The 57671-nt window shown below is 37.4% G+C and carries 44 protein-coding genes and 2 pseudogenes; 17 read left to right on the plus strand and 29 right to left on the minus strand.

Annotation, left to right across the window (positions count from 1 at the left end; translation table 11 throughout):
• From CUN59_RS00895 to CUN59_RS00905, 3 genes and pseudogenes are all read left to right on the plus strand, one after another.
• Nucleotides 1–322: pseudogene (locus CUN59_RS00895) on the plus strand (zinc ribbon domain-containing protein); the annotation flags it as partial.
• A gap of 133 nt (nucleotides 323–455) precedes the next feature.
• Nucleotides 456–2201, plus strand: coding sequence for a GAF domain-containing sensor histidine kinase (locus tag CUN59_RS00900; RefSeq protein ID WP_104386072.1), 1746 nt, complete (start codon nucleotides 456–458; stop codon nucleotides 2199–2201).
• Between the two features lie 171 nt (nucleotides 2202–2372).
• On the plus strand, nucleotides 2373–3731 hold the full coding sequence (locus CUN59_RS00905) for an NAD(P)/FAD-dependent oxidoreductase (protein WP_104386073.1): 1359 nt from the start codon (nucleotides 2373–2375) through the stop codon (nucleotides 3729–3731).
• Between the two features lie 189 nt (nucleotides 3732–3920).
• On the opposite strand, the gene CUN59_RS00910 is transcribed toward CUN59_RS00905, so the two are convergent.
• The 4 genes and pseudogenes from CUN59_RS00910 to CUN59_RS00930 form a co-directional block, all read right to left on the minus strand.
• Nucleotides 3921–4379 carry a DUF2141 domain-containing protein gene (locus CUN59_RS00910; protein ID WP_104386074.1) on the minus strand — a complete coding sequence of 153 codons (459 nt, stop codon included), beginning with the start codon at nucleotides 4377–4379 and terminating at the stop codon, nucleotides 3921–3923.
• A 41-nt stretch (nucleotides 4380–4420) separates the two neighbouring features.
• Nucleotides 4421–5422 carry an NAD-dependent epimerase/dehydratase family protein gene (locus CUN59_RS00915; RefSeq protein WP_104386075.1) on the minus strand — a complete coding sequence of 334 codons (1002 nt, stop codon included), beginning with the start codon at nucleotides 5420–5422 and terminating at the stop codon, nucleotides 4421–4423.
• 156 nt (nucleotides 5423–5578) lie between these two features.
• Nucleotides 5579–5764, minus strand: a pseudogene (locus CUN59_RS00920) (ABC transporter); the annotation flags it as partial.
• Nucleotides 5765–6811: 1047 nt separating this feature from the next.
• Nucleotides 6812–8038 carry a tetratricopeptide repeat protein gene (locus CUN59_RS00930; protein WP_104386130.1) on the minus strand — a complete coding sequence of 409 codons (1227 nt, stop codon included), beginning with the start codon at nucleotides 8036–8038 and terminating at the stop codon, nucleotides 6812–6814.
• Nucleotides 8039–8174: 136 nt separating this feature from the next.
• Here CUN59_RS00930 and CUN59_RS00935 point away from each other — a divergent pair, with 136 nt between their 5' ends.
• Entirely contained in the window at nucleotides 8175–8954 is a 780-nt protein-coding gene (locus tag CUN59_RS00935) for a phosphate ABC transporter ATP-binding protein (protein WP_104386076.1), read from the plus strand.
• Nucleotides 8955–9026: 72 nt separating this feature from the next.
• On the opposite strand, the gene CUN59_RS00940 is transcribed toward CUN59_RS00935, so the two are convergent.
• The gene (locus tag CUN59_RS00940) at nucleotides 9027–9575 is read right to left on the minus strand and encodes an NUDIX hydrolase (protein ID WP_104386077.1); all 549 of its coding nucleotides are present in this window, start codon (nucleotides 9573–9575) and stop codon (nucleotides 9027–9029) included.
• A gap of 98 nt (nucleotides 9576–9673) precedes the next feature.
• Nucleotides 9674–10174 carry a 2-amino-4-hydroxy-6-hydroxymethyldihydropteridine diphosphokinase gene (gene folK / locus CUN59_RS00945; RefSeq protein WP_104386131.1) on the minus strand — a complete coding sequence of 167 codons (501 nt, stop codon included), beginning with the start codon at nucleotides 10172–10174 and terminating at the stop codon, nucleotides 9674–9676.
• 463 nt (nucleotides 10175–10637) lie between these two features.
• Between folK and CUN59_RS00950 the strand changes: the two genes are divergently transcribed.
• Nucleotides 10638–12965: a transglycosylase domain-containing protein gene (locus tag CUN59_RS00950; protein ID WP_104386078.1), complete on the plus strand. Its 2328-nt coding sequence runs from the start codon at nucleotides 10638–10640 to the stop codon at nucleotides 12963–12965.
• A 235-nt stretch (nucleotides 12966–13200) separates the two neighbouring features.
• On the plus strand, nucleotides 13201–13395 hold the full coding sequence (gene psb35 / locus CUN59_RS00955; RefSeq protein WP_104386079.1) for a photosystem II assembly protein Psb35: 195 nt from the start codon (nucleotides 13201–13203) through the stop codon (nucleotides 13393–13395).
• A gap of 113 nt (nucleotides 13396–13508) precedes the next feature.
• On the opposite strand, the gene CUN59_RS00960 is transcribed toward psb35, so the two are convergent.
• The 3 genes from CUN59_RS00960 to folB form a co-directional block, all read right to left on the minus strand.
• The gene (locus CUN59_RS00960) at nucleotides 13509–13931 is read right to left on the minus strand and encodes a tellurite resistance TerB family protein (protein WP_104386080.1); all 423 of its coding nucleotides are present in this window, start codon (nucleotides 13929–13931) and stop codon (nucleotides 13509–13511) included.
• Nucleotides 13932–13988: 57 nt separating this feature from the next.
• Complete coding sequence (locus CUN59_RS00965) at nucleotides 13989–15329, minus strand: 16S rRNA (cytosine(967)-C(5))-methyltransferase (protein ID WP_104386081.1); 1341 nt, start codon at nucleotides 15327–15329, stop codon at nucleotides 13989–13991.
• A 119-nt stretch (nucleotides 15330–15448) separates the two neighbouring features.
• Nucleotides 15449–15811, minus strand: a complete 363-nt coding sequence (folB, locus tag CUN59_RS00970) for a dihydroneopterin aldolase (protein WP_104386082.1) — start codon at nucleotides 15809–15811, stop codon at nucleotides 15449–15451.
• A gap of 110 nt (nucleotides 15812–15921) precedes the next feature.
• On the opposite strand from folB, the gene menD reads away from it, so the two are divergent.
• Nucleotides 15922–17631, plus strand: coding sequence for a 2-succinyl-5-enolpyruvyl-6-hydroxy-3-cyclohexene-1-carboxylic-acid synthase (menD, locus tag CUN59_RS00975; RefSeq protein WP_104386083.1), 1710 nt, complete (start codon nucleotides 15922–15924; stop codon nucleotides 17629–17631).
• Between the two features lie 57 nt (nucleotides 17632–17688).
• Here menD and CUN59_RS00980 read toward each other — a convergent pair whose 3' ends face one another.
• Together CUN59_RS00980 and CUN59_RS00985 are read right to left on the minus strand one after the other, a co-directional pair.
• Nucleotides 17689–19005 (minus strand): O-antigen ligase family protein, encoded by a 1317-nt coding sequence (locus tag CUN59_RS00980; RefSeq protein WP_104386084.1) that lies wholly within the window; start codon nucleotides 19003–19005, stop codon nucleotides 17689–17691.
• Nucleotides 18987–19829, minus strand: a complete 843-nt coding sequence (locus CUN59_RS00985) for a YaaW family protein (RefSeq protein ID WP_104386085.1) — start codon at nucleotides 19827–19829, stop codon at nucleotides 18987–18989. Before CUN59_RS00985 ends, CUN59_RS00980 begins: the two co-directional genes overlap by 19 nt.
• A 581-nt stretch (nucleotides 19830–20410) precedes the next feature.
• Between CUN59_RS00985 and CUN59_RS00990 the strand changes: the two genes are divergently transcribed.
• The gene (locus CUN59_RS00990) at nucleotides 20411–20785 is read left to right on the plus strand and encodes a hypothetical protein (RefSeq protein ID WP_104386086.1); all 375 of its coding nucleotides are present in this window, start codon (nucleotides 20411–20413) and stop codon (nucleotides 20783–20785) included.
• Between the two features lie 164 nt (nucleotides 20786–20949).
• Here the strand turns inward: CUN59_RS00990 and CUN59_RS00995 are convergent, their stop codons facing one another.
• A complete protein-coding gene (locus CUN59_RS00995; protein WP_104386087.1) occupies nucleotides 20950–24528 on the minus strand; it encodes a hydantoinase B/oxoprolinase family protein in 3579 nt (1192 codons plus the stop codon).
• 354 nt (nucleotides 24529–24882) lie between these two features.
• Here CUN59_RS00995 and CUN59_RS01000 point away from each other — a divergent pair, with 354 nt between their 5' ends.
• Entirely contained in the window at nucleotides 24883–25776 is an 894-nt protein-coding gene (locus CUN59_RS01000; protein ID WP_104386132.1) for a bestrophin family protein, read from the plus strand.
• A 224-nt stretch (nucleotides 25777–26000) separates the two neighbouring features.
• Here CUN59_RS01000 and CUN59_RS01005 read toward each other — a convergent pair whose 3' ends face one another.
• The 10 genes from CUN59_RS01005 to CUN59_RS01050 all read right to left on the minus strand — a co-directional run bounded on the left by CUN59_RS01005 (nucleotide 26001) and on the right by CUN59_RS01050 (nucleotide 38986).
• Entirely contained in the window at nucleotides 26001–26927 is a 927-nt protein-coding gene (locus CUN59_RS01005; protein ID WP_104386088.1) for an alpha/beta fold hydrolase, read from the minus strand.
• A 21-nt stretch (nucleotides 26928–26948) separates the two neighbouring features.
• Complete coding sequence (locus CUN59_RS01010) at nucleotides 26949–27773, minus strand: SDR family oxidoreductase (RefSeq protein WP_104386089.1); 825 nt, start codon at nucleotides 27771–27773, stop codon at nucleotides 26949–26951.
• Nucleotides 27774–28156: 383 nt separating this feature from the next.
• Nucleotides 28157–28828, minus strand: a complete 672-nt coding sequence (locus CUN59_RS01015; protein ID WP_104386090.1) for a pentapeptide repeat-containing protein — start codon at nucleotides 28826–28828, stop codon at nucleotides 28157–28159.
• Between the two features lie 98 nt (nucleotides 28829–28926).
• A complete protein-coding gene (locus tag CUN59_RS01020) occupies nucleotides 28927–29418 on the minus strand; it encodes a hypothetical protein (protein WP_104386091.1) in 492 nt (163 codons plus the stop codon).
• A gap of 721 nt (nucleotides 29419–30139) precedes the next feature.
• Nucleotides 30140–30445, minus strand: coding sequence for a hypothetical protein (locus CUN59_RS01025; protein ID WP_104386092.1), 306 nt, complete (start codon nucleotides 30443–30445; stop codon nucleotides 30140–30142).
• 291 nt (nucleotides 30446–30736) lie between these two features.
• Complete coding sequence (locus CUN59_RS01030; protein ID WP_104386093.1) at nucleotides 30737–31144, minus strand: hypothetical protein; 408 nt, start codon at nucleotides 31142–31144, stop codon at nucleotides 30737–30739.
• Between the two features lie 37 nt (nucleotides 31145–31181).
• Nucleotides 31182–31442, minus strand: a complete 261-nt coding sequence (locus CUN59_RS01035) for a MoaD/ThiS family protein (RefSeq protein WP_104386094.1) — start codon at nucleotides 31440–31442, stop codon at nucleotides 31182–31184.
• A 21-nt stretch (nucleotides 31443–31463) separates the two neighbouring features.
• Nucleotides 31464–34118 (minus strand): ABC transporter substrate-binding protein, encoded by a 2655-nt coding sequence (locus tag CUN59_RS01040; protein WP_165790133.1) that lies wholly within the window; start codon nucleotides 34116–34118, stop codon nucleotides 31464–31466.
• Between the two features lie 387 nt (nucleotides 34119–34505).
• Nucleotides 34506–37622 carry an ABC transporter substrate-binding protein gene (locus tag CUN59_RS01045; protein WP_104386096.1) on the minus strand — a complete coding sequence of 1039 codons (3117 nt, stop codon included), beginning with the start codon at nucleotides 37620–37622 and terminating at the stop codon, nucleotides 34506–34508.
• A 95-nt stretch (nucleotides 37623–37717) separates the two neighbouring features.
• Nucleotides 37718–38986, minus strand: a complete 1269-nt coding sequence (locus CUN59_RS01050) for an AAA family ATPase (RefSeq protein WP_104386097.1) — start codon at nucleotides 38984–38986, stop codon at nucleotides 37718–37720.
• A gap of 84 nt (nucleotides 38987–39070) precedes the next feature.
• Between CUN59_RS01050 and CUN59_RS01055 the strand changes: the two genes are divergently transcribed.
• Nucleotides 39071–40402 carry an aromatic ring-hydroxylating dioxygenase subunit alpha gene (locus CUN59_RS01055; protein ID WP_104386098.1) on the plus strand — a complete coding sequence of 444 codons (1332 nt, stop codon included), beginning with the start codon at nucleotides 39071–39073 and terminating at the stop codon, nucleotides 40400–40402.
• 113 nt (nucleotides 40403–40515) lie between these two features.
• On the opposite strand, the gene CUN59_RS01060 is transcribed toward CUN59_RS01055, so the two are convergent.
• From CUN59_RS01060 to CUN59_RS01070, 3 genes are all read right to left on the minus strand, one after another.
• Complete coding sequence (locus CUN59_RS01060) at nucleotides 40516–41121, minus strand: J domain-containing protein (RefSeq protein ID WP_104386099.1); 606 nt, start codon at nucleotides 41119–41121, stop codon at nucleotides 40516–40518.
• A gap of 82 nt (nucleotides 41122–41203) precedes the next feature.
• Nucleotides 41204–41797 (minus strand): ATP-dependent Clp protease proteolytic subunit, encoded by a 594-nt coding sequence (locus CUN59_RS01065; protein ID WP_104386100.1) that lies wholly within the window; start codon nucleotides 41795–41797, stop codon nucleotides 41204–41206.
• Between the two features lie 77 nt (nucleotides 41798–41874).
• Entirely contained in the window at nucleotides 41875–42537 is a 663-nt protein-coding gene (locus CUN59_RS01070; protein ID WP_104386101.1) for an ATP-dependent Clp protease proteolytic subunit, read from the minus strand.
• Nucleotides 42538–42935: 398 nt separating this feature from the next.
• Here CUN59_RS01070 and serA point away from each other — a divergent pair, with 398 nt between their 5' ends.
• The 4 genes from serA (at nucleotide 42936) to purF (ending at nucleotide 49777) form a co-directional block, all read left to right on the plus strand.
• Entirely contained in the window at nucleotides 42936–44516 is a 1581-nt protein-coding gene (serA, locus tag CUN59_RS01075) for a phosphoglycerate dehydrogenase (RefSeq protein WP_104386102.1), read from the plus strand.
• Between the two features lie 137 nt (nucleotides 44517–44653).
• A complete protein-coding gene (gene prmA, locus CUN59_RS01080) occupies nucleotides 44654–45574 on the plus strand; it encodes a 50S ribosomal protein L11 methyltransferase (RefSeq protein ID WP_104386103.1) in 921 nt (306 codons plus the stop codon).
• A 52-nt stretch (nucleotides 45575–45626) separates the two neighbouring features.
• Nucleotides 45627–48032, plus strand: a complete 2406-nt coding sequence (gene purL, locus CUN59_RS01085) for a phosphoribosylformylglycinamidine synthase subunit PurL (protein ID WP_104386104.1) — start codon at nucleotides 45627–45629, stop codon at nucleotides 48030–48032.
• Nucleotides 48033–48298: 266 nt separating this feature from the next.
• Nucleotides 48299–49777, plus strand: a complete 1479-nt coding sequence (purF, locus tag CUN59_RS01090) for an amidophosphoribosyltransferase (protein WP_104386133.1) — start codon at nucleotides 48299–48301, stop codon at nucleotides 49775–49777.
• Between the two features lie 265 nt (nucleotides 49778–50042).
• Here the strand turns inward: purF and CUN59_RS01095 are convergent, their stop codons facing one another.
• A complete protein-coding gene (locus CUN59_RS01095; RefSeq protein ID WP_104386105.1) occupies nucleotides 50043–50657 on the minus strand; it encodes a Uma2 family endonuclease in 615 nt (204 codons plus the stop codon).
• Here CUN59_RS01095 and CUN59_RS01100 point away from each other — a divergent pair.
• Together CUN59_RS01100 and thiS are read left to right on the plus strand one after the other, a co-directional pair.
• A complete protein-coding gene (locus CUN59_RS01100) occupies nucleotides 50656–52161 on the plus strand; it encodes a fimbria/pilus outer membrane usher protein (RefSeq protein WP_243406826.1) in 1506 nt (501 codons plus the stop codon). The two genes, CUN59_RS01095 and CUN59_RS01100, sit on opposite strands and share 2 nt — an antisense overlap.
• Nucleotides 52162–52280: 119 nt before the next feature.
• On the plus strand, nucleotides 52281–52493 hold the full coding sequence (gene thiS, locus CUN59_RS01105; protein WP_104386106.1) for a sulfur carrier protein ThiS: 213 nt from the start codon (nucleotides 52281–52283) through the stop codon (nucleotides 52491–52493).
• Here thiS and CUN59_RS01110 read toward each other — a convergent pair.
• Nucleotides 52490–53725: a glycosyltransferase family 4 protein gene (locus tag CUN59_RS01110; protein WP_104386107.1), complete on the minus strand. Its 1236-nt coding sequence runs from the start codon at nucleotides 53723–53725 to the stop codon at nucleotides 52490–52492. The genes thiS and CUN59_RS01110 overlap by 4 nt on opposite strands.
• A 2182-nt stretch (nucleotides 53726–55907) precedes the next feature.
• On the opposite strand from CUN59_RS01110, the gene CUN59_RS01115 reads away from it, so the two are divergent.
• Entirely contained in the window at nucleotides 55908–56342 is a 435-nt protein-coding gene (locus CUN59_RS01115; protein WP_104386108.1) for a cobalamin biosynthesis protein, read from the plus strand.
• A 135-nt stretch (nucleotides 56343–56477) separates the two neighbouring features.
• Here CUN59_RS01115 and CUN59_RS01120 read toward each other — a convergent pair whose 3' ends face one another.
• Nucleotides 56478–56831 (minus strand): phage holin family protein, encoded by a 354-nt coding sequence (locus tag CUN59_RS01120; RefSeq protein WP_104386109.1) that lies wholly within the window; start codon nucleotides 56829–56831, stop codon nucleotides 56478–56480.
• A 21-nt stretch (nucleotides 56832–56852) separates the two neighbouring features.
• Nucleotides 56853–57530 carry a peptidoglycan-binding domain-containing protein gene (locus tag CUN59_RS01125; RefSeq protein WP_243406827.1) on the minus strand — a complete coding sequence of 226 codons (678 nt, stop codon included), beginning with the start codon at nucleotides 57528–57530 and terminating at the stop codon, nucleotides 56853–56855.
• Between the last annotated feature and the right edge of the window lie 141 nt (nucleotides 57531–57671).

Genomic DNA, 57671 nt, shown 5'->3' on the forward strand with positions numbered 1-57671 from the left:
GATAGATGGTTTCCCAGTTCTAAACTCTGTTCTAATTGTTTTTATCAAATTGGTGATATGCCATTGGATGTCCGTGAATGGACTTGTCCTCATTGTGGTACTCATCATGATAGAGATGGAAATGCAGCGATAAATATTAGGACAGAGGGTATCAGAATGCTTGCCCTGAGCGAAGTCGAAGGGATAAAGGCGGAAGGTTCAGCCGTCTGGTGCTGTAGGAGGGGAGATAAGACCAAAACTTGGGCGAAAGTCTAAGTTGCGGCACTCCCCCGTGAGTACAGAAGCCCACACTGTACTTGGTACTCCAAGTCAGTGTGGGTAGTTCACTGCCACCAATCCTAGAAAAATCCAAAATCCACAATAAAAAAATGTCAAAGATGTAAAAGTTTATGCCACAATTTAGGTAGCTTTAGTATAAGCAAGGTGGAAAGCCCTTTGTCTATCCAACTCGATTAATGACTATTACTACCAATACCCAATTGCCGAATTTAATTCCTCAAAATCTTGAAGCTATCATCCTAAGTACGGATAGCTCATGTCCAAATTTGGGAGTGGAGTTATTATATACCCAAGATGGGTGTGGACGCTATCTCAGTTTTTATTGGCAACATAGCGAATACTTAGGGTGCGAGACACAGAGGATAGTTGATGTACTCAATGAGAATGATAGCTTTAGTCCAGTAGATAAAGTTGTTTATCTAGAACATTTACACCGGGTTTTGAGCAGTTCTATTCCCGAAAGGATAACCTGTTGGTTTAAATGCCCGAATATTGAATTATTAGAGTTGGAATTGACAATTACGCCAATTCTGCCCCGATTTGGTCAACCGACAACGGCAGTTTTGGTCATAGGTAGGGTTTTACCATCACAAATTAACTCCCAAGCGTTGAATCAGACAATTCAACCACCGACTCCCCTGGACTTAGCCTTGCGGTTGCAGCGTTACCAAAAGTTATTAAACAGAATTACCAGAAATATCCGCCGGACACTAGATTTAGATATTATCTGGCAGCAAACAGTCGATAATTTGGGCAAAACCCTTAAACTAGAACGCTGTATTATCTGCCCTTATCAACCATCTAGTACCAAAGTCAAAGTTCGCGTTATTGCTGAGTATCATGAAACAGGGGTAAATTCTATACTTGGCTCAGAAATAGATATATCTTCTGAGCCAGCTTTTGCTAAGGCATTAACTACTCTAGAACCAGTAGTAATACCAATGACTTGCAATGATAAATCTTCTCAGTGTAAAGTTTTGGTGGTAGCTACTTGTTATAAAGATAAGGCTAATGGTTTGGTGGCTCTTACTTTCATTAATGAGTGCTATCCATTAACACAAGCAGAATTAGAATTAGCTAAAGAAGTAGGAGATCAATTAGGAACAGCGATCGCTTATGCTACGTTATATAAAGAATTAGAAGAATCTCGCCAAACAACCGAAGAAGCCTCCCGGTTAAAAAGTGAATTTCTGGCCAACGTTTCCCATGAAATTCGTACTCCCCTCAATGGTATGATCGGCTTCCTAAAGCTGATTTTAGAAGGGATGACAGATGATCCCGAAGAACAAAATGAGTTTATTTCCGAAGCCTATGAATTATCTTTACATCTGTTAAATATCCTCAATGACATTTTGGATATTGCTAAAATTGAAGCCGGTAAAATGGAGTTAGACTGTTCACCAGTCAATCTTAAAGAACTATTTGATGATGTTGACAACTTCACGCGCACTCCAGCAGAAATGAAAAATCTCAGTTTTCAGATGGAAATGCCTCCCATCTCTGACGACATCATTGTTCAAGGCAACTATAAAAGATTATTACAAGTCATGCTGAATTTAGTAGGCAATGCTATTAAATTTACCCATGAAGGTGGTATTACCATTAGTGCAGATTTAATTGTGAAAAATGCAGCCGCCAAAAAACACCCTGGCATAGTTAAAGTTCGTGTCGCTGATACGGGTATAGGCGTTTCCTTAGATAAACAAGATAAACTCTTTCAATTATTTTCTCAGGTTGATGGTTCTCGAACTCGTCACTATGGTGGTACAGGTTTAGGACTAACTATATCACAAAAGCTGATAGAAGCTATGGGCGGCGAAGTCCATTTTTATAGTCTTGGTGAGGGACTAGGTTCAACCGTCACGTTTACAGTTCCCCTATATCAACAACCGTTAATGGTTGAAAGAGGAGTAGGGGAGTAGGGGTGCAGGGAAGAATATTTTTACTATTGCCTATTGCCTCGTGCCTTCTGCTATAGTTCGTTACTTTAATCTTTCTTAAGAAGTTCACAATAAACAGAAATAATTGTGACAATTTTGATACAAAATTGTTAAGAATAGTTACATGATCTGTAATGTAAGGAAATATTTTCTATGGCTGACCAAGCTGAAAACAAACCAGTCCATCAAGTCGTCATTATTGGCGGAGGTTTTGGGGGACTATATGCTGCTAAGTCTCTAGCTAAGGCAAATGTACAAATTACTCTCATTGATAAACGTAATTTTCATTTGTTTCAACCCCTGCTATACCAAGTAGCCACAGGTGCGTTATCCCCGGCGGATATTTCCTCACCCTTGCGTTCTGTCCTCAGCAAGAGCAAGAATACAAAGGTGTTGTTGGGTGAGGTGAATGATATTGATACCGATACTCAAAATGTTATTGTGGGTGAAGAAACTGTTCCCTATGACACTTTAATTGTGGCTACAGGGGCGAAGCATTCCTATTTTGGTAAGGATAACTGGGAAGAATTTGCACCCGGTTTGAAGACGGTGGAAGATGCTATTGAGATGCGGCGACGGATTTTTCTAGCTTTTGAAGCTGCTGAAAAAGAAACAGATCCGGTTAAACGCCAAGCTTTGTTAACTTTTGTAATTGTGGGTGGTGGTCCAACTGGGGTAGAATTGGCGGGAGCGATCGCTGAATTGGCAACCAAAACCCTGAAAGAAGATTTCCGCAACATTGACACCGCAGAAACCAGAGTTTTATTGTTAGAAGGTTTAGATCGTGTACTTCCTCCCTTTGCACCGGAATTATCCCACATCGCAGAATCATCTTTAAAGGCTTTGGGTGTAGATGTGCAAACTAGGACACTAGTAACACACATTGAAAATGATATTGTTACAATTAAGCAAGGTGATGAAGTTAAAGAAATTCCTGCAAAAACAGTATTGTGGGCGGCGGGTGTGAAAGCATCCCCCATGGGACAAGTTTTGACACAAAGAACAGGAGTAGAGAGCGATCGCGCTGGTCGTGTTATCGTTGAACCAGACCTAAGTATTCAAGGATATCCCAACATTTTCGTAGTTGGTGACTTAGCGAATTTTGCCCATCAAAATGATAAACCCTTACCAGGTGTTGCACCAGTCGCCATGCAAGAAGGGGAATATGTCGCCAAACTGATTCAAAAACGCCTCAAAGGTGAAACCCTGCCCCAATTTAACTATGTGGATAGAGGTAGTTTAGCAATGATTGGGCAACACGCCGCAGTTGTTGATTTAGGTTTTATTAAACTTAGAGGTTTCTTTGCGTGGTTTGTTTGGTTATTTATTCATATCTACTTCCTAATTGAATTTGATAATAAGTTAGTAGTTATGATTCAGTGGTTGTGGAGTTATTTTACCCGCAATCGTGGGGCAAGATTAATTACTGGTAAGGAAACTATTCCACCTGTACCAATGGTAAATAGTGATAGTTACAAACCAATTGTTACAAAAAAGCCGTTAAATGTCTAGTTTTGTAGAGTGGGTTAATAACCCACTATTTTGATTGAGAATAGATGCAAACTCCCATTGCTTGCAAAGGAATGGGGGCCTATTGTGATACAATTGTATATTCTGCTACTCTGTTTCTACAGAGCTTTATTTTTCGTTTCTGATTATTTCCTAGGGGTAATTCATGAATTACCCCTAATTTCGGTTCAATTAAGGATCAAGAGAATACTTCATAAAAATATTAATGCTAGTATTTTTATTAAGTTTAAAACTAGCATTTTTGAACTTAGGTGTACCAGTGGTAATGGAAACAATGGGATTTCTGGAAATACCAAAACCCTCTTCAGGAATGCCGAAAAAATCTTTATTTAGTTTGTGATCACCATTTTGATCATCAACTACAGCTACCGCATAATTACCAGGTTTTAACCCAGAAAATACACGCTTCACAGAATTACCTGTAATCTTAGTACAGCCACTTTGTACTTCACTTTTATCACTCATGGGAAATCCTTTTTCCGAGTTATAAACCCGCATACAAATTTCACCACTTTTGCTAGTAATACCATTGACTACTACAGTTAAATTTGCTGTTGATTCAGCATAAGCTACTTCTGTAAAGCTCATAGTTAGCAAAGTAGCCATCAATAAATTCACAATTTTGAGCATGAGTTTATATTTCCCTATTATCAAAAGTTACTCTTTTTTTCTTACTTCATCAATTTTTGAATATCAGTTTTTTGCAACCATTCATTAGTGCGACGCATTCCCTCAGCTAAATCTACTTTAGCTTGATAATTCAGAAGATTTTTAGCTTTGGTAATGGAATAAGCATAGGGACGACTCATAAAATCAACTGATTCGGGGAGAATATCGGCCTTTTTCCGAAATAGTTTTTGCCCCTCAAGACGCACCCGTAAAAATAATTTCATTTCCTCTTTTGGTAAAGACATAGGTGCTGGTAAACCTTCTAGTGAGGCTAGATGAATAAAATACTCTTTCCAGGAAGTTTCTTTCCCATCTGTAATATTGAAAATCTCCCCATAAGCTGATTTTTCAATAGCTAAAAAGATAGCATCAATTAAGTTATCTATATACAGATGATTCATTACACCTTGACCATCATTAGCATAGGCAAATAACTTTTGTCTCATCATGTGAATTGGTCGGACTATCCAAGGAATACTTCCCGGACCATAGACATCTCCAGCCCGAATTACAATTACACCGAAATCTGGAGAATTAAGTTTTAAAACCTCTATTTCTGCTTCGATTTTAGTTTGACAATAGGCGTTATTTTCATCAGAAAGTACACCAGATTCTGTAACGTTTTCAGGGTAATCAAATCCATATACTAAAACGCTAGAAAGATGGACAAAAGTTTTAATTCCTGCTTGTTTAGCCGCTTGAGCTATATTAATTGTCCCGCCCACATTGACTTGGCGAAAATGTTTAATATCTCCCGCTTCTTCGGCAATTTGAGCATTATGTAAAACTACATCTACTTCCTGACAAGCTTTAGCACAAAATTTAGCATCGGTAATATTGCCTTCAATAATTTCTACACCTAAATTTTGTGCTGTTTTATCCTTGTTTCCAGGACTTTGGATACCTTTAACTTTAATACCTTGGGCTATGGCCAATTCAGCCGCACGTAAGCCAATAAATTCATCAATGGCAGTAATTAATAGAATTTTGTTTTGTAAGTTCATGGGTTGATATTGAGGTGATTAGAGAAGATATATTGAGAATAAGAGAAGTGAGTAAATTTCGACTTCTATCTGAGGTTGCTGTTAATTTTGACAATTTTTTGTAGCATTGGGGGAATTTCCAATACTGCACGATTGTTAATTACTGCTACCTGTGAATTAGAAAATATCAGCCGGGTCAGCAGAACGGAGTTTATTAATAGCTAATGCTCCTGATGTAATACAAATTAAGAGTGTAGATATAAGAACAAGTAAGGCGTTATTATTGGTCATCATGATAGGTAATTTTGTGGCTTTCATAGCAAAATCATATAAGCCAATAGAAATAATAAAGCCAGGAATAAACAAATGTCAAAATGTGTGCGGTTTATTCCGAGAAAACTTGTGACAAAAATTATGAGGAGTATGCAGGAGGATAAGTAATTTAGTCAGAATTCAGGAGTCAGAATATTTGTTAGTAGCAATAATCTTCCAGAAGCCTGTTTTTCACTCAATTTTGATTTTTGAACAAGCTGTAAACTCTAAACCGTATATCATCAACGATTGAGTCTCAGTATATTGAGCAAGATCCAAGTATATATTATTTCTAATTTGTAGTATGTCACCTGCTATACCCCTACAATTAATGCTAGTAAAAAAAACGCCAATTTGGCTACTCAGATATAAATACCTCTGGTAGATTATTGAAGTAGTTGACCTGTGGGCTTTTAGGTTCTTCATTTGAGATCCGAACAAATTTAGTTTTCTTGTTATCAGTCCTCAGATTGCCTACTCCACCTGATAACAGGATTCTATTGTCCTCAATAGCACCTAAAAATCTTGATACCTCAGAAGTTTTTACTTTTGGGGTTTTTTTATTTTTCGGAAGAATTCAGGTAAGGGCGGTAAAATCCCAGACTTCTTTTATTTATTGTGTCCATTTATCTGAGAAGTCGGGGATCTGAATACTTACTATTTTTCGTTGTAGAGACTTTATCATAAGTTTAGACACAACTCTTTGAATTATGTCCCTAATTTTGCAAATATTCCACACATTTCACAGATGGGAGATAGAAAAATGTAGCAATTATTATCAATAAATGGTCTTTTTAATAGACATAAATCCCGGCATTATGTCCTAAATGTTATATCCAAAATGTTGATTTTATGAAAATAATCAATAAAAATATGAAATAAGTCTAACATCTTGTAGACTCTCTTGGTGACAACTTAACCTTATCCAATGTCTAAAGTCCGCCAACGCGGACTTTCTTTATTTATTGATAATCTGGTCTAAAGTTGGGGTTGCTAATTTGATATATGAAAATGATTTTTGATCATATCCAAACTCTTGTAGAGATGTTTCGCTGGAACATCTTTAGACCTAAATTCATACTTGGTTTCAGTAACGCCCTAAAGTTTTTGTGCAGTTTTTAACTTTTGAATTTGTTCGCTAAAATATGCCTCTTGATGTTTGAGTTGCTGGGCTATTTCTAATCCTTGCTCAAATGCTGTTAATGCTTGGGGATATTGTTGATTTTCTAAATATATATCACCAATTTGTTTGTATGCTGACATTAATCCATAAAGGTTACTGGCTAATGTTTGGGTTTGAATGAGAATTTGGCTAGTTTCTAAAGCTGCATCTATTTGTTTTTGAGAACGATAAAAAACAATTAACTTTTCTAATGCTTCTGCTGCCCTAGCGTATTGTTCTAATTGCCAAGCAGTAGTATAGGCTGATTGATAATTATCAAAAGCTTGTTGTGTTAAATTTGGGCTGTCTTTAGCTAGGAATTCATAATTAGCCGCAATTGCTAATTTCAAAGCGGGAATTTGATTCAAATTTTGGTCACGAGTGTAAATTTGGACTAATTCATTCAAAATATCTATTACTGCCTGGGGTTGTTTCTTTTGGGTATAGATATAAGCTAATTTTTGTAAATATGCTAATTCATTAGTTTTATTGCCTTGATTAACTGCCAAGTTTAATAGTTTTTGGTAAATATTCGCTGCCTGGGAATAATCAAATATACTTAAATTTAATTCTCCAAGCTCATTTAAAGTCTCTATTTCGGCACTTACATCTTTTTGTTGTCTAACTAGAGTTAAAATTTGTTTATACACTGATATTTTTGATTTATACAAACGGACTTTTTGATAAGCATTACCAAGCGATCGCCATAATTGTAAATTATTATCTTTCTGTTTTGTTATCTGGCTTTGAATTGCTTGTAATCGTTGACTAATATATTGTACTTGTTCCCGTTCATTTTCATTGCTGGCAATTTCTCCCACTCTTGCTAACGCTTCGACTTCAGATAATGTGCCTATAAAGCGTCTTAACCTGAGTTCACGATTCCAAATATCAAAGGCCTTCTGATTATCTCCTGTTTGTAGAATAACTTGCGCTTCTTGATTTAACCCATCTAAATCTATACTTAATTTTTCCAACTCTGCTGATGTTAATTCCCGTTTGTTGGCTAAATTTGGCAATATTGGGTCAGTTATAGTTATTTCTAGAGGACTGGGAGGAAACTTATCCAAATCTTCATTTTTTTTGTCCTTGGCTACTGTGTCAGAAATACACAAATGCCAGACAATAATAGTAGTAATAATCAAAATTAACCGATGTAACATAATATTTACCTTTCTTACATTAATTAAATGCAGCATTGTAGATAAGTATAATAACTAATTTAGATTATCAGCAAATATAAAGCCTTACAACTATTCTTCTGCTTTTTTTCTTATTCCTGACTCCTTTTTTATAACTATGGTGAAAATAATTCCGGCTATTAGTGTCAAAAATTTTAGTTTTTACTATAACCAGCGCAAAATTTTGGAAAATGTCTCTATGGATGTTCCCCAAAATAAAATAATTGCCATTATTGGGCCTAGCGGTTGCGGTAAGTCTACTTTTTTAAAATCTCTCAACCGCATGAGTGACTTAGAGGGAGAAGTGCTAGTTGAAGGCAAAATAGAATTTTTTGGGCAAAATATTTATGAACGACGCATTAATCTCAATCGTCTTCGTCGTCAAATTAGTATCATCTACTCTAAACCAAATCTTTTTCCCATGAGCATTTATGATAATATTGCCTATGGTGTCAAATTAATTGGCTGGCGACCAAAACCCGAATTAGATGAAATTGTGGAATTAGCTCTCAAAGCTGCTGATATTTGGGAAGAATTGAAAAATAAACTCCATAAATCTGCTTTAGAACTGGCTATAGGACAACAACAACGTTTGTGCATTGCCCGCGCCTTAGCCGTAAAACCCCAAGTTATTCTCATGGATGAACTGTTTGTGGGACTTGATCCTATTGCCACCACAAAAATTGAAGAACTAATTGAGTGCTTGCGTTCTGAATTGACAATTATATTTATTTCTCACAACATACAACAGGTTTACCGACTTGCAGATTTTACTGCTCTATTTCAATATAATGAGAATCATGTGGGAAAATTACAGGATTTTGGCACAACTAAAAAAGTTTTAACCCAATCTCTTGATTATCATATCCGTGATTTTGTTGGCGATCATTCGAGATGATGACGGTTGTACGGGCGAACGGCCGTTCGCCCCTAGGGCATCTCTCTAGGACAAGATTTTTTGGTACAACCCTTAAGGTAAAAATGATCGCAAGAGGAAAAAACTAGCAATAGATTTAGCATCTACAGGTTCTCCTCTCAAAATCGCTTGTTCCAATTCTTCAGGAGTAAGCAATACTATTTGCATATCTTCATCTTCGTCTTTTTCTGGAGGAGTTTCCAGGAGTTCTAAATCTCTGGCGATAAAAGCATAGATAATTTCATCAGAATAACCAGGAGCAAGGAAAAATTCGCCTAGCTTGTCCCATTTATGAGCAACATAGCCGGTTTCTTCTTGAATTTCCCGTTCAACTGTCTCTAAAGGATCTTCATTAGCTTCTACAGTACCGGCGGGAAATTCTAATAATCTGCCTTGGACTGCAAACCGATATTGACGGACAAGTACAAGCTTACCTTCTGCGGTTATGGGAATAGCTAAAGCACCACCGGGATGGCGAATACATTCCCATTCTCCTTCAGATTTGTTGGGTAAACGCAAGCGATTAACTTCAAAGTTAAACTTGCGCCCTTTATAAAACAAGCGTTGCTTAAGCAACTGTGGTAATTCTCTACCTAATGGCATAGTCAAATTCTACAGTCTGTGAATACAGAGAATGTATACGGGGGGTTTTTTTGTAATCAGTTCTTTTTGGGCTGTCAAAATAGTAATTTTTTTGCCCACTACAATAAATGTACATCACAAGTGTCTACCTCTAGCAGTAAATCTTGAATGATGCGTTTTGATATGGGATCTCGCCAATTGGGGGCAATTTCTGCTAGGGGTACGAGAACAAAAGCTCGTTCGGCCATGCGGGGATGGGGAATTTGCAGATTTGGCTCATGTAAAATTAAGTCATCATATAATAACAAATCTAAATCTAGGGTGCGTGGTCCCCAATGTTCTTGACGCACACGCCCAAATTGTTGTTCAATGGTTAGTAAATTTTCTAATAAAGCCTGTGGTGATATTTCTACAAGTAATGTGGCGCAGCCATTTAAGTAATCTGGTTGAGTCGGCCCTATAGCCTTTGTCTGATACCAACTCGATTGGGTTTGGATAGTTATACCTGATGTTTGTTCTAAAGCTGTTAAGGCTCCTGCTAAAGTAGCTTGGCAATTACCCAGGTTGCTACCAAGACTGATCGCCGCTTTGACCGTTTGAGGATGGTACTTTAGCAGCATCTCATCCACAGAGTCTTTGTCTAATACCATTTTATTAAAAGTTTATGGTTTCAATCAGAAGTGTTGAATGTTAAGATTTTGAGGATATTGTCCAAGTTGTGCATTAGTATTCATGATACCAAATTTGAGCAATTAATGACTCTATTCTCAATAGACAATGGATTTTACCTGGGTAAAACGCAAAGATTGTAAAGTTTTATTGCAGGATTCAACACTTGTGGGTTTCAATAGTCTAACTATTTCCCTAGATTATGCAAAAATTGCATTTTTATTAATGAAAATTAATATTGAATAACTGATATTTTAAAAAACATATTTTACTACTGAATAAAGTTAATTCTTTATGATGTACTATGTGAAAACCAAAGATATTGCGCTGACGACTAAACAGGAGAAACTGTGATTGCCACTTGGTAATGATCGAAAAAATGAGGAGTCCGTATATGAAAACTTACTACCGAGAATGCAGGTGAAGGCGAAGCAGTTAATCAATCAGATGACAACCCTTTCATCTGGAGTTTTGGGCAAAATTGTCGGACACGATAAACCCTTTTATCGTCGTCTTTGGTTTTGGGCAGGTTTAGGTATAACTGGAGGAATCATTACTTTCCATTACACTATCAAAGAAATAGATAGCAATTTGCCAGATCAGTCCGCGCTCAAAGCAGTAGCTAGAGAGCAAACATTGACGATTAAAGCGGCTGATGGTAGCGTTTTACAACAGCAAGGCGAAGCCACTAGAGAAATGCTAACCTTGAAACAAATACCAGATAATTTAAAGAAAGCTTTTATTGCCTCAGAAGATAGAAGATTTAAGCAACATAGTGGAGTGGATGTTCAGGGGATTTTTCGGGCAGTTGTGAATAATGTGCGATCAAAAGATGTGGTAGAAGGTGGTAGCACCATCACCCAACAGGTAGCCCGAATTCTCTTCCTCAAACAAGAAAAAACCTTCTGGCGGAAACTCAAAGAAGTACGATTAGCCCAGAAAATGGAACAGGAATTAAGCAAAGATGAGATTTTAGAACGTTATCTCAATCTTATTTATTTGGGTTCTGGTGCTTATGGTGTGGGAGATGCGGCTTGGGTTTACTTTAGTAAAACTGTAGATCAGCTTACCTTATCAGAAATGGCCACCTTGGCAGGTTTAGCTCCTGCGCCCAATGTCTACGCCCCTGATAAAAACCCCAAAGCAGCTACAGAACGACGAAATCTGGTGTTGCAGCGCATGGAAGAAGATGGCATGATTACACCATTGCAAAAACAGTCCGCTATTGATGAAGCATTAACAGTTAATAGCAATTTACCCAAACGTTTAGAGGTAAAATTTCCCTACTTTACGTCCTATATTCAGAAGGAACTACCTAAGCACGTTGCCCCCGATGTGTTGGCTAGTGGCGGGTTAGTGGTAGAAACTACTTTAAACCCAACTTGGCAAACAGCCGCAGAAGTCGCAGTTGCCAAAATCCTCAAAAATGAAGGCCGTTGGCAAAACTTTAAAGAAGCCGCCTTAGTAGCCATAGATCCTCATAATGGTGAAATTCAAGCCATGGTAGGAGGTAAAGACTTTAGTAAAAACCAGTTTAATCGGGTAACGCAAGCTCAACGCCAACCCGGATCAACCTTTAAAGCTTTTCTCTATGCTACAGCGATCGCCACTGGTAAAAGTCCCTACGATAGCTATTTAGATGCACCATTATCAATAGATGGTTATGAACCAAAAAACTCCCATGACAAATTCTCTGGTTGGATGAATATGAGAGATGCTCTCACCCAGTCTATCAATACAATTGCGGTGAAAGTATTAATAGATGTGGGTTTTAATCCAGTCATTAAACTTGCCCATGATATGGGAATTAAATCAGAACTCAAGTCTAACTATTCTTTGGCTCTAGGTTCTAATGAAGTCAACTTGTTAGAATTAACGAGTGCTTATGGTACATTCGCTAATCAGGGAAATCATACAGAAGCACATGGGATTCGTCGCATTCTTAACCGAGAGGGGAATGTAATCTGGTCAGCCAAATATGAATCTAATCAAGTCTTGGATGCTGATACCAGTGCCATCATGACTTGGATGTTACGCAATGTTGTCACCGATGGAACAGGTGCTGCGGCTCAATTAAATGATAGACAGGTGGCAGGAAAAACAGGTACTACCGATGAAGCCCGTGATTTATGGTTTATTGGTTATATCCCCCAACTAGCAGCCGGGGTGTGGTTAGGGAATGATGATAACAGCCCTACCTATGGCAATAGTGGTAGTGCCGCCTATGTCTGGCATGAATTTCTGGAAAAAATTGTCGAGGGAATGCCTGTAGAAAAGTTCCCACCCCGGCCTAAGTTAGAAGATCGCAAAGGTACTATTAAAGCGGAACCAATCAAACCCCAAAAACTAGTTAATCGCTCTATTCCTGATGATGAGCAAAAATCAGATCAGGATGATACCGATAATTCTGATTCATCCTCCAGACGCAGACGTGGAAGAAGCTATGGTCAATCGGAGGAATCAACCCCAAATTATACAGAAGAAAATAGACCTAGACGGAGACGACGCTATAGAGAAGAAAATAATAATACATCTTCTGATACTCCTCGCCGCAGAAGACAGAATCGCATCCAAGAATCTAATAGGGACTCTAATCCTAGATCATCTCGTTCACAAAGAAGCAGGAACAACAAATCGAACCCTGGCAATTCCTCCTCTTCACCAAAAAATAATTCCGGAGGATCTTCATCATCCCAACCTTCCTGGAGAGAAAGACTTAAACCTAGTTCCTCACCAGAATAGAGTAGGGAGGTATCAGTTCGGCTTACTTCGAGCCTTCGACCAGCTCAGGGCATCGCCAGATCAGTATAAGTCCCTCACCGACCGGGATCTGGGGGGCTGGGGAGCAGGGGAAAAGATTTTTCCAACTGTTAACTGTCAACATCATACTAAAGATTTTTCCTGGGACAGATGTAGATGATATGCTCAGTTTATACTTTGTTAAGAAGTGTAACCTAACATTAAGCGGAATATAGTCATGAGTTATTTATTGCTCCAAGTCCCAGTAGAAAATACTGGAAATCATTTTCCCTTAGCTTTTACTTTGGTGTATGTAGTCGGTTTTATAGCTGCTATCACCATTGGTTCAATTGCTTGGTACAATTCCAAACGTCCTCCCGGTTGGGAAAATAAAGAGCGCCCTGACATTGTTCCCAAGGTTGAGAAGGAATAGGCAATACTTCGACTTCCTTCGACTCCGCTCAGGGCAAGTCGCTCAGTAACCAGAGGCAAAAGGCAAGAGGCAAAAGGCAAAAGAAAATATATTTCTCCCCTGCCCCTGTGCCTTTAATTCTGCACGTCCACCCACCGACGATAAAGTTTTTGAATTTGCTTGAGTAGGGTGGTGTGGACACTTGGGTGAAGTTCACTAGATTTGCTTAACTCTTCCAATTGAGAGAGGAGTCTTGCTTCTTCAACTGCTACATCACCGTCACTATAGATTAAGCCACTGATGGCTTCAATTAAATTCTCGTAATCTTCTTGAGTGGGGCGATCGCCTAAATACTCTCTCACCCATTCATAACATTGATCTGGCTTTACTGGCACTAATTCATACAACCAAGGTTTAATTTCGGGATCATTAGCTAAACCTTTAACCTGAGCTATTTCCCGCAAATATTGCCTTTCTTCGGGCTGGATTCTGCCATCAATCCAAGCTGCTCCAATCAGTATTTTTACTAGATTTTTCACATGAGAATTATTAACCATTACCGCCTCCTCTGGTAGATTCCGGCTTTGATCAAATCTTACAATCACTCTTGGTATTCACTCGGAATCCTTAGTTTTTCTTAAGCGCACCATGAAAAAACCATCCATATCCAATTGGTGAGGCCAAACTTTTAACCACCCAGGGGTAGAAATATCCCCAAAATCAAAGCTGGGAGGTTCGATTTGCCAATGGGGATTTGCAGCTAAAAACGCAGAAATAACCTCTTCATTTTCTGCTGGATGCAATGTACAAGTTGCATAAACTAAAATACCACCAGTCTTGACAAAATTGGCGTTATGTGATAGTAATTCTTTTTGTAATTGAGAAAGTTCTTGTACAGATGTTGGTGTTTGTCGCCAACGCGCATCAGCGTGACGGTGCATAGTTCCCAAACCGGAACAAGGAGCATCAAGTAATACACGGTCAGCAGAATTGTAAAATTGCGGTAAGTTGCGACTATCTCCCGTACAAATTTCGATAGATTGTAAATTTAGACGTTGGGCATTTTCCTTTAATTTGCGTAACCGGGAAGGGGTTTTATCACAGGCATAAATTTTGCCCTTATCTCCCATTAATTCGGCAATGTGGGTAGTTTTTCCTCCTGGTGCAGCACATACATCAATCACCACATCACCGGGTTGAGGGTCAAGCAAATGAGCAACCAATTGGGCGCTACCATCTTGAACAGTCCACCAACCTCCATGGAAACCAGGTAAATTTTGAATTGCGCCATTATTACCAATTAATCGTAAAGCTTGGGGTAAATGGGGAATAGGTTTCACTAAAACACCCGCAGATTCAAAAGCTGATTTCACCTCTTCTAAAGAACTATGCAGGATATTTACTCGTAAATCAATGGTCGGGGTTTGATTCATCCAATTACAGAGTTTTTCTGTTTCCTCAAAACCTAATTGTGATAACCAAACTTCAATTATCCAATCAGGAAAACTATATAAAATTCCTAATTTTTCTACGGTATTTTCTGGTAGTTTTAACGGTTCTGATGATTTTTCTGCTAGTCTGAGATATTGACGTAATAAACCATTCACAAAACCAGTTAAACCTGGAAAACCATTTTCCTTTGCTAATTCAACAGTGGTATTTACAGCCGCCGAAACGGGGATTCTTTCTTGATAACGCAGTTGGTAAAAACCGAGATGTAGAATAGTGCGGAGGTCTTTGGGTTGTTGTTGGTTTTTCTTAGTAGCAAGTTGATCAATAATAGCGTCTAAAGTGCGTTGTCTTCTCACACTTCCATAAACTAATTCTGTCATTAACCGACGGTCATTATCTGGTAATTTATACTTTTGTAATACACGGTCTAGAGCAACATCAGCATAAGCTCCTTTGTGTACTTCTTTGAGGGCAATAAATGCAACTTGACGGGGGTTGGTCATGGAAGGTCGGATAATTTAGCTCAGAGTAGTTATTATAAGAGACTAGACTGAAAACTCTTGTGGTTACTTGACCATTTTCCCTTTTCCTTAACTTGTCACCAATGAAATATAGTAGGGTTTTAGACTTTAGTTCTTACCAATTCAATACTAATTTTACCAGTAAAATCAGGAATGGGTGCAGCAGGTTTACTGAGAATAACTTGTACTTGATTAATAGTGGAGCTATCTTCTAAAATACCATCAGCGATCGCTCCGGCTAATCTTTCCACCAATGCAAACTTTGAAGTTTTCACTAAATTTTGAATTAAGGCAATGGTGCAGCGATAATCTATAGTATCTTCAATATTATCTGTTTGCGAAGGTTGGGAAAGATCCAACCATAATTTAACATCTACCTCAAACCATTGTCCTAATACCTGTTCTTCTGGTAAAAATCCAGTAAAACCATAGCAACGAATTCCTGTTAAATGAATACAGTCCATAAAAAATAATAGGTGACAGGTGACAGGTGACAGGTGACAGGTGACAGGTGACAGGTGACAGGTGACAGGTGACAGGTGATAATTTTACCTAACTATCCATTATCTAATGAATGCAAGTTACTTTTAATAATCTTAATCAACTTTGGTCTTATGTATTAACGGAAACCCTCAAACGCTTGGGTTTAAAATGCGCTGTTATTTGTCCTGGTTCTCGTTCCACACCTTTAACAGTGGCTTTTGTACAACAAATACCGCATATTGAAGCTATTCCCATTTTAGATGAACGTTCAGCAGCTTTTTTCGCGTTGGGACGAGCGAAAGCAACAGGCAAACCTGTAGTATTAGTTTGTACTTCGGGAACAGCAGGAGCAAATTTTTATCCTGCGGTAATTGAAGCTAGGGAAAGTCGCGTCCCTTTATTAATATTAACCGCCGATAGACCAGCAGAATTACGAGATTGTCATTCTGGACAGACCATAGACCAAGTAAAACTATACGGTAATTATCCCAATTGGCAAACAGAATTAGCTACACCTTCCCTAGATATGGGAATGTTAGGTTATCTCAGACAAACGATAATCCACGCTTGGGAACGTTGTCAATTTCCCAATTCAGGAGCGGTACACTTAAATATACCCTTTCGTGATCCTCTCGCGCCAATTCCCGATGGTACAAATTTTACCTTAGATGTGGAAGATTTCTTTTCAGGAATAGTTTCCACCTCATTGTCAATTACCAACTACGAATTACCAATTACCGATGATCAAAAAGGGATTATTGTTGCTGGTGTAGCACAACTACAAGACCCTGAAAAATATTGTAGAGCGATCGCCCATCTAAGTCAAAGTTTGCAATGGCCTGTTTTAGCTGAAGGACTTTCCCCTGTCAGAAATTATGCAGACTTAAATCCCTATATAATTTCTACATACGATATTATTCTCAGAAATCAGCAACTTGCCCAAGAATTAACCCCAGAAATAGTAATTCAAATTGGTGAAATGCCCACAAGTAAAGAATTACGCAATTGGTTAATTACTAATAATTCTCAGCGTTTTGTCATTGATAATTGTGATCAAAATTTAGATCCTTTACATGGAAAAACCACCCATTTAAGGATGTCACTAACAGGAATTAGTAATTTGGAAATAGGGAATTTTGGAGAAAGTGAATATTTACAAAAATGGTGTGCAGTAGAAAAACAAATTAGAAAAAATATTGATAATTATTTTCATCAAATAGATGAATTAATCGAAAGTAAAGCCGCTTGGTTAATTTCCCAAACTTTACCACCAGCAACACCTTTATTTATTGCTAATAGTATGCCTGTGCGAGACGTAGAATTTTTCTGGAAACCCAATAATTTAAGAATTAACCCCTATTTTAATCGAGGTGCAAATGGCATTGATGGCACACTTTCCACAGCTTTAGGAATCGCACATCATCAGCAAAGTAGTGTAATGTTAACAGGAGATTTAGCCCTATTACATGATACCAATGGGTTTTTAATTAGAAATAAATTTATTGGACATTTGACAATTATCTTAATTAATAACAATGGTGGAGGGATTTTTGAAATGTTACCCATTGCTAAATTTAATCCCCCTTTTGAAGAATTTTTTGCCACACCTCAAGATATTGATTTTTCTCAGTTATGTGCTACTTATAATGTAGAACATGAATTAATTAATTCTTGGGAGGAATTACAAGATAATTTAAAGCAATTACCAAAAACGGGAATCAGGGTTTTGGAAATCAGAACAAATAGGAAAAGAGATGTTATTTGGAGAAAGGAGAATTTGGTGAAGTTCGGTAATTTGTAATTAGCAGTGCGTTAGTAGGTAATATGTAAGGATTTAAGTGAGTTACAAAGCTCCCCATTACGAAAACGGACTCCTGCCTTCCTTAACAGATAATTGATATTGATACATAACTCCACATAATGCAGCAACAAAAACCCAAGAAAGAGTATTTAACCGAATATCAAAAGTAGTGATATCAACAGTATTAAATAATATCCAGCCGATAAAAGTAATGATATAACTGAAGAAAACGAGCCGATTTTCTGGTTCGATAGATTTAGATTTCCATAGAACTTGACTAGCTGTAATTAATATCCAAATTAGTAACCCAAAAAATAGCAAAGTAGTAATTAAACCAGTTTCCGCAGATAGCATTAAAAATAGATTATGGGGATGGTTGACATCAATGTGCATTTGGGCTTTATAAAGCCCACCAAAACTACGTAAACCTGAACCAGTTAGAGGATGTTGTTGTGTCAAATTCCAGGCAAATTGCCATTGTGTTTTTCGCATTAATGCCACTGGCCTATCAGGAAACATATCATCATTTAACCGCGCCCAAATTCCGTAGGGAAAGAAGATACGGAAAAATTGGGCAATAGGTGAAGGGGCAAAAGCTGCTAAAAAAAAACAACTGGTAATGCTGACAACACCAGCCACAATTAATCGCCAACCTTGATATAAGGCATAAGCTAAACAGGTGAAAATAGTAATTCCCCAGCCATTTCGAGAATTAGTTAAAATTAAGGCAATAAAGTTAGCAAATACCGTAATTGTTAAGAAGATGATCAGAGGATTTTTTTGTTTGAGTTGATGATAGTTTTCTACCCATAAACCTAAACCGAAAATAAAAATGGTGACTAAATATGCAGCTAAAGTGTTAGGGTGCATGAAATTAGCACTCATGCGTCCTAAAAATGTTTTCTCCGGTTCAACTAAACAATCTAAAACAATCCATAAAAAATTAAATTGGAAATTCCAACCCAGATATAATTGCCCAAAACCGATGATTAAAACAGGTACAGAACCAAACACCATTATCCAAGCAATTTGTCTTAATTGGGCGGGTGTTTGAATTAGGGGAGTGAGTCCAGTAAAAAAGAAAAAGAAGGGTAATAAATTGAATAAACCTAAAAAAGCATCTAATTTTTGAGGGGCAAAGGCGGTAGTAATGAGTAGTAAAATACTCAAAATAGCAAACCCCTTGTGAATTGGCCTATCTCTAATAATTCGGTATTGTTTACCCCAAGTGAGAAAGGATGCCACAACTATAGACATCCCACCCAAAAATGGACTTATGGGGAAAGATAATAGTCCAAATTGCAGCCAATTCCAAGGGGTTTGTAAGCGATAATTTGGATGATAAAAGGTTTTTTTCAAGCTAGTTCCCAACATTCTGTACGGGTAAGACGAATTTGCGCGAGGGTGAAGACAGTAGGAATAATTCTGCCATAATTTGTGGCGATCGCTCTCCAACCTAAATCAGCAAAAAACCAAGCCCACATCACCGGACCCATAAAAGCAAAAACGCTGCGAACAGCACCATAACGGGCTGCACTTATAGTCATTCCTCGACGGGACATTTGTAAAGCGACATAGTTTTTAAACTGTTTAGTTGCTAATCCTGTACCTGTAATTGCTGCTTCTTTAGCAACTTGATAGGTAGCAAAATGGATTGCAAATTGACGGGCAATTTGTTGGAGAACAAAAGGTTGAATTACAGAAGTTACAGCCAAGGCACTACCACCTTTAAATATTAATCCTAAAGGATCACGTTGCAATGATAATGGTAATGGTTGTTTAAGTTTTGATTCTACTAACTGACGTTGAACATCAATAGTTAATTGGTGCTTTTCCTCTTGGGGTAGCTGTTTCCAGACCTTTCCTAGCAAATGCAAAAAAACTTCTGCTTCTAAATCAATTGTAGTTAAATCTTGATAATCAGGAATTTTCAAATATTTGCATACTTGAATCAGGGCTTGTCGGTAAGTGACTTGATCAGTACGTCCCCGTAATACTGTTATACCATCAGCCGCTAAAAACCGAAAGCGACCTTCTATGGCATCTAACCAAGCTTGACGGTCTTGGCTTTGTACCGCCATGGGTTCGGGTGTGTGAACATAATCTAAGGGGTTAAACTTGCGACTAAACAGAATTGCGGTCAAGTTCTGTAGTTCTTCTTCGGTGGCTAATTCCAATACCGCCCTGAGTTCTTCCAATTTCCCTTCCTCTCTTCCGTACAGCTTATTTGTAACCTATTCTACTATCTTGTCAATCAAAAATTTTACCTTCATCACGGGCTGGAGAGTATAGGAACAAGATTTCTCAGGTTTTACCCATTGTCAAGGATTATTTCATAATTAAACAATCTCAAAACACATCAGGATTTATACAAGTAATGTAAGGTACATAATGAGTTATTAACTAACTGTAATTTTAACTATTATTAAAATTTATAATAGTTATCTAAAAATGATCCCTAATGGTTAATACTGCGTTTTGTGTAGTTTTTTAGTAAATCAATAGTAATTTGCCATAATTACTATTGCAGGTGTCAAACCATCATTTTCGGTAAAAAATTGGTTAATACTTAATTTACTTTTTAAATAAAAGGTATAAGTATTACTCAGTTTAATCGAAATGTTAATGATGGACTAGTACCATAGGTTAGAATTTGCAATGGCTTAAGGACGGAAATACAAAATATATTCACAAAGCCTTTGCTGTCAATTGAAAACAATAGCAGTAAAAACTTTGTTGTCCAAATTTCTTTATTTACATCCAACAGGAAATACAAATTATGCAAACAGTAGTTAAACTCACAGAACAATCTGTTATCGGGGAAATTAATAATGTTTTAGATACATATCCATATCAACCTTACCAACAAGCTTTTGCAATTCCTGATTTACGTCAAGAGTTAATTTCCTTTGTAATTCATCGTCTTCCCGGCTTTTATAGCGACATTTCTGATTATTTAATCATAAATAATGATGACAAAATTAACTCTTTTCCTCACAAATTACCCCGTCATGCTTTGGAACAACAACTACACTTACAAAAGCTAATCCATCAAGGTATTTCTTCAATTATAAGAGATAAATCGGATGTAATTAGTAATTACCTTTGTGCAACAGTTGAACCCAATTGTCAAACCTCTCATTGGTTTGGCTAAAGTCTCAAACGCAAATGTAATATTAATTTACAAAAAGAGACTTTACTTAGTATTTGCTTTTTTAGTGCGATGTGCTTGAACTTTCGTATATTCCAGGGTTTTCATATTTACAAGGAAACTACACCATCGCACTTATTTTATATTTCTTCTGCCTCCTGCCTTCTTCAACTCTCCCCATAACCACCTCCCCCAGGAGTTTCAATGACAAATATATCTTCAGGATTCATTTCTATCACCCCTTTACTTCCCAATTCTTCCACAGTTCCATTATTTCTTTCCACATAATTTTTACCTACCATACCTGCTTCACCACCTGATAAACCAAAAGGTGGAATAACGCGATGATTTGCTAAAATTCCGGCTGTCATATTTTCCAAAAACCGTAACCGACGAATTACACCATTTCCACCATGAAATTTACCTTTTCCTCCGCTATGTTCACGAATGGCGAAATTTTCTAAAATCACCGGAAAACGCCATTCTAAAACTTCAGGATCTGTTAATCTAGAATTAGTCATGTGGGTGTGAACTGCGTCTGTACCATCAAAATCTGCACCTGCACCAGAACCACCGCAAATAGTTTCATAATATTGATATTTTTCATTCCCAAAAGTGAAATTATTCATCGTTCCTTGGGAAGCAGCTAATACACTCAAAGCACCATATAAAGCATCAGTAATTGCTTGGGAAGTTTCTACATTTCCGGCAACGACAGCAGCAGGATAACAAGGGTTTAACATACAACCTTCAGGGATAATAACTTCTAAAGGTTTCATACATCCTGCATTTAAAGGAATATCATCATTTACCAAAGTCCGAAAAACATATAAAACTGCTGCTTTACATACTGCCGATGGGGCATTAAAGTTATTATTTAATTGTGGTGAAGTCCCAGTAAAGTCTATTTTGGCATTTCTGAGTTTTTTATCAATAGTAATTTTTACTTTAATCATACTTCCGTCATCCAAAGCATAACTAAAACTACCATCTTTTAAAACTTCAATTACTCGACGTACTGATAATTCAGCATTATCTTGCACAAAACCCATATAAGCTTGAACAGTTTCTAAACTGTAGTGTTCTACCATTTTTAGTAATTCTTTAACCCCCAATTCATTCGCAGCAATTTGGGCTTTTAAATCAGCGATATTTTGGGTAATATTCCTCGCTGGGTAAGGTTCACTGCTAAGGATATTAATTAATTCCTGTTCACAGAAAATACCAGCTTTAACTAATTGAAAATTATCTAATAAAATTCCTTCTTCTGTGATACTTGTACTATGAGGTGGCATTGAACCGGGAGTTATTCCCCCAATATCGGCATGATGCCCCCGTGAGGCCACATAAAAAATAGGAAGTTGGGAATTAAGAAATACCGGAGTAATAACTGTAATATCAGGAAGGTGAGTCCCCCCATTGTAGGGATTATTAGCAGCGAAAACATCACCAAGTTGAATATTATTTTGATGAGTAGAAATTAAAGCCTGGACACTTTCACTCATCGAACCTAAATGTACAGGAATATGGGGGGCATTGGCTACCAATTGTCCATGATGATCGAAAATTGCACAGGAAAAATCTAGCCTTTCTTTAATATTGACAGAAGAACTGGTATTTTGTAATGTTATCCCCATTTGTTCAGCGATCGCTCGAAACAAATTATTAAAAATTTCCAACATCACAGCATCTTTGCGATTTTGGATTTGAGATTTTGGATTTTGGATTACAGTACGATTTAATATCAAATTCTGAAGATTAGTTAATTCCGCTTGCCAGTGGGGTTCAATGATATTTGTACCCGTTGCTTCTACAATAATTGCCGGACCAGAAATACAGTCTCCCGGTTGTAAATTCTCCCGACGGTAAACCGGAGTATCCCACCATTTCCCCGCCATATACATCTGCACAGTAGTCTCAGCAACAGGTAAATTATTATTTATACGTGAAACTACTGTTTCAGAATGGGTATGATGATGTAATACCAACTCTACTGTTGCCGCTTCCACAATTAACCGCTTTTCGGTTGCAATAAAGCCATAACGCAGACGATGTAACTCTGCAAACTGATTTTGCATTGTGGGCAAATCGGCAAAATCTACTACTAAAGGTGCATCTGTTCCTTCATATCTTAAAAGCAGTTTTTGATACAAGTTTATCTGAGGGTGATTAGCATCTTGGCGGTTTAATTCCTGTTTTCCCTGTGCTGCTAATTCTGTAAATACCGCTTGTAAATCTGACAACAATTCCAATTCTAAAACCGCTTCAATTGCCTTCTCTTTTAACACCCTTACATCTGCTAAACCCATACCATAGGCAGATAAAACACCAGAATAGGGATGAATAAACACCTGTTTTATTCCCAAAGCATCGGCAATTAAACAAGCGTGTTGGCCACCCGCACCGCCAAAACAGCATAAAGTATACTCAGATACATCATAACCACGTTGGAGAGAGATTTTTTTAATGGCATTGGCCATTTTATCTACAGCTATGGATAGAAAACCGGTTGCCACTTCTTCCGCTGTACGATTATCACCTATTTCTGCTAAAAATTCCGTAAATTTTCGCTTGACAATTTCTATGTTTAGAGATTCGTTAGCATTGACACCAAATACCTGGGGGAAAAAAGCCGGTTGCAACTTACCCACCATGACATTACAATCTGTCACCGTTAGTGGTCCACCTTTGGAGTAGGCAGCAGGACCCGGATTTGCACCGGCTGATTCTGGTCCGACACGATAGCGAGAACCATCATAATGTAAAATTGATCCACCACCAGCAGCTACGGTATGAATAGCCATCATTGGATTTCGCAACCTCACCCCAGCAACTTCGCTTTCTAACGTGCGTTCATATTCACCATTATAATGAGCCACATCCGTAGATGTACCACCCATATCAAAACTAATAATTTTCTTAAATCCTGCTATCAGGCTAGTTTGCACAGCCCCAACAATTCCTCCCGCCGGACCAGATAGAATACTATCTTTACCTTGAAATGTTTCCGCATCAGTCAATCCGCCGTGGGATTGCATAAATTGGAGGGTGACGTTTTTTCCTAACTGACTCGCCACCTGATTTACATATCTTCGTAAAATCGGCGATAAATAAGCATCAACTACAGTGGTATCACCCCGACTGACTAATTTCATCAATGGGGTGACTTCGTGAGATACGGAAACTTGAGTAAAACCAATGTTTTTGGCTAATTCAGCAACCTGTTTTTCATGGTTAGTGTAGCGATAACCGTGCATAAATACAATGGCACAGGCACGAATACCTTGATTATAGGTTGATTGCAGTTGGGGACGCAGGATATCTAAATTTAAATTTACTAATATCTCACCTTGGGCGTTATAACGTTCTTCTACTTCAATTACTTGCTCATACAACATTTCTGGTAATATAATCTGGCGAGCAAAAATGTCAGGACGGTTCTGATATCCAATTCTTAAAGCATCTCGAAAGCCTTTGGTGATAAGTAAAACAGTTCTATCCCCTTTTTTTTCCAGTAGGGCATTTGTAGCCACTGTTGTTCCCATTTTGACAACACCAATTTTTTCTGAGGGAATAGCTTCATCTTCAGCAATCCCTAATATTTCTCGAATTCCCTGAATTGCTGCATCGGTGTAACGTTCGGGATTTTCGGATAATAGCTTGTGAATTTGTAACTTACCATCCGGGCATTTGGCGACAATATCAGTAAATGTACCACCCCTATCAATCCAAAATTCCCAAGTCATTGTAGATTACACCTCTTGCAGCATTTATAAAAACATTTAATTAGATATTGGCAAATGTAGCGATCTTCTGTATATGTTATGGTGAGAATTCAGGAGTATGGCTAACACCACGCTGCGCTATCAGAATGAAGAACATTTTTCTTTTATCTTCCCTGTTGACTGTTACCTGAATTCTTACCGACATTCTTCTGAGGAAGATTGTGCAATATTCATAAACCGTACTTTGTCTAACTATCAAATCTTGAAATGTCCATGCTGGCTGTCTCATCTCTTCTGACTCCTGACTCGGTGACTCCTGAATTCTTATATGTTATGTATATTTTATCTGATACTTGGATATATTCAAAGGATTTTATGGCAGAAGAAAAACCCCAATGGTTTCAAATCGCCTTACAAATTAAAGGTTCAGTCATTGGTGCTATTTACAAACAGGTGCTTTTATGTGGTGCTTTTGGAATATTAATCTCTATACTTTATCATTTTCATATTCCAGTTTCCCAGCCAATTTTAGGTAGTGTTATTCCTAGTATCGTTTTAGGTTTATTATTAGTATTGCGGACTAATACAGCCTATGAACGCTTTTGGGAAGGACGAAAATGCTGGGGAATAATGGTGAATACTATCCGTAACTTAGCCCGACAAATTTGGGTATCTATTGAGGAAAAAGAACCAGAAGATAAAGATAATAAAATTACCGCTTTAAACTTACTTGTGGCTTTTGGTGTAGCGACAAAACTGCATTTACGAAGTGAACCTATTAATACAGAACTAGAAGCACTAATACCCGATCTTGACTATAACCAATTCAAAATTATGAATAATCCTCCTTTAGAAGTAGCTTTCTGGATTGGAGATTATTTACAACACCAATATAATCGTAGTTGCCTGAATAGTTATCAACTGGTATCTATGCAAAGATTATTGAATATCTTAGTAGATAATTTAGGTTCTTGTGAAAGAATTTTGAGAACACCCATGCCGTTAGCTTATGCTATTCACCTCAAACAATTATTATTACTATATTGCTTACTTCTACCATTTCAAATAGTAGAGGAACTTGGCTGGTGGACTGGGTTAATTTCTGCTTTAGTTAGCTTCACTTTGTTAGGTATTGAAGCCATTGGTTTAGAAATAGAAAATCCCTTTGGTTATGATGAAAACGACTTACCTTTAGATACAATTTGCACAACTATGAAACGGAATATTGATGATTTAACTAGCTTATCTCCTACGGTGCATAAATTATAATTATAGCAGAATTTAGGAGTAAGGAGGGGCGAGCGGTCGTTCGCCTGTACAGGAAAGTGTAAAACAGGCTTTGTTTATAAGTTTCAATTTAGGTTCATTTACCAGAACTTACGCAAAAAATTTCTCAAACTCTTATTTCTCCGTGTCCTCTGTGCCTCTGCGGTTAGTTTTTCCGTGACTTATGCGTAAGCCCTATTTAGATGATTTATGCAGTCTGACGTAAACTACAAATGTGGAATAGAAGCTATAAAGGGTGATATTGCTTCTACAAATTCCTGAGTGTATTCATAGGGCATAACATTTTTACCAATCATTTTTACTGCCTGACTTTGAGGTAAGCAATTGAGATAAAATGCTAATCTTTCATCTGGAAGTTCTTTTTTACTGTCTTTACTAATACCAAGGGCGGTTTCTCCTACAACTAATAATGTGGGATGGGTAATAGCAGCAATATCATTACTGTAATCTCTCTGCCAAAATCTCGCTAAAAAAGCAAATACAGCATAACGCCCATTCATATTTTGAGCATCTGCCATGAGGGTATTTAGCCATTCATCATCAACATTTTCACTAAGAGCAAACAATTTTTCTGATGAAAAAGAATACAAAAATTTCCGGGTGCGGGCATAGCGGAAAAAGACATTACCTATGGGAGATTTAAAAATACTCCAAAGTAGGTTTTGTTGCCATTTGGGGGCATTTTTGGTAATTACTGGACGAGATGTAGGATCAGAAAATACTATACCAGCTATTAATTCTTTTTCCAGTTTTACTAATTCAATGGCAACGGTTGATAAAGCACCTTGAACGATAATAATAGCTGGTTTTTTGACTACAGTTTGTAAAAAGTGTTGTAATTGTTTTGCCCAGTTAATTGGTGTATGGGCTAAAACCGGCATATCACTTTCACCACATCCTAATAAATCAGGATTGTAAATAGGATTTTGGATATCTTTGTTATACCATTCCTGACAAAATCTCCGCCAAAACTGCCGTGATAGTCCGACACCAATAGGATGAATTAATACTAAAGGAGTTCCTGTAGGTGCAGAATTGATCGGTTGATGAATTTCATAAGCACATTGGTAATTTTGCCAAGTATAATACTGGGTTGGAGATACTGCTGTATTGCTGATTGTAGACGATGACATAATGACAATTTTCAATAGGGACTAAAAAATGATGCGAGGATGAATTAATTGATACCCTGCATCTTTAAGTTTTTGATTGGATACCCAGGCATTATATGGGCGGGTACTTTTATTATTAGCATCCCAAATAACATTAGGTAAATTATTTTTTGTCATCACATTATCCAATAATTGTTTATGGGTTAGATGACTATCATCCACAAGATTATAAATACCTTCTAAACGATGCTCACGGGCAAATTCTATTGTGCCAACAATATCATCCAGGTGAATCCAATTTGTGATATCTTCGCCATTACCGGGACGAGTTGTACCTGCGGCTCGACCAAATATTTTTACTAGTTCTCTACCTGGTCCATAAATACCTCCTAAACGTAAAATACAAACGCGGGTATTATCATTATTTACGGATAGCAAGATATCCTCAGTTTTTCGCAAAAGTTGAGAATTGCGGTTAGCTGGTGCTGGGGGGCTTTCCTCATCTACCCAGACACCATTTCTATCTCCATAAATTGAATAGCTACTTGTATATATTACTTGATGAATATTGGGAAATTTGGGGAGAATAGAAACTAAGGTTTTGGCAGTTTCTAGATATGTTTCTTCATAGGAATTAGCATTTTTTGCCCCGACGCTTAATAAAACAACTTCTTGATTTTTTAAGACATTTTTCAAGTTTTCTATATCATTGCCAGGAGTAACAATTACTCTTTGTCCAACTGTTTCTAAAACAGGTATCCGTTCTGGATTTGTTGTAGTTACTGTCAGATGAAAATTACCTTTTGCGTGCCAATATTTGCTAACTGCATAACCCACATAACCACAGCCAATAATTGCAATGTTCATGATAATTTTTAACAAAAATAAATTAAACTATTTTGTAAGAATTTATGCCAATCAGATGTCAAGGGTGAGAACGTTTGATAAATCCAGAGATTTTGGATTTAACGCTTAAAAAGCTGACTGCTTAATGCTTACACTATAACAATGACTGATCAACTATCAATAATACCACCCCCTTCGGGTGAATGCTTCCGGCACGCTACGCGGTAAGGGAAGCCATGCCCGCAGGGCTTTACAACAGTCGCCTATGGTGGGAAACCCACCTACAGCGCTGGTTTACCGCCAGCGAGGAGGAGAATAAGAAGTTTTATAGGTCATGGTGTACGCAGTTGATCATGGCTACTTAGCCAAAATGAGAACCTGTTTTAAATCTAGGTTTTGCGATTTTAGGTATGAATTATACCATCAGGCATGATAGCTCCAGCTAAGTTAGCCCCAATTAATTTTACCAGTAGGCGATCGCCGGAACGAATACGCGCTCCTGTTAAATCAGCACCGCGTAAGTCAGCACCGCTAAGATCCGCACCAATCAAGTTTGTTGAGCGTAAATTAGCTTCTCTTAAATCTGCTAATAATAAATTAGCTCTAAATAAATTAGCTTCAGATAAATCTGCACCGCGCAAAATTACTTTGTGCATAAAAGTATCACTAAGATTAGACCCGCTTAAATTAGCATAGCTCAAATTTCTGCCTGATAAATCTCGATTACTCAAATTAGCTCGGCTAAAATCTTTACCACTTAAATCCGTACTTGCTGAAGAGTTTTGATGTCTATGTGACGGTGAAGAAGTATAGGTATATGATGAATAAGATGGCGATGATGGTGGAGAATAAGAGGAGGTTGGCTGTTTATCTCGTAAAGAACGTAATTTATCCCGCGCCTCATTAAATGACTTGAGTTTTTCCTGGGCTTTATTTTGCAAACGCAGGTTATCTTTAGGCAAGCGGTCTGGATGCCAAACAAATATTAAATCTTTATAAGCCTGATTGATGTCTTCGAGGGTGGCCCCTGGCTCTAAATCCAAGATTCTGTAGTATCGCTCCAGTTCGCTCGTCATGGTGTATTGGTATTATTAATATAATCTTTGAGAAAATGATGAGTTATATAGCCTTTGATTAAGTATAACGATTGATTGGTACTACTATCTATATTTTTTTACCTGATTAAGCTATGTCGCCAGCGAGTCATAGCTCGGACATAAGCCATAATTGGGATTTGGTAAACTTCAATCAAAATCCAGACAATTATTGCTAAATGCAATATAAAAGTTAACACAGTCCAAATAGATGGAATCCATGATAAGGGACTAGAGGGGTGAGGAGGAAAATAATATGCAGTAATGCCGATTAAACTGGTAGGGAAAATTATAAAAGCAATTGCAGCCAAACCATAACCCCACCCTAATTCCACGCCAACTAATTGAGATTCGCTCCACTTAAATCCATTCCATTGCCAAACTAATGCAGGTTCTCTGGAAGGCATTTTAATTTGCTGCAATTCTAAATTAATTGTAAAAATTTCATGGCAGAAATCACATGACATCGCTTCCATCATTGGCATTTGTGAAATTTTGCCAATGCGACACACTGGACATGGATAATCTTCTTGAAAGTTTAAAGATTTGGATAAAATTGAAGAGTTAGCCATAATTATATTACTACCACAAGGAAGAATTAAAGATTAAAAAAGCACATTTTTAAACACTGGTTAAAGCTGCTGTATATTAAGATATAGATGATCGTAAAAATGCTGATCATTTTTGTCCAATTAACTCAATTATAAATCATATAGAAATCATTAGCTGTGATAATTTGCACGATTTATTCACAAATTAATATCATCGCTGGTCAATATTCAAGTAAAAATTTATTCAGTGTTTAGAAATTGCCGCTATACAAACAGAAGCCAATTATGCGGGTTATTCTATAAAGTCCACGCAGAAGGAAAATCAATTTTTATAACAAACAAAAAACCCAGTTTATTACTCAAACTAGGCTGTTTAATAATTTACAACCCACATTCCGCAGATAAAATCCAATTCTGAATAATTATCACGAAAGATTCAGGGTTGTACAAACTTTACTCCAAAAATATTCTCAATAAATGAGATAAATTCCTAATAAACATTTTATAGTTCCTTTGAACTAAAATCCTGAAAACCCTTACCAAACAATGTTTTTGGAGATAATTATTTTTTTATTCTCCGCTTATGCGGAATGTGAGTTACAAATGAGGTTTGTTGCTAAAGATAACTTATTTTGACGTGTTTAGAAACGTTATATTCTATTTATAGCAGTGGACAATGAGGTTAGAACATTCTTAAAATCTCCAACTCAGTTTTGCCTTCTGCTATAATTTGATTTTGCTACTAATCTAGAAAACCCATCAAAATTTCGGAATCATCAAAAGTATTTGCTGCTATGGGACGATTGCCAAAAATAGAATAGTTTTCTGAAACTACCAAAGAGCTAGAACCAATGGGACGAATACCAGAGAGGTTAATACTATCAACTACTTGGAATGTGTTTGCACCTATGGGACGAATTCCCATGACGTTATAGGTATCAACTACCTGTAAAGTTCCTGTGGTAATAGGACGAGATCCAGCAACTATGATAGTTCCCTGAGAACTTTGTTCAGTATTGCCACTATTATCTTGATTATTTTCTGTCACTGTTATTTCTCCTTTGTATCTGATGACACTTTCTCAAACTGAGTATCTGTTTGTTAAGTGAATTTTACAATAGTTAAGGAAAGAAGTATTTTTTTCCCATATATCTAAGAGTCTACCCTGAAACCACCATACATCACAGGTTGAATCTGAAATTGATATATTTTTTGATAAAGTCAGATCCTTGATTATATCAGCTAATATACATTTATTTTAGTACACATAGATTACATCAAGGTATAAAATTATTTTACATTTTTATAAGATAACTACCCTAAAAGAAAAAGTCATTCATTAAAGAATCAAGTAACTATGCCATTTTGCTTGAGAATGTTGACTATTTTTCTCTGGTATTAATAACCGCCAACTTTTGCCTTCTTGCTGAATTTGTAGATAAACTTCAAAGGGTTTTTGGAGTTGTTTTAAACTGCGATTTGGTAGTTTAATACTAAAGTCATAATTTCCCTGGACGCGGTAAGCTGGTAATTTTTCAATGGTAAGCGGTTGTTGTTGAGTAATATATATCCTCTGAATATTAAATTTTTGAAAGTTTAAATCTAGTTGTTGGTTAAGTTGCTGTTGGGTTTGTTCTAGCTGGAGTGCGATCGCTTTTTGGACTAACTCAGGTGTAGGGAATAAAGCAATACTAGTACAAGCTGTGAGAAAAATTATGAAAATTGTTGTAAAAATTAACTTAATCATCTTTAATTTCTGGTGAATGTATTTGAATATGTCCTGCTTAACCACCACTAACAGGAGGAATTAACACCACTTCATCATGATTGTTTAAGATGGTTTGCGGTGAAACAAATTGTAAATTGATACCAAATCTAGTAAAATCGCGCCAGTTTTGGAGTTGAGGATGTTCATTAATTAGGCGATCGCACACCGCTTGTACAGGTGTACCATGGGGAAACTCCCACACTAACTCATTTACTCCATAAACTTCTTGATAAATCGCAAATAACTTTACAGTCACAGTAATTACAGCATCAGACATACAATTTTCTCATCATCTGATTTACTTATCGGGAATCATTGTAAATTTACCATCCTTAATTTGCACTAGTACAGCCTGACCCTCACGTTCTCTTTCTGGTGTAAACTGAAGTGGAGAACCTGATGTTTTCCCCATAGGAAGATTAACGTTTTTCAAGCTGTCTAATACTGTAGTTCTTGTCGAACTCCCAGATAGAGACTTAATAAAAGCCTGAGTAGCATCATAGCTAGTTGCAGTTGTCCAACTAATATCCCTTCCCCACTGTTTTTCTGCTCTTTGAGCAAAAGATTTAGCTTCTGGTTGATCTTTAAACCAAGGAACTGCAATTATTAAGCCCTCTACATTTTTACCACCTCTCTCTAAAGTTGTTCTTTTATAAAGACTATCTCCACCTAACATCTTTAATTCTGGTGTTTCCAGTTTTTGGGTCTTGAGTTGCTCATTTTTATTGGTAATCTCCTTAGCAATCTCAATAGCAATATCAGTAATTTGCGTATTTGGCAATAGTATAGCTGCTTGTGCTTTATTAATATCCACACTTTCAGCTACTTCTTTCTTTGCATCAAATGAACTAGCAGTTATATCAACATTACGAACTACCTTACCTCCTAGGTTCTCAAAATGACGGGTAAATACCTCTCTGATACTATTACTGTAAATACTCTCAGGATTTCTAAAAACAACTACTCTTTTCACTTTCAGGTTATTAAAAGCATATTCAGCCAGTGCTTTTCCCGCAGCTTTATCGGAATAAACAACTCTAAAAAAAACCGGATTTTGGAGTAAAAAAATGGAGGTGCTGGTAGGAGCTATAACTGCTAATCCGGCTTTTTCATACTCTGGTAATGCTGCCTTGGTAGCATCACTAGAATTATGTCCTATTACTCCTAATATTGAATCATCTTTAACGAGTTGTTGAGCTATTTGTTGAGATTGTATTGGATCGTCGTTATCATTAGCAATAACTATTTCTAGTAATCTACCTGTCAGGCCGTTGTTTCTATTAAATTGATCCTGTGCTTGAGCTACCCCACGTAATACCCCTTCAGCACTTCCTACAACCACCGCTAAGGTAAGAGGAGAACCTGCTTTACGCGCTAGAGCATTGTTATAATAAATTACTACTTCTGGGTCATTTCTGTTTGCTCCTATGGCTTTTTTAAATAAATCCGCTGCTTCTTGATAATTTTCTCTTTGGAAAGCCTGAATGCCTTGATCACGAAATGTATTAGTATTAGCAGGAAATAGGGTTCTTTCGCCTCTACTAATTCTACTATTATCTGCTACACAAAAAACTCCAAAGTCCAGTTTTTCACCTGCTGGACATGGGTTAGTAGGTTCAACTAATATAAAGTTGGTAGGTTTAACTAATATAATACTAGAAATAATTAATGATAAGGTAACTATTGCCGGCAAAATAATCAGCTTTGGATTTGGTGGAGTAACTACTGAAAATGCCTTTTGACGGTTACTTAATATATTTATATTTAATGACCTATTTTCTGATAATTTTGTTGGTGATTTGATTATTTCATATTTAACTTGATTTGCATCTTCAAAAAATGAAACATTATTTTTATCACTAACTGCTGTTAGATATAATTCTAGATTACTTTGATTTTTTTTTTGATCAAGGTTCAATTTATCCAATTCAAAATAAATTTCTTCTTTTAGTGGATGATGTTGTATAATCCAACGCCGCACTAATTCTATTTTAATTTTCTCTCCTGTTTCATCCAAAAAACCATTAGTTTTTAGAAGTTGTTCTGTTTCTATAATTAATTTATTATCTAGCTCATTTGTTAATCTTGCTATTATTGCTAAATAATTTTCTGAAGTCTCTTGAGATTCTGCAATTGCTGAAAAAACAATTTTTTCTGCAATAGAAAATCCATCCCAAAACCAAGCTAAACCAGCCCCTGCTAATTCAACTACCTTATTTATAATAGCTTCTACGTCTTCTCGATTAACTCTCCAATTATCATTGTCTCGCGCTTTACCAAAAATACTAAAACATATTGCCTGAATAAGATAAGGATGTCCTGCTGATAGATTAAAAATTTCTTTTATTGCATCTTCTTCATACTCAAGGATATTTTCGGCTGGTTTAATAATCAAATCTTTGGTACTGTTCTCATCTAATAGCCCAATTTCTATTGCAGGTACATCTTTAAAAATTTGTTTTGTTTTAGGATTATTTATTGATTTTTGTTCTATAAATAAAATGAAAAATAGTTTATTGTTAGTGCTGATTATTTTAGTAAGAGATTTATTAAAATGTCTTAATAATTCTGGATGATCATTATTTAATAATACGTCAAATTCATCAAGTAAAAATACTATATTTTTATTTTGTATTAATTGATACACCTGGGGCAAAAATTTATTTAAAAAAACTTGAGAATCAGATTCCAAGTCTGTAATTACAGGTAATTTTATATTCTCTTCATCTAAAAACAGGTCACTGACCACTTGTTGCGCTAAATGTGCTAAAATCTTGCTTAGTGGTTCTTGAGAGTAATAGTCTAAACTAAACCTAACAAAAACAAACTCGTTCAAATCCTGCAATTTTCGAGGGATATTTCTCAGGACAGATGACTTACCAATACGTCTTTGTCCATAGCATACGATGATTTGTTGCTGCTGTTGAAGATGAGTGGTAATAGAGGAAAACACATCCCCCCGTCCAAACAAAAGTTGTTGGTCAATAGGACGGCCAACAATATAAGGATTTCTTTGATGTTTGGGAAAAGTAATCATCCTTTCACAATACCTCTGAAAAACCACTATGATAACACATCTCAAGTATTAATTTCATCAGTTAAATTACTTAGAAGTTGTTTGAAAAGTTTTAAGTTGTGATTTTAGGCACTTACAGATACCCCCTAACCCCCCCCTTGCTAAGGCTACGGTCTACAGTCTAATCAGGTTGCCTAATAGGGTTTTAATGCCCCCTAACCCCCAATTCTGGGGGAATAAGAACTTCAAAGTCCCTCAAACTTGGGGGATCTAGGGGGATCTAAAAATATTTGATACATCATGATGGACTTTTCAAACACCCTCTTATTTAATTTCTACAAATTTACCATCCTTAATTTGCACAAGAATAGATTCACCTTGACGTTCTCTTTCTTTTGTAAACTTAAGTGGATAGCCTGATGTTTCACTACTATTGAGGGTTACTTTTTCTAATCCTTCTAGTACTGTAGTCCGTGATGGATTGTTAGATAAAGTTTTAATAAAAGCCTGAGTTGCATCATAGCTAGTTGCAGTCCGCCAACTAATACCTCCTCCCCATATTTTATCTGATGCTTGGGCAAAAGGTTTAGCTTGTAATGTTTCTCTAAACCAGGGTATGACAATTATTAAACCCTCTAAATCCTTACCACCTCTAGCTAAAGTTTCATTATTATAAAGAGTATCTCCACTTAGCATTTTTAATTGTCGTATTGGCGGATTTTGAGGACTATTTCTGAGTCTTTCGTTCCTAGAGCTAATCTCCTTAGCAATGTTAATTGCAATACCAGTGCTTTGTGTATCTGGGAACAAAAGCACTACTTCTGCTTCATCACCATATACGCTTTTAGCAACTTCTTTCTCAGCATCAAATGTAGTAGCAGTTAAATCAATCATCGGTTTACGAATTACCTCACCCCCTAATTTTTCAAATTGATTTGTGAATATCTCTCTGATACTATTGCTATAGGGGCTTTTAGGGTTGGCAAAAATTACTGCCTTTTTTAATTGCAAATTCTTATAAGCATATTCAGCGAGTTTTCTACCTCCACTTTCATCAGAATAAACCGCTCTGAAGAAAACTGGGTTATTTAGTAAAATGCTAGTGCTAGTTGGTGAAATAATTGGTAATCCTGCTTTTGCGTATTCTTCTAATGCAACTTGAGTAGCATCACTAGAATTATGTCCAATTATTCCCAGTATTGAAGTATCTTTCACTAATTCTTTGGCTACTTGTTTAGCTTGATCCTTGTTACTATCATTAGCAATGACTATCTCTAGTAACCTACCATTAAGTCCTTTATTTTTACGAAATTGATCTTGTGCTTGCGCTACACCACGTAAAATTTCTTGAGCATGACTTAGATTTGTTCCTATTGGTACAACTACTGCTAAGGTAAAAGGAGAACCTTGTTGACGAGCTAGGGCATTGTTATAATAAATTACTACTTCTGGGTCATTTCTGTTTGCTTGTATAGCTTGTTTAAATAAATTAGCTGCTTGTTCATAATCGCGTTTTTGGAAAGCCCGAATACCTTGATCACGGAATCTATTAGTAGTGGTAGGAAATAAGGTTCTTTCGCCTCGACTAATTCTACTATTATCTGCTACACAGAAAACTCCAAATTCTTTCTTTTCCCCTGCTGGACAAGTTCTGAAACCTGGAGAAATACCTAAACTCACAACTGCGATCGCGATGCCAGCTAACCCCCACTTCAGCCAATTTATATTTGCTATAGGAGTTTTATTTGTAGGTTTAGCATTTTCTCCTTGAGTTTTCTTATTGGTGTTTGTCTTGAGGACATGAATTTCTTGTTGTCTTTGTTGGGCAAAGTCGCTGTCAGGATCAATTTTCAAAATCAACTCACATTGTTGTATTGCCTCAGTCCATTTTCCATTAACTATCAACTTATGTATATACTTTTCTCTTGTTTTCAAAAGTCCGTTTTTGCTACGTTCTTTATCAATATTGTAAGCTCTTGTGTAAATCTCTATGGCTTGCTCAAAATTTTCTTTTTGTGAATATTGTTCAGCTATGTTTAATAAAGGCTCTAAAACAATATCTTGTTGATGATTAATAGAATAAAATAAATGAGCTCGGTTATACAGTTCACAGGCTTTATCAAGGGCTTGAATATTTAAATCTTGAATCTTTAAATATTCTGCGGCTAAAGATGTTACAGTTTCAAAGTTATTAGGATTAAAGTGTAACGCTTGTTCGTAAAGATGTAATGCTCTTTCAGTGTGATTTGTTGCTACTGACTTAAGATTATTAACATCAGTTTGATTAGTGCTTTCTACATTCTTAATTTCTTGTTCTAACGGATATTCTTTGCATAACAACCGACGAACTAATCCCATTTTAATTTGACATTTTGTATCATCTAAAAATTCATATTCAACTAATTGTTCGTGTGCTTTTATCAAATATTTTGTTGACACTATGCCATATCTTTCTAATAGGGTTAGTGGTTGTTCAGGAATAGATAGATTTTGTGCAATAGCTCTCTTTTGAGCTTCTGCTACTGCCAAAAGAATAATTTGCTGTTCAGGAGTCAGTCCAAACCAGAATTCTAAAGCACCTTTAGCCATTTTAAGTGCTTCATTTACATTATTTTCAACATCTTGATCAGTTATATTTAAAGAATCAGGTCTTGGATTATGGGCATGGCGTTGTCGTGCTAGACCATAAAGACTAAAGCAAATAACTTGAATAAAATAAGGATGTCCTGCGGATAAATCGAAAATAGCTTCTATTGCTTCTGGTTGATATGTTAAAGCTACTGTATCAGATTGAGTAATTATTTTTTTAGTATTTTCTATATCTAAAAAACCAATTCTATGATATGGTGCTTCACGCAATAAAGAAATCAACTTTGGTAATCTTGAGATATGCCTACCTACAACTGGAATAATAAATAATTTATTATCTTTCTCTATTAATTGGATAATATACTCACAAAAATTCTTACCATCTGTATATGATTCACTTAAAACATCAAATTCGTCGCAGAGAAAAACCAATTTTCTACCACCTAAGTGATCATAAATAGTCGGCAAAAATTGACTAGAGAAAACATTAGTGTCAGATATTACATCATCTGCCAGACTATCTAAAAATTTTTCATGTATTGACAGATCCCCTAAAATTTTTTTTGCCATCTCCTGTAAAATTTTTTCGAGAGGTGAATCTGCGTGATGTTGAAAATCAAAACTAATAAAAATAAATTCATCTTTAATAGCTGCTGCAATATTTTGAGGAATAAATCTCAGTATTGAAGTCTTACCAACTCGTCGTTGTCCGTAAAATAAAATTAGTCGTACACTTTGTTCCAGACTATCATTAATCAGACTGAATATATCTTCGCGTCCAAAAAGTTTTTCAGGATCTATAATTTGACTACCTACTATATAAGGATTTGGTGGGAAATGGAAACTAGTCATATTTCATGTTCTCACAACTTATAAATTTAATTTCACATCAATCATCTTTCATAAACTTAGTAGAGAAGTTCCATAAAACCTCCCTACTCAAAAGTTTATTTAGGAAATACTGGCACTACTTTTGCAATCCAATCTAAGACAGACTTTACATTCTCTGGATGATTTCCCAACCAAGTAACTACTTCTTTAACCTTCCCTACTTGTCCATGACTGATCAGATTGAGAAATTCTTTTTCTCTATCTTTGATTAAAGTATTTGATGTCTTCAAAATTTCCTCTGTCACCCATTTTTTCATCAGTGATGAGGTGAAAGAGTAAAATGTTCCTGTGTCCGTAGAACTAGAAGTAATTACACCCCTATCTTCTAATGTACTCAACCAGCGTCTATGTTGGGTAAGAATACGTCCTATACCACTCAAATTAAATTTAATCTCCTCTATATGACCTTCCATATCTAACAAGGCTATTAGCATTAATAAGGCTTGGTCTATTTCACTACATCTGTCCCAAATGGTTTGAAAAATTTGTTGCGTATCTCTTTCAAAACCCCTAGCAAATGTCTTAATATTAGGCGTATTACCGGGTTGTATCTGTCCCCATAGCAAGAAACCAGCAGTTTGTACTAAAGTCGGATGTCCACCTGTAATATTGATAATTTCGCCCCGTAACGTTGGTGGTCTAATTATTGTCAATAGTTCAACCAACTCGCTCGTAGTAAATAGTTTCAGAGATTGAAATAAGTAGTGATTGTACCAGGGAGAAGCATTAGGATTAGGTTTAGGACCACAATCAGGTTGACTCAGGGGTTGAAGTGAGGCAACAATCATGGATAGATAACGACCTTCTTCCGCATGAACAGCCAAGTTACGACATTGGGCTAAAAATGTTCCCATTTCCGCTTCTGTGTATTGATCATTGCTTACTAAAGCTGCATCCAAATCATCTACCAACAATAATAAAAATTTACCTTTGTTCCCTAATCTCCCTAGTGCTTGGCGTAAACTATCATTTGTAACTGTTTGTTCAAGTAAGGGTTTAATTTCCGCTTGCAATTGCGGTTCGCTGTCCAATTGATCACACAGCATAGTTAAGACCTCGCGCCAAAAACCAGCAGGAGTGAAGGGAATGATGTTTTCGCAGCTAAGTAAAACAATGACAACCTCGGATGGATCTATACCATGTTCTCGCAATGCTTGTTCAGAAGCAAGTTTCCGCAAAAATGAGGTTTTGCCCATTCCTGGTCCACCCCAAATGGCACAATGACTGCGGACGTAAATTAGGTCAAGAGCAAAGTTAATTTCTGATGTGCGTCCCACAAAATGTTCTGGAGGAACTGGTTTACCTGGAAAAAAGGGATTAGCCATGGTGAATTTTAATAGTTCGATAAATTAAGATTTTTGCAACAATATAATATCAGTAGTGTACTGGTTTTATCTCTTAGAAGCAATATGCAATCTGAATTTAATTTCTTTCAGCACTGGTATCCACTCATACCTATAGAAGACTTAGAAACGCAAAAACCTAAACCCATCACCTTATTAGGAAAAAGATTAGTAATTTGGAAACCTACAAAATCAGAAACCTATCGAGTATTTTTAGATCAATGTCCCCACCGTCTTGCACCATTAAGCGAAGGTAGAATAGAAACTAAAACAGGTAACTTAATGTGTAGTTATCATGGTTGGGAATTTAATGAAAATGGTATTTGTCAACGCATTCCCCAAGCAGAAAACCCAGAACTTATCTCCAAAAATCAAGACAATTTTTGTATTATTTCCTTTCCCGTGCGTCAACAACAGGATATACTTTGGGTTTGGCCAGATGAGAAAACAGCGACAATAGCTGAAAATACCCCTCTACCATTATCACCACAAATAGATACAGAAAAAGGATTTGTTTGGTCTTCCTATGTACGAGATTTGGAATACGATTGGGAAACATTAGTAGAAAATGTTGCTGATCCTAGTCATGTTCCTTTTGCCCATCATGGGGTTCAGGGTAAGCGAGAAACTGCTCAACCCATACCTCTTAATATTATTAAATCCAGTCCAGATTTGATAGAAGCCAATACTTCAGGGCGTTTGCAAACTACAATTACTTTTCAACCTCCTTGTCGCTTAGAATATACAATTAAGATTGGCAACACAGATAAAAAACTAGGATTAGTGACTTATTGTATTCCTGTTTTACCTGGTAAATGTAGAATTGTGGCACAATTTCCCCGTAACTTTGCCAAAACAGCCCATAAACTCATACCTCGTTGGTGGACTCATATTAAAACTCGGAATTTAGTTTTGGATGGGGATATGATTTTATTAAGTCAGCAAGAGTATGTCTTAAAACAAAAACAAATAAGTGAAAGTTGGAAAACTGCCTATAAATTACCAACAGGTGCAGATAGGTTAGTCATTGAATTTCGCAATTGGTTTGATAAATATTGTCATAGTCAGTTACCTTGGCAGCAAGTAGGAATAAATTCAACTGCCCATTCACAAATCAATGAAAATCGCGCTGTTGTTTTAGATCGTTATCAACAACATACCCAACACTGTAGTAGTTGTCGCAATGCGGTCAAAAATTTACAAAGATTACAAATAGGACTATTAAGCTATTTTATAATTGTTTTATCTGGGGTAACTATTTTGCCTGATGAGATGCGTCTCAAAGTTGGTTTACCATTGATGATTACAGCACTTGTAGGATTGGGAGTTTATGCTTGGTTAAAACTTTCATTAATTCCTCAATTCTACTTTGTGGATTATATTCATGGTGAGAAATAATCCCACAATTTCAAAACATATTGAGGACTGATTGACACCTATTGCCTATTACCGAGCATATAAACTACCCACGCTGCCCTTCGGATCAGGCGTGGGGCTTGAAGTCGGTTAAGCTAAATTTTCAATCCCAAACGCTGAAAATCCTGCCGTACCTCATTCCATAAAGCTTTATTATATGGGTCAATTTTTAAGGCTTTTTTCAGATAAATTCTAGCTTTTGGGAGTTGTTTTTCCGTAATTAACGCTCTTCCCCTGATTTGATAAGCGATCGCTAACCATTGACGCACCTCCCCATCTGCTGGTAAACGTGCCAGTAAGGCCTCTGCTAGAGCGATCGCCTGGGGAAAACGTTTTTCCTGTAAAAATCGCTGCAACTGTTCATAAGTCTTCCACTTTAACCTTTGTTCTATATCCTGTAAATTGGGTGGCACAGAGGTAAATGTTGTTTTTGGTGCTGCTGGTGCAGTTTTCATTTTTGGGGGACTAGCAACCTCAGTTTTAACATTTCTAGATTTGGGCTTAATTTCCTCTGGTGGTAACACAGTTTTGAGGAACTTATAAGCCTCAGTCAGGGCAATAAATTTATCTTTAGCTTTGAGATCATCTGAATTAATATCAGGATGATATTGCTGCACTAATCGGCGATAGGAGGCTTTAACATCAGTAAAAGAAGCTCCCGACCTTAAACCTAATATACGGTAATAATCTTCAAGATCCATCTTGCTTTGCTCCAATTCAAAATTCAAAATTAAAAATTCAAATGGAATTTTCAACCTTGAATTTTGAATCTATTTTTTCTTTTTAGATGCGTTCTTCAATCACACGATCAATTAAACCGTATTCTTTAGCTTCTTGAGCAGACATAAAAAAGTCCCGATCCATGTCTTTTTCAATCTTACCCAAAGGTTGACCAGTATTATCACAGTAAATTTGATTTAGCTGACTCCGAATGCGCAGAATTTCCCTAGCTTCAATTTCAATATCAGAAGCTTGTCCGCGAGTTCCCCCAGAAGGTTGGTGAATCATAATCCGGGAGTGAGGCAAAGCCAAACGTTTACCCTTTGTACCAGCAGCCAATAGGAAAGATCCCATGGAAGCGGCTAAACCGACACAAATTGTCACCACATCTGACTTGATGTGTTGCATAGTGTCATAAATTGCCAAACCAGATGTCACCATACCACCGGGGGAATTGATATACAAATAAATATCCTTCCCTGGATCATCAGAATCCAGATATAGCATCACGGCAATAATTTGGTTAGCAATTTCGTCATCTACATCTCTTCCTAAGAAAATAATTCTTTCCCGGGAAAGACGATCATAAATGCTAATCCAATCTGTATATTGTCCACCGGGCATCCGGTAAGGAACTTTAGGTACGCCTATAGGCATTTGTGGTACTCCGTTTGTCAGTGGTCAGTTGTCAGTTGTCAGGTGAGGCTATATCTTCTTGCCCCTTACCTCATGCCTTAAAGGACACTTGCCGGTAGGGGGGGATTGGCGAGTTCTTCCTTCTCAAAAACTCGGTCAATTAAGCCGTAGTCCTTGGCTTGGTAGGGAGTCATATAGAACAGACGATCCATATCCTTGCTAATTTTTTCTGATGTCTGTCCCGTAGTGCGAGACAGAATATCAAGCATTGAAGCTTTATTGGCCAAAACTTCCTGAGCGCGAATTTGAATATCCGTTGCTTGACCTTGGGCGTAACTCTTGGGTTGGTGCAGGATAATCGAAGAATTGGGCAAACTAGCACGACAGCCTTTTGTCCCGGCACTAAGAATCATTGCTGCCATACCCATTGCCGAACCGATACAAATGGTGTGAATGGGAGGCTTGATGTATTTCATAGTGTCATAGATAGCGAAGGCTTCGGTTTCAAAACCGATAGGTTCGCCACTGTAACCAGAAGTACCTGTAGAGTTGATGTAGATTTTAATGGGCTTTTCGGGGTCATCAGACTGCAAATACAGCAATTCAGCGACGATTAATTCCGTAACAGCAGGAACTAATGGCATACCGAGATAAACAATTCGCTCCTTCAATAGTAGAGAGGGTAAATCTGGTGGCGGTGTCCGGTAGGAGCTATCGCCGTAATAGGGGGCTTGCACAGCCTTGATGGGAGAATTGTTCATAGCTACTGATCGCCTGAAACTATGCCGTTAATGTATTACATCCTAACGCGATGTTTGAGAGATTTAGAGTGCGGATTTCTCGATGATATAGCAGGAGGCAGGAGGTATGAGGTAGGAGGCAAGAGGAAACGCCTTATCCTGTATGATTTTTAAGTTTCAGTTTGTCAAGTAGGAATTCACGGAACAGGGAAGATACAAGAAAGATGTCTTTCACCTTTCATTCTTCATTCTGATGGCAGAGTGTGGCGTTAGCCATACTCCTGAACTCCTGAATTCTTACAAATGTGAAATCTAAAATCCAAAATCTAAAATTCCATAATTTTTTCACAAGTGCCACAGATAAGCACTAAACTAAAAAGTCTTGTATAGCAAAACCTGTCCATTAAAATTAAGTCATTATGTCCAAGGTTCTTGTCTCCGATCCCATTGATCAAGTTGGTATTAATATTCTTTCTCAAGTGGCTACAGTTGATGTTAAAACCACTCTCAAGCCAGATGAACTTAAAGCCATTATTGGTGAGTATGACGCGCTAATGATTCGTTCTGGTACTCGCGTTACTCAAGAAATTATAGAAGCTGGCACGAAATTAAAAATTATTGGCCGTGCTGGTGTGGGTGTGGATAACGTTGATGTTCCCGCAGCCACTCGCAAAGGAATAGTTGTCGTCAATTCCCCTGAAGGTAATACCATTGCCGCCGCAGAACACGCCCTAGCAATGATGTTATCCCTATCTCGTCACATTCCTGATGCTAATGCTTCCGTTAAACGTGGTGAGTGGGATCGCAAAAGTTATGTTGGTTCAGAAGTATACAAAAAAACTCTCGGCGTTGTCGGCTTAGGCAAAATTGGTTCTCACGTTGCCTCTGTAGCCAAGGCTATGGGAATGAAACTCCTGGCTTATGATCCATTTATCTCCGCAGAAAGAGCCGAACAACTGGGTTGTCAATTAGTCGAGTTAGATTTGCTATTCCAGCAAGCTGACTATATCACCTTGCATATTCCCAAAACTAAGGAAACTGCTAATTTAATCAACGCTAGAACTTTGGCGTTAATGAAACCCACCACCAGAATTATTAACTGCGCTCGAGGTGGGATTATAGATGAAGCGGCTTTAGCAGCAGCCATTAAAGATGGTGTCATTGCTGGGGCAGCTTTGGATGTATTTGATGCCGAACCATTGGGTGAATCAGAATTGCGATCGCTCGGTAAAGATGTCATTCTCACTCCCCACCTTGGTGCTTCCACTGCTGAAGCTCAAGTTAACGTCGCCATAGATGTGGCTGAACAAATTCGGGATGTGTTATTAGGACTACCTGCCCGCTCTGCTGTCAACATTCCTGGACTTGGCCCCGACATCCTAGAAGAATTCAAGCCCTACATGGAATTAGCCGAAACCTTGGGTAACTTAGTTGGTCAACTCACCGGCGGTCGAGTAGAAACACTTAATATTACGCTACAAGGGGAACTAGCAACTAACAAGAGTCAACCCCTAATTATCGCCACCCTCAAAGGACTACTTTACCAAGCCCTGCGGGAACGGGTAAATTATGTTAACGCTAATATAGAAGCTAGAGAAAGAGGTATACGCGTTATTGAAACTAGAGATGCTTCAGCGCGAGATTATGCCGGTTCATTACATCTCCAAGCCACAGGTACTTTAGGTACACATTCTGTCACTGGTGCTTTATTAGGTGATAAGGAAATTCACCTCACTGACATTGATGGTTTCCCCATTAACGTTCCTCCCAGCAAATATATGCTGTTTACCCTGCACCGTGATGTCCCAGGTATTATTGGTAAACTCGGTTCTCTACTCGGCAGCTTTAATGTCAATATTGCCAGTATGCAGGTCGGTCGAAAAATCGTTCGTGGTGATGCTGTAATGGCTTTGAGCATTGATGATCCCCTACCCGATGGCATTTTAGAGGAAATTAAAAAATTACCCGGCATTCGGGATGCTTATACAGTCACCCTTTAACTACTACGCCGTAAGTCCCCCACTGAATTTGGTACTCCGAATCAGTGTGGGTAGTTCACATCCATCATCTTCATCACAAAAATCATAGTTTGTTTTTCCTTTCCATTACCAATCTAAAATCTAAAATCTAAAATTCTATGGCAAATACTTGGTGGGAACTGCATATTTTATCGGAACTAGATTTAGAAGATACTATATTTTGGCGCTTAGAAAATTTTGGCTGTCGTGGTACAGCAGTAGAAATTAAAGGCAATGTCTTACTAGTTAAAGCCTATTTACCCAGCTTTCAAGCACAACTTTTAGATTTAGCAGCTTTATCATTATCACTCCGTCAAGATGCGCTATGTGTTGGACTATCATCCCCCATACTCCATTGGGGTTTAATTGACGAGGAAGACTGGTCTAGTAGCTGGAAACAACATTGGCAACCTGAAGAAATAGGCGATCGCTTCCTCATTAACCCCGCTTGGTTGCCTTTACCCACATCCATGGACCGCCTAGTAATTCGCTTAGATCCAGGCGTAGCATTTGGTACGGGTAATCACGCTACCACCCAATTATGTTTAGAATCCCTGGAAATGCGCTTTAGTGAACTTCCGCACTCCTTCGTTGGTACAGAGGAAAAAGGAGAACCTTTAGTTATTGCTGATATTGGTTGTGGTTCAGGTATTCTTGGTATTGGGGCAATATTATTAGGCGCGGGTAAAGTTTATGCAGTTGATAATGATCCCTTAGCCGTAAAATCTACTTTTAGTAATCGCGCTCTCAATGATATACGACCTGATGCTTTAATCCCCATGGAAGGAAGTGTCAGTATGATACAGAAAATCATAGATCAGCCTGTAGATGGAATTGTCTGCAATATTTTAGCTGATGTGATTATTGAATTACTTCCAGAAATGACCGCCATTTCCAAACCTAGCACTTGGGGAATATTTAGCGGTATTTTACTAGAACAATCAAAAGGAGTTGCAGATGCCTTAGAACAAAACGGTTGGATAGTTGCTACTCTCTGGAAACGCAAAGAATGGTGTTGTTTAAATGCCCGGCGTTGTTAGTGATGCTTAACCAGATAAAATAATCATCTGTCCTCTTGGTGCATAACAAACCATGACCACCATTTCCGAAAGTCCCTTTTCTCCCCAAGAAATCGCCTCAGAAGGCATTAAACCAGAAGAATATACCGACATTGTCCGCCGCCTAGGCCGTCATCCCAACAAAGCCGAATTAGGTATGTTTGGAGTAATGTGGTCAGAACATTGTTGTTATAAAAATTCCCGTCCTCTCCTCAAACAGTTTCCCACCACAGGCCCCCGCATCCTGGTAGGACCCGGTGAAAATGCTGGAGTTGTAGACTTAGGAGATGGATTGCAACTAGCCTTTAAAATAGAATCCCATAACCACCCTTCCGCCGTTGAACCCTTCCAAGGTGCTGCGACAGGTGTAGGAGGTATATTAAGAGATATATTTACAATGGGGGCGCGTCCCATTGCCCTATTAAATTCTCTCCGCTTCGGTAGTTTAGATGACCCGAAAACCCAAAGATTGTTTATCGGTGTTGTAGCGGGTATAAGCCATTATGGTAACTGTGTCGGTGTTCCCACAGTTGGTGGTGAAGTCTATTTTGACCCAGCTTATTCAGGAAATCCCTTAGTTAACGTCATGGCACTGGGATTAATGGAAACATCAGAAATCGTAAAATCCGGCGCTGCGGGAATTGGCAACCCTGTTTTATATGTCGGTTCAACCACCGGACGGGATGGCATGGGAGGCGCGAGTTTCGCCAGTGCTGAATTAACCGATGAGTCAATGGATAACCGTCCTGCGGTGCAAGTAGGCGATCCATTTTTAGAGAAATCCTTAATTGAAGCTTGTTTAGAAGCCTTTAAAACCGGGGCGGTGGTAGCGGCTCAAGATATGGGTGCTGCTGGTATAACTTGTTCTACTTCGGAAATGGCTGCTAAGGGCGGCGTAGGTATTGAATTTAACCTAGACAGAGTTCCATCGCGAGAGTTGGGAATGGTACCTTATGAATATCTGCTTTCCGAATCTCAAGAAAGAATGTTGTTTGTGTCCCAAAAAGGACGAGAACAGGAATTAATTGATATTTTCCACCGTTGGGGACTGCAAGCTGTAGTTGCGGGTACGGTTATTGAGGAACCCATTGTCAGGATTTTGTTTCATGGGGAAATAGCGGCGGAAATTCCTGCTGATGCTTTGGCAGAAAATACGCCTTTATATGAACGGGAACTATTATCAGAACCTCCCGAATATGCAAGAACGGCTTGGGCATGGACTGATGCCAGTTTACCTAACTGTGATATTACCGGGATTGAAGTTAATGGCAAGTTGCAATCTTGGCAAGATGTTTTATTAACTTTGCTGGGTACACCTACCATTGCTTCTAAGAGTTGGGTATATCGGCAATATGATCATCAGGTGCAAAATAATACTGTGTTGTTGCCTGGTGGTGCGGATGCTGCTGTAGTGCGTTTGCGTCCTTTAGAAGCAAACCCCAATCTAAAATCTAGCATCCAAAATCTAAAATCCGGTGTTGCGGCTACGGTAGACTGTAATTCTCGTTATGTTTATCTTGACCCCTACGAAGGAGCTAAGGCAGTGGTAGCGGAAGCGGCACGGAATCTTAGTTGTGTGGGCGCGCAACCCCTAGCGGTGACGGATAACCTCAATTTTGGTAGTCCCGAAAAACCCATCGGTTATTGGCAGTTAGCGTCCGCTTGTCGAGGTTTAAGTGAAGGTTGTCAGGAGTTAGGAACGCCGGTAACTGGTGGTAATGTGTCCTTGTATAATGAAACCTTTGATAATCAGGGAAATCCTCAGCCTATTTATCCAACTCCTGTTGTGGGAATGGTGGGTTTAATTGAAGATTTAGATAAAATCTGTGGTCAAGGTTGGAAAAAACAAGGTGATATAATTTACCTTTTAGGTTTACCCATTCAATCCAAAATCCTTCGACCGGTCGAAGTCCAAACTCCAAAATCTCAAATTGAATTGGGTGCTTCCGAGTATTTAGCAACGATTCACAATACAATTGCTGGAAACCCGCCTAGAGTTGATTTTGCTTTAGAACGTAATGTACAAAGAGCTTGTCGTGAGGGCATTCGTTCTGGATGGGTGCGTTCAGCCCATGATACTGCTGAAGGTGGTTTAACCGTAGCTTTGGCGGAGTGTTGTTTAAGTGGTAAGTTAGGGGCTAAAATTAATTTAGGTATTTCTGCAAATCATGATTCTCGTTTTGATGAAGTGCTATTTGGTGAAGGTGGTGCGAGAATCTTGGTTTCTGTAAGTGCTGAAAATCAGGAAATTTGGCAATCCTATTTACAAGAACATTTAGGAGAAAATTGGCAAAAATTGGGCGTGGTTGCTGACTCGGAAATTGGTTTAATGGTTTCTACCATTGATAACCAAGAAATAATTAAGGTTAGCATTTCTGACATGGGCAACGTTTACGATCAAGCGATCGCTCAACGTCTCACTATCTATGCAAACACATAAACAGCTTGAAAATTTACAATTGGTGTTTAATCCTTAACCAAATTACGGTACTGTTGTGATAGATGGTTAAAGATTTGTTAAGAAAAAGGAAGAAGGTGATAGGTGCTACGCCACGGTGACAGATGACAGTAAGAAGGCAAAAGTTGATTCTTACCCATTACCAATTTCCCATTACCCATTACCCATTACCCATTACCAATTTCCCATTACCCATTACCCATTACCAATTTCCCAGTTACGACACCCCACCAGGAGCAAAAACCAGCATGATTCCCCAGCATCCTATCACCTCTGATCAATCCATCAACATCGGTGAAAACGCCTGTGACAAACCAGAAGAAGCTTGTGGTGTGTTTGGCATTTACGCCCCAGAACAAGATGTTGCAAAAATGACATACTTTGGATTGTATGCCCTCCAACATCGGGGTCAAGAATCTGCTGGTATTGCTGTTTTTGAAGGAACTCACGTCCACCAGCACAAAGATATGGGTTTGGTGTCTCAAGTATTTAGTGAAGCTATTTTAGAAGAATTACCCGGTAATCTTGCGGTTGGTCATACCCGTTATTCTACCACTGGTTCTAGTCGCAAAGTTAATGCCCAACCTGCGGTAGTAGAAAGTCGTTTAGGTAATTTGGCACTATCACATAATGGTAATTTAGTCAATACCATACAATTGGGAGAACAATTAGTTAAAAGTAATTTTAACCTAGTTACAACCACAGATTCAGAAATGATTGCCTATGCGATCGCCCAGGAAATTAACTCCGGTGCAGACTGGTTAACAGGTGCAATGAATGCCTTTAAACGTTGTCAAGGTGCATTTAGCCTCGTAATTGGTACACCCGATGGTATTATGGGGACTCGTGACCCTAACGGCATTCGTCCCTTAGTCATTGGTACATTAGATAGTAATCCGGTGCGTTACGTTCTCGCTTCCGAAACCTGTGGTTTAGATATTATTGGTGCTGAATATCTGCGTGATGTTCAACCAGGGGAATTAGTTTGGATCACCGAAACAGGTTTAGAATCATTTCAATGGCATGAAAAGTCAGAACGCAAACTATGTATTTTTGAAATGATCTACTTTGCCCGTCCTGATAGTTTAATGCACAACGAAACTTTATATAGCTATCGGATACGTTTAGGACAAAGATTAGCAAAAGAATCACCCATAGAAGCAGACATAGTATTTGGTGTACCTGATTCTGGCATACCTGCGGCCATTGGTTTCTCCCAAAAATCGGGAATAGCCTATGGTGAAGGATTGATTAAAAATCGCTACGTCGGTAGGACATTTATTCAACCCACCCAAAGTATGCGCGAAACCGGAATTAAAATGAAATTGAACCCCCTGAAAGATGTCTTATTTGGCAAGAGAGTGGTAATAATTGATGATTCCATCGTCCGGGGAACTACTAGCCGCAAACTTGTTAAAGCTTTGCGTGATGCAGGTGCGATAGAAGTACACATGAGAATATCTTCCCCACCTGTAACCCATCCTTGCTTTTATGGTATAGATACAGATACCCAAGATCAACTAATTGCCGCCACAAAATCAGTTGCAGAAATAGCGAAACAATTAGAAGTTGATACTCTTGCTTATTTGACTTGGGAAGGAATGTTAGAAACCACTAGGGAAGATACAAATAGTTTCTGTTCAGCTTGTTTTACAGGTAATTATCCTGTAGCTATTCCTGAACGAGTGAAGCGTTCTAAATTAATCTTAGAAAAAGCGACAATTTAAGTGAGGCAAAAAGATCCCCGACTTCTATGAACAATTTATCATTGATGGACACAATCAATCAAAGAAGTCGGGGATCTGGGTATTAAAGGCAAAAAGATCCCCGACTTCTATGAACAATTTATCATTGATGGACACAATCAATCAAAGAAGTCGGGGATCTGGGTATTAAAGGCAAAAAGATCCCCGACTTCTATGAGCAATTTATCATTGATGGACACAATCAATCAAAGAAGTCGGGGATCTGGGTATTAAAGATTAATATTTATCAAATATTACCACCTTGAAAAATCTGTTGGGCAGTCAAATTCAAATCTGGAAAAGTTGGTGATATCATCCTTTCATCATTTCTAAACTGCCTTACTTGATACTCATCTTCAATTAATAAGTAAATAGATATAGTAGGTTGTTTAGGACTACCTATATAACGAATACCTCCTAAAGCTAAATAATCAATAATCCAATATTCAGGAATGCCAATCTCTTCATAATCTCGTAATTTAGTTAGGTAGTCATCACGCCAATTTGTACTAACGACCTCAACAATTAAGGGAATAGAAGCAGCTTGAGTTACAGTTGATTGTTTTTGCCACAGAGGTTCATTGACTAAATTAGTTTTGTTTAATAATAGAATATCTGGTACATAACCTGATTCGCTTTCAGGCGGTTTGACTAATGCTTGTTTAGGAATGGAATAAGGAAGATTTAATCTATCAAATTCTACAGTTATTTTCCTAGCTGTAAAACCTATGACATCTTCATGTGGTCCTGTTGGTTGTGACATCTCCACAATTACTCCATTATGCAGTTCATAGGGTTCTCCATCTGGTTTCCAATCTGCAAATTCCGCAAAGGTTACTGGTTTTTGTAAAACTTGAACCATGATTTATATACCCTCCGGTAGTGGTTCTACAAAAGTTGTAATTCGTGATGCTTTGGGTCGAGAAGAGGTAATCACTTCACCTTTTTATTTTGCTGGAGGGTTGCTAAAACCCGGTTTATCTGACTACAGCTTTAATTTAGGTTTACAGCGATTTAAACTAGATGCTGATAATTTTAATTATGGTTCTCCGGCTTTTCTCGGTCGCTATCATCAGGGTATCACTAACTCCCTGACCCTGGGCGGGCGCTTGGAGGTTGCTAGTAATTTAATTAGTGGTGGTTCTACTCTAATCACTACCCTACCCTTTGGGGCTTTAGAACTATCCCTGGCCGCTAGTAGTGAATCAGGAATTTCCGGGACTGCGGCTGCCCTCACCTATAGCTATTCTAGTCGTAATATCGGTTTTGGTGGTTCGGTGCGGCTGTTGAGTGACCGATATGCTAATTTAAGTTTGAAAGCATTAGATGACAGAGCCACCTTAGAAAATAATGCTTTTATTTCTATCTCTCCTATCCGTAATTTCAGCTTAGGTTTGCAGTATGCGTCCTCTGACTTCCGTGACAAAGGACAGAATAACCTTCTAGGTCTTACCAGTACTTTGCGTCTCAATTCCCGTGCAGATTTATCTATAAATCTCACCAAGTCTAACCAACCTACACAACCAACTACAAATGAACTATTTATCGGGTTCAATTATACTTTAGGTAATGCGAGGGCTAGTATTAATCGGCAAAATACCAATGGTAAAACTGTAATTAGCTCCACTGTATCCTTGGAAAAATCTCGACCGGTTGGCAATGGCTGGGGCTACCGTCTTCAGGTTAACCCCAACGAGGAAAAAATTCCCGCCAATGGTAATATCCAGTATCGCGCTCCCTTTGGGGTTTATGAGTTAAACCTCAACCGCAGTAATGGTATAAATAGTGGCTCTGTTAATATCTCTGGTAGTATTATCGGCATAGGAAATAGTGTTTTTCTGGCTCCTCCTGTCACTGAAAGCTTTGCACTGATAAAAGTTCCAGGGGTGAGGGGTGTGCGTGGTTACAGTAATAATCAGGAAATTGGACGCACTAATTCTCAGGGTAATTTAATAATTACTAATCTGCGCCCTTATAATGGGAATAATTTGAAAATCCAAGATGAGGATATTCCTTTAAACTACAAAATTGATGCTAATGAAAAGGTCATTGCTCCGACTTTTCGAGGTGGGGCAGTTGTGCCTTTTCCTGTGCGCCTAATTCAGGGTCTTATCGGTACTTTGTCGGTAGAAACATCAGGAAAAACCGTAATTCCGTCCTATGGTCAGTTAAATGTAACTGTGGATAATCAAATTATTAACTCACCTATTGGTAAGGAAGGAGATTTTTATTTAGACAGTGTTCCTCCGGGAAAATATGCAGCTAATGTAGACTATGAAGGAGGTATTTGTAATTTTGAGCTAACTATTCCCCAGTCTCAGGAACAAATAGTTAATTTAGGTAATTTAAAGTGTATCACTCCTTAGAGGGTGTTTTAAGCTGTTACGCAACAACTTAACTATCTCTGTTCCCCATTCCCCATTCCCCATTCCCCATTCCCTTTTAACGCTAACCTACTTAACTCTTAAATTCAAATTTTTTCTCCATGTCTGATCAAATTAGTCTCCAAGTCAATGGAGAAACGCGCAATTGTTTATCCCTAACTCCTTTACCGGAATTACTGCAAGAATTAGGTTTTAATCCGCGTTTAGTAGCAGTAGAATACAACGGTGAAATATTACATCGTCAATTTTGGACTGAAACTCAAATCAAAGACGGCGATCGCTTAGAAGTAGTCACCATCGTGGGTGGTGGTTAATTCAACAAACAAGAATAGCAAGATTCTGGACTATATAACCAACGATGATAGTTTTTGCGTTTAGCTAATTCTCTACCTTGACGGCCTAGTTTTTCCCGTAGTTGTGAATCTTGACACAAGTGCTTAAAAGCTTGTAAAATCTCATAACCAGAATCGGGATTTACTAACAGACCATTTTCTTGATGATGAACCGCATCTAAAACACTCCCTAAGCAAGAAGCAATTACAGGTTTACCAAAATAACCCGCTTCTAAATAAACCATACCAAAATTATCTATGGTTGGATCTTCATAATTATCTGAATTTAACATAGCGAAAATATCACAGGCAGCATAATAACCCGCTAAATCCCGTTCTGGTACATACCTAGCAAAATGTACTCTGTTATCAATTCGTAATTTTCGCGCTTGGGATTTTAGCTGGTTTTCATAAACTCCTGTACCGCAAATAATACAATGGACATCTACACCAATAGTTAGTAATACGGGAATATTATCTATTACCCGATCAAAGTTATTATATTTAACCAAATTACCCACAGAAAGAATCAAAATTGCTGTTTCGGGAATATGATAATTTTGCCGAATGCGATGACGTAAATCATCAAGATGACTCAAACTAGTAGGATTACCAAATTTTTCTGGACTCACTACTGGGTTAATAACATGAGTCGGAGTATCTAAGCGAAAAGTATTTCTTAAAGCATTGCGAATATAAGAACTATGACAAACAATACCCTTAGCACGGTTGAGAGTTAATTTTAATAACCATCTCCATAGAGGATTACCAGAAATCCGTAGTAAATCATTACCATGTAAATAGATAAAAAAGCGAATTGGTAAGATATAACTTAGTGCTAACAACACCGGAAAATCCTCACCATGACACCATTCTATATAACGATAATGATAACGAAAATATAATTTAATAGCTAGGAAAAACGAGCAAACAATATTAAATCCAGATTGCAGAATCTGAATTAACCAATGATTACACCAAGAGGGAAAATGAAACCAACGATAAACGGGAAATTGCTGAGATTGATCAAATTTTTGATCTCCAGCAAAACCACCAGCTAAAACAATTACCTGCTCTGGATCTTGTAAACAACGATTATAAACATATTCACCAATTACTGCTTCTTCTGGACGGAATATTTGCGAAATCACTAGGATATTGGGATAAGCTGTTTTATCTCTAACTTGTAACCCTAGTTGTGATATATTTTCCATAATTAAGCTTGATAAATTAACTGGAATTAGGGCATTATATGAAATTCATTTACTTAATCAAAACCAAAGTAAATAAATTACCAAAACTATGATATTGGCAGTTTCAATAGATTATTACTTACATCCACCAACATCATCATAATCAATTTTAAAGATATCCCATAGGTAACTCTGATGATAGATATAAATAGCATTTTGGAGATTTCGTTGATTGAAAATGCAATACATCAATGTAATATTAAATTTGTTAACAATGAGATTGATCAAAATTAGGAATTATACAAGATTGGACTCAAAATCTAATTATCATCTCAATTCCTTGTCCATTTTTTGTAGGTTGGGTTAAGCGACAGCGCAACCCTACGCGAACGTACCTCAACCCAACCTACAAATCAAGACTTTTTTCGATTTGGACAAGGTATTGTTATTTTAGAGGTAATTTATCAATTAGCTCTAATTGAAGGATTTTAGTATCAGCTAGGTTATTTCTCTGAAATCTTGCTCCTCTATATTCTTGATTTCACAAGTATTATCAATCCTGAATTATTCTTGAAATGAGCAGACACATGGCTAACAAAACTATCAATTTTTAACGGATTTTGTCGCCAATTATTGTTGAATTTTTCAGGTTTATCAATGCTGACTAAGTTATCTACAAAATCGAAAATAGTTATGATTCATCATTGATATTTATCAGAAATTCCTAATAAACTACTCAGAAACTAATCGGAAAATTACTAAATCTAACTATTTCTTGTAGAATAACCTAAATACTGACTATTTTTGTGCCAAATTGCCAAAAATATTTAGTAATTTGGTAATCTGTGTCATAGCATTTAGTGACAAATAATGATTTAATTATTTTCCCTATTTTTACTTTTGTTGCTTTGATATTTTTTAGCATTTATTAAAGTATCAATCTTCGCTTTTACCTCATCCTCAATTACAATACATCTGGATGTGATCATTAATCTATTGATCACAATATAGTCTATTTCCAAAGTAATTTTTTCTACCCATGCTTATAGTAAATAGGTAGTAAATGTATAATTTGTAATTATCATTTTGGTTACATCACTAATAAAAAATCAACCCTCTCATATATATATGACCTAAATATTCCGACTCTATCCGGGAAAAAATCAGCTAGTTGCAAAATTAGTCACAGAAAACATCGTATTATTTAAAACACTTGGCTCGGAAATGATTGGCTAGTAGCTATATTTACATTAAATAAGTGCTAATTTTTTGATCAAGAATTATTGCTGGTATTATTAATGAATAAATGATATTGGTTCTTCAGTACTTGTTATGCTAAATTACTAATTGGGTAAGAGGGAACAGGGAACAGGGAACGGGGAACAGGGGAAAAAATCTTTAATTTTCTAATTTTTTAACAAGGCTAATAATCATAGGACTTACGCAAGATGTAACTGAAACCCTGATTATTTCGTAGGGGTAATTCATGAATTATCACTACTTTCGCTCTATTTTGCGTAAGTCCTGAATCATTCTGCTTTCTTCTTTTAATAAGTTAAGAATCATTTCTATATCTTTTTCTGAGCATAATCCTACTCTTAACTAGTTGTTAAAAATAGAAAACTAATACAATATGCTAAATTGTGTCAAAATTTGTATAAATTAGTCTAGACTTGGTTAAATTAAGAAAAAAAAGAGAAACATCAAGATGAAATTCTAAGTCAACAAGCATAGAAAGCAGTAAATTAAATTTACCTTTGACTATTACCTTGTTTCTCCCTTGATGTTTCCTGCTGTGCTAGATGTGATGTGAACAATATACATTGTTTAATTTTGATTAGAAGTATTGAAATCATCACTTTTTAGGTAAAAAAAACTACTTTTATACTTAAGAAATCTTCCCTAAGTGTGATTTTCTAAATAGTAGATGACAGGTGATGGTGTGAAAAGTCCTTTACTATCTAGGTTTTATAGCTATAGCTATTAAGATTAGAAAATAAACTATAGTAGAGACGTTCCACCGGAATGTCTTTACAAGGGTCAGTTTTAAGGTGAATTCAAATAATTCAGGACTTACGCAAAAATCCTCCGAAACTCTTATTCCTCTGCGTCCTCTGCGTCCTCTGCGGTTCTATATTCCATGATTCGTGGGTAAGTCCTATAATTTTAACTCAGTTTCTCCAAGTTAAGTAGAGTACATAATATGGTAGACAAAGAAAATTTATGGGTGGGAGTTGGTTGTCAAAGAGGAATTTCCCAGGAATTAATTCATACTGCCATTAAACAAGTTTTTGAGGAATATCAACTTATATATACTCATATAGCAGGAATAGCAACTATTGATAAAAAAGCTTCAGAAATTGCTTTACTTGAATTTTGTCAACTAGAAAAATTTATTTTCAAAACCTTTAGTCCTGAGCTTTTAAATAATGTATTTGTTCCCAATCCTAATCATAATATTACTAAATTCATGGGAACATCTAGTATTGCTGAAGCATCTGCTATTCTCGCCGCTAGGGAACCCACATCAAAGGAAATAAAATTATCAAAATTATTAGTTCCCAAACAAATCTTGCGATTACCAGAGACAGCAGTATCAGTAACAATAGCAGTAGCAAAAAGTGTTGAAAAATCCTAAGAATTCAGGTAGTTTAATCAATCTGTGGCTAAGATCCCCGACCTCTTTTTTTTAATCGTATCAACAAATTATGATTTTTTCTCAAAAGTCGGGGATCTAAATGCTATGCTGGATTCTTACCGCAAAACTAATATTCTAATCAACTACATTAACAATTTGGTTAATAATAGCAGAGACAATGGAAAGGACAATTGAACCTAAAAAAGCGGGAATAAAACCCTGAATGTAAAACCCAGAACCAGGGGTAATTGCACTTGCTAACCATAGAGTTAAGGCATTAATGACAAAACTAAATAAACCCAAGCTAATTAAGGTAATGGGAAACGTTAAAATCTGTAAAATTGGCCGGATAATGGCATTAACTAGACCAATGACCACAGTAGCAACTAAGGCCGCTACAAAACCATTAATAATGATACCAGGGACAATTTTAGATGTAATTAGTAATGCTAATGCTGTACCGAGCCAAGTCAATAGAAAGTGTTTCATAGTTTGATAGCTAGAACAAAATTAGCGTTGTGTAGAAGTGCGTTTAACAAAAGCTTTCCACGTACTACCACCAACTATACCATCAGATTCTAAGCCATAACGAACTTGAGCGGCTTTGACTGCGATTTCTGTAGATTTGCCAAAATTCCCATCTATTTCACCAGTTAAAAAACCTAAGTTTTGTAGTTGTTTTTGCAACTTGACCACTTCTGGTCCTGACATACCTCTCCCCAAAATAGGCCATCCTTCAGGACTATATTTAATACCTGGTAGTTGTTGATTAAGGGGAGTAGGTCGAAGACCAGTATTCGGGCGATTTTTGGGATTTGTACGTTTTGGTGCAGAATTATTGACTTGAGGATTTTTTTTCCCTGGGGTGGGGAGGGTGTTAAAAGTCCTGACAGTATTGGAGAGTGAAGAGTTAATAGTTGATGGGGTAGGAAATAATTTTTGCCAGGTGATACTATCTACTGTGCCATTGGGTTTTAAACCAGCAGCTTGTTGAAATTGGGAAACTGCAACAGCAGTATTTTCTTGGTATTTCCCATCTACATTCCCTGTATAAAAGCCTAATAGTTTTAAAGCAGCTTGTAGTTCCACGACTCGTTCACCTCTACTATCTAGGTTGAGAGTAGGACGATTAATTTTAATTTCTGTGTTCAGTTGGGAAATTTGGACAGGTGTTGCGGTTGATGTCATAGTCCAGGTGCTAATCAGAACGGGTGTGGTGACAAGCAAGAGTAGGGAATACCAAGAATTTAGGCCCGTGGATTTGGGGATGTTTGCTGTTAAATTCACTTTCATAGAACTATTTTTGTAGTTTAAATACAAGCACAAAAA

Origin of the sequence: Cuspidothrix issatschenkoi CHARLIE-1 (assembly GCF_002934005.1) — a bacterium.
GTDB lineage: Bacteria > Cyanobacteriota > Cyanobacteriia > Cyanobacteriales > Nostocaceae > Cuspidothrix > Cuspidothrix issatschenkoi.

Excerpts from the sequence above, each read along its gene's own strand:
- CUN59_RS00900 (WP_104386072.1), top strand. The coding sequence starts at position 456 with ATGACTATTACTACCAATACCCAATTGCCGAATTTAATTCCTCAAAAT.
- CUN59_RS00905 (WP_104386073.1), top strand. The coding sequence starts at position 2,373 with ATGGCTGACCAAGCTGAAAACAAACCAGTCCATCAAGTCGTCATTATT.
- CUN59_RS00910 (WP_104386074.1), bottom strand. The coding sequence starts at position 4,379 with ATGCTCAAAATTGTGAATTTATTGATGGCTACTTTGCTAACTATGAGC.
- CUN59_RS00915 (WP_104386075.1), bottom strand. The coding sequence starts at position 5,422 with ATGAACTTACAAAACAAAATTCTATTAATTACTGCCATTGATGAATTT.
- CUN59_RS00930 (WP_104386130.1), bottom strand. The coding sequence starts at position 8,038 with ATGTTACATCGGTTAATTTTGATTATTACTACTATTATTGTCTGGCAT.
- CUN59_RS00935 (WP_104386076.1), top strand. The coding sequence starts at position 8,175 with ATGGTGAAAATAATTCCGGCTATTAGTGTCAAAAATTTTAGTTTTTAC.
- CUN59_RS00940 (WP_104386077.1), bottom strand. The coding sequence starts at position 9,575 with ATGCCATTAGGTAGAGAATTACCACAGTTGCTTAAGCAACGCTTGTTT.
- folK (WP_104386131.1), bottom strand. The coding sequence starts at position 10,174 with ATGCTGCTAAAGTACCATCCTCAAACGGTCAAAGCGGCGATCAGTCTT.
- CUN59_RS00950 (WP_104386078.1), top strand. The coding sequence starts at position 10,638 with ATGCAGGTGAAGGCGAAGCAGTTAATCAATCAGATGACAACCCTTTCA.
- psb35 (WP_104386079.1), top strand. The coding sequence starts at position 13,201 with ATGAGTTATTTATTGCTCCAAGTCCCAGTAGAAAATACTGGAAATCAT.
- CUN59_RS00960 (WP_104386080.1), bottom strand. The coding sequence starts at position 13,931 with ATGGTTAATAATTCTCATGTGAAAAATCTAGTAAAAATACTGATTGGA.
- CUN59_RS00965 (WP_104386081.1), bottom strand. The coding sequence starts at position 15,329 with ATGACCAACCCCCGTCAAGTTGCATTTATTGCCCTCAAAGAAGTACAC.
- folB (WP_104386082.1), bottom strand. The coding sequence starts at position 15,811 with ATGGACTGTATTCATTTAACAGGAATTCGTTGCTATGGTTTTACTGGA.
- menD (WP_104386083.1), top strand. The coding sequence starts at position 15,922 with ATGCAAGTTACTTTTAATAATCTTAATCAACTTTGGTCTTATGTATTA.
- CUN59_RS00980 (WP_104386084.1), bottom strand. The coding sequence starts at position 19,005 with ATGTTGGGAACTAGCTTGAAAAAAACCTTTTATCATCCAAATTATCGC.
- CUN59_RS00990 (WP_104386086.1), top strand. The coding sequence starts at position 20,411 with ATGCAAACAGTAGTTAAACTCACAGAACAATCTGTTATCGGGGAAATT.
- CUN59_RS00995 (WP_104386087.1), bottom strand. The coding sequence starts at position 24,528 with ATGACTTGGGAATTTTGGATTGATAGGGGTGGTACATTTACTGATATT.
- CUN59_RS01000 (WP_104386132.1), top strand. The coding sequence starts at position 24,883 with ATGGCAGAAGAAAAACCCCAATGGTTTCAAATCGCCTTACAAATTAAA.
- CUN59_RS01005 (WP_104386088.1), bottom strand. The coding sequence starts at position 26,927 with ATGTCATCGTCTACAATCAGCAATACAGCAGTATCTCCAACCCAGTAT.
- CUN59_RS01010 (WP_104386089.1), bottom strand. The coding sequence starts at position 27,773 with ATGAACATTGCAATTATTGGCTGTGGTTATGTGGGTTATGCAGTTAGC.
- CUN59_RS01015 (WP_104386090.1), bottom strand. The coding sequence starts at position 28,828 with ATGACGAGCGAACTGGAGCGATACTACAGAATCTTGGATTTAGAGCCA.
- CUN59_RS01020 (WP_104386091.1), bottom strand. The coding sequence starts at position 29,418 with ATGGCTAACTCTTCAATTTTATCCAAATCTTTAAACTTTCAAGAAGAT.
- CUN59_RS01030 (WP_104386093.1), bottom strand. The coding sequence starts at position 31,144 with ATGATTAAGTTAATTTTTACAACAATTTTCATAATTTTTCTCACAGCT.
- CUN59_RS01035 (WP_104386094.1), bottom strand. The coding sequence starts at position 31,442 with ATGTCTGATGCTGTAATTACTGTGACTGTAAAGTTATTTGCGATTTAT.
- CUN59_RS01045 (WP_104386096.1), bottom strand. The coding sequence starts at position 37,622 with ATGACTAGTTTCCATTTCCCACCAAATCCTTATATAGTAGGTAGTCAA.
- CUN59_RS01050 (WP_104386097.1), bottom strand. The coding sequence starts at position 38,986 with ATGGCTAATCCCTTTTTTCCAGGTAAACCAGTTCCTCCAGAACATTTT.
- CUN59_RS01055 (WP_104386098.1), top strand. The coding sequence starts at position 39,071 with ATGCAATCTGAATTTAATTTCTTTCAGCACTGGTATCCACTCATACCT.
- CUN59_RS01060 (WP_104386099.1), bottom strand. The coding sequence starts at position 41,121 with ATGGATCTTGAAGATTATTACCGTATATTAGGTTTAAGGTCGGGAGCT.
- CUN59_RS01065 (WP_104386100.1), bottom strand. The coding sequence starts at position 41,797 with ATGCCTATAGGCGTACCTAAAGTTCCTTACCGGATGCCCGGTGGACAA.
- CUN59_RS01070 (WP_104386101.1), bottom strand. The coding sequence starts at position 42,537 with ATGAACAATTCTCCCATCAAGGCTGTGCAAGCCCCCTATTACGGCGAT.
- serA (WP_104386102.1), top strand. The coding sequence starts at position 42,936 with ATGTCCAAGGTTCTTGTCTCCGATCCCATTGATCAAGTTGGTATTAAT.
- prmA (WP_104386103.1), top strand. The coding sequence starts at position 44,654 with ATGGCAAATACTTGGTGGGAACTGCATATTTTATCGGAACTAGATTTA.
- purL (WP_104386104.1), top strand. The coding sequence starts at position 45,627 with ATGACCACCATTTCCGAAAGTCCCTTTTCTCCCCAAGAAATCGCCTCA.
- purF (WP_104386133.1), top strand. The coding sequence starts at position 48,299 with ATGATTCCCCAGCATCCTATCACCTCTGATCAATCCATCAACATCGGT.
- CUN59_RS01100 (WP_243406826.1), top strand. The coding sequence starts at position 50,656 with ATGATTTATATACCCTCCGGTAGTGGTTCTACAAAAGTTGTAATTCGT.
- CUN59_RS01095 (WP_104386105.1), bottom strand. The coding sequence starts at position 50,657 with ATGGTTCAAGTTTTACAAAAACCAGTAACCTTTGCGGAATTTGCAGAT.
- thiS (WP_104386106.1), top strand. The coding sequence starts at position 52,281 with ATGTCTGATCAAATTAGTCTCCAAGTCAATGGAGAAACGCGCAATTGT.
- CUN59_RS01110 (WP_104386107.1), bottom strand. The coding sequence starts at position 53,725 with ATGGAAAATATATCACAACTAGGGTTACAAGTTAGAGATAAAACAGCT.
- CUN59_RS01115 (WP_104386108.1), top strand. The coding sequence starts at position 55,908 with ATGGTAGACAAAGAAAATTTATGGGTGGGAGTTGGTTGTCAAAGAGGA.
- CUN59_RS01120 (WP_104386109.1), bottom strand. The coding sequence starts at position 56,831 with ATGAAACACTTTCTATTGACTTGGCTCGGTACAGCATTAGCATTACTA.
- CUN59_RS01125 (WP_243406827.1), bottom strand. The coding sequence starts at position 57,530 with ATGACATCAACCGCAACACCTGTCCAAATTTCCCAACTGAACACAGAA.